The sequence below is a fragment of the Tenacibaculum sp. TB-56 genome (genome assembly GCF_059716275.2).
In genome coordinates, this window is record NZ_CM201367.1 from 1,410,759 (window position 1) to 1,468,429 (window position 57,671).

At 33.9% G+C, this 57,671-nt stretch carries 53 protein-coding genes and 1 pseudogene (2 of these 54 cut by a window edge); 33 read left to right on the forward strand and 21 right to left on the reverse strand.

The genetic code is table 11. The features are described from left to right. Both AC3VI6_RS06855 and AC3VI6_RS06860 read left to right on the forward strand, forming a co-directional pair. Positions 1–994: the 3' portion of a hypothetical protein gene (locus AC3VI6_RS06855; RefSeq protein WP_497705636.1), read on the forward strand. 785 nt of this gene lie to the left of the window's left edge; only the last 994 of its 1,779 coding nucleotides appear in the window; the start codon falls outside the window, past its left edge; it ends in the stop codon at positions 992–994. A 5-nt stretch (positions 995–999) separates the two neighbouring features. Beyond that, entirely contained in the window at positions 1,000–2,325 is a 1,326-nt protein-coding gene (locus AC3VI6_RS06860) for a hypothetical protein (protein WP_497705637.1), read from the forward strand. A gap of 206 nt (positions 2,326–2,531) precedes the next feature. Here AC3VI6_RS06860 and AC3VI6_RS06865 read toward each other — a convergent pair whose 3' ends face one another. The 3 genes from AC3VI6_RS06865 to AC3VI6_RS06875 all read right to left on the reverse strand — a co-directional run bounded on the left by AC3VI6_RS06865 (position 2,532) and on the right by AC3VI6_RS06875 (position 5,094). Beyond that, complete coding sequence (locus AC3VI6_RS06865) at positions 2,532–3,281, reverse strand: DUF3667 domain-containing protein (protein ID WP_497705638.1); 750 nt, start codon at positions 3,279–3,281, stop codon at positions 2,532–2,534. Between the two features lie 143 nt (positions 3,282–3,424). After that, positions 3,425–3,811 carry a Co2+/Mg2+ efflux facilitator ApaG/CorD gene (gene apaG / locus AC3VI6_RS06870; protein WP_497706578.1) on the reverse strand — a complete coding sequence of 129 codons (387 nt, stop codon included), beginning with the start codon at positions 3,809–3,811 and terminating at the stop codon, positions 3,425–3,427. A 50-nt stretch (positions 3,812–3,861) separates the two neighbouring features. Beyond that, positions 3,862–5,094: a type IX secretion system plug protein gene (locus AC3VI6_RS06875; RefSeq protein ID WP_497705639.1), complete on the reverse strand. Its 1,233-nt coding sequence runs from the start codon at positions 5,092–5,094 to the stop codon at positions 3,862–3,864. Between the two features lie 160 nt (positions 5,095–5,254). On the opposite strand from AC3VI6_RS06875, the gene AC3VI6_RS06880 reads away from it, so the two are divergent. The 6 genes and pseudogenes from AC3VI6_RS06880 (at position 5,255) to nqrF (ending at position 11,308) form a co-directional block, all read left to right on the forward strand. After that, positions 5,255–6,607 (forward strand): Na(+)-translocating NADH-quinone reductase subunit A, encoded by a 1,353-nt coding sequence (locus AC3VI6_RS06880; RefSeq protein WP_497705640.1) that lies wholly within the window; start codon positions 5,255–5,257, stop codon positions 6,605–6,607. Between the two features lie 3 nt (positions 6,608–6,610). Beyond that, the gene (locus AC3VI6_RS06885) at positions 6,611–7,816 is read left to right on the forward strand and encodes an NADH:ubiquinone reductase (Na(+)-transporting) subunit B (RefSeq protein ID WP_497705641.1); all 1,206 of its coding nucleotides are present in this window, start codon (positions 6,611–6,613) and stop codon (positions 7,814–7,816) included. Between the two features lie 2 nt (positions 7,817–7,818). Next, complete coding sequence (locus AC3VI6_RS06890) at positions 7,819–8,559, forward strand: Na(+)-translocating NADH-quinone reductase subunit C (RefSeq protein ID WP_497705642.1); 741 nt, start codon at positions 7,819–7,821, stop codon at positions 8,557–8,559. 2 nt (positions 8,560–8,561) lie between these two features. Further along, positions 8,562–9,207: pseudogene (locus AC3VI6_RS06895) on the forward strand (NADH:ubiquinone reductase (Na(+)-transporting) subunit D). Between the two features lie 35 nt (positions 9,208–9,242). Continuing rightward, positions 9,243–9,992 carry an NADH:ubiquinone reductase (Na(+)-transporting) subunit E gene (gene nqrE / locus AC3VI6_RS06900; protein WP_497705643.1) on the forward strand — a complete coding sequence of 250 codons (750 nt, stop codon included), beginning with the start codon at positions 9,243–9,245 and terminating at the stop codon, positions 9,990–9,992. After that, the gene (nqrF, locus tag AC3VI6_RS06905; RefSeq protein ID WP_497705644.1) at positions 9,992–11,308 is read left to right on the forward strand and encodes an NADH:ubiquinone reductase (Na(+)-transporting) subunit F; all 1,317 of its coding nucleotides are present in this window, start codon (positions 9,992–9,994) and stop codon (positions 11,306–11,308) included. The genes nqrE and nqrF overlap by 1 nt, the downstream gene beginning before the upstream one ends. 302 nt (positions 11,309–11,610) lie before the next feature. Here the strand turns inward: nqrF and AC3VI6_RS06910 are convergent, their stop codons facing one another. Continuing rightward, a complete protein-coding gene (locus tag AC3VI6_RS06910; protein ID WP_497705645.1) occupies positions 11,611–12,072 on the reverse strand; it encodes a Na(+)-translocating NADH-quinone reductase subunit F in 462 nt (153 codons plus the stop codon). 68 nt (positions 12,073–12,140) lie between these two features. Between AC3VI6_RS06910 and AC3VI6_RS06915 the strand changes: the two genes are divergently transcribed. From AC3VI6_RS06915 to AC3VI6_RS06945, 7 genes are all read left to right on the forward strand, one after another. Beyond that, positions 12,141–13,496 (forward strand): DEAD/DEAH box helicase, encoded by a 1,356-nt coding sequence (locus tag AC3VI6_RS06915; RefSeq protein WP_497705646.1) that lies wholly within the window; start codon positions 12,141–12,143, stop codon positions 13,494–13,496. Continuing rightward, positions 13,496–13,855 (forward strand): DUF8840 domain-containing protein, encoded by a 360-nt coding sequence (locus AC3VI6_RS06920; RefSeq protein WP_435254116.1) that lies wholly within the window; start codon positions 13,496–13,498, stop codon positions 13,853–13,855. Before AC3VI6_RS06915 ends, AC3VI6_RS06920 begins: the two co-directional genes overlap by 1 nt. Positions 13,856–13,971: 116 nt before the next feature. Further along, positions 13,972–14,535: a uracil-DNA glycosylase family protein gene (locus tag AC3VI6_RS06925; RefSeq protein WP_497705647.1), complete on the forward strand. Its 564-nt coding sequence runs from the start codon at positions 13,972–13,974 to the stop codon at positions 14,533–14,535. A 73-nt stretch (positions 14,536–14,608) separates the two neighbouring features. After that, a complete protein-coding gene (hflX, locus tag AC3VI6_RS06930) occupies positions 14,609–15,808 on the forward strand; it encodes a GTPase HflX (protein ID WP_497705648.1) in 1,200 nt (399 codons plus the stop codon). A 373-nt stretch (positions 15,809–16,181) separates the two neighbouring features. Further along, the gene (locus AC3VI6_RS06935) at positions 16,182–16,886 is read left to right on the forward strand and encodes an energy transducer TonB (protein ID WP_497705649.1); all 705 of its coding nucleotides are present in this window, start codon (positions 16,182–16,184) and stop codon (positions 16,884–16,886) included. Between the two features lie 78 nt (positions 16,887–16,964). Continuing rightward, positions 16,965–17,642 (forward strand): energy transducer TonB, encoded by a 678-nt coding sequence (locus AC3VI6_RS06940; protein WP_497705650.1) that lies wholly within the window; start codon positions 16,965–16,967, stop codon positions 17,640–17,642. Between the two features lie 43 nt (positions 17,643–17,685). Next, positions 17,686–20,394, forward strand: a complete 2,709-nt coding sequence (locus AC3VI6_RS06945; RefSeq protein WP_497705651.1) for a TonB-dependent receptor — start codon at positions 17,686–17,688, stop codon at positions 20,392–20,394. 75 nt (positions 20,395–20,469) lie between these two features. On the opposite strand, the gene AC3VI6_RS06950 is transcribed toward AC3VI6_RS06945, so the two are convergent. The 6 genes from AC3VI6_RS06950 to AC3VI6_RS06975 form a co-directional block, all read right to left on the reverse strand. Then, on the reverse strand, positions 20,470–21,546 hold the full coding sequence (locus AC3VI6_RS06950) for a CNNM domain-containing protein (RefSeq protein ID WP_497705652.1): 1,077 nt from the start codon (positions 21,544–21,546) through the stop codon (positions 20,470–20,472). An 86-nt stretch (positions 21,547–21,632) separates the two neighbouring features. Beyond that, the gene (locus AC3VI6_RS06955; RefSeq protein WP_497705653.1) at positions 21,633–22,472 is read right to left on the reverse strand and encodes a DUF3078 domain-containing protein; all 840 of its coding nucleotides are present in this window, start codon (positions 22,470–22,472) and stop codon (positions 21,633–21,635) included. A gap of 80 nt (positions 22,473–22,552) precedes the next feature. Next, entirely contained in the window at positions 22,553–23,503 is a 951-nt protein-coding gene (locus AC3VI6_RS06960; RefSeq protein WP_497705654.1) for a DUF3078 domain-containing protein, read from the reverse strand. 32 nt (positions 23,504–23,535) lie between these two features. Continuing rightward, complete coding sequence (locus tag AC3VI6_RS06965; protein WP_274634432.1) at positions 23,536–24,045, reverse strand: DUF2480 family protein; 510 nt, start codon at positions 24,043–24,045, stop codon at positions 23,536–23,538. An 83-nt stretch (positions 24,046–24,128) separates the two neighbouring features. Beyond that, on the reverse strand, positions 24,129–24,449 hold the full coding sequence (locus tag AC3VI6_RS06970; RefSeq protein WP_497705655.1) for an iron-sulfur cluster assembly protein: 321 nt from the start codon (positions 24,447–24,449) through the stop codon (positions 24,129–24,131). Positions 24,450–24,470: 21 nt separating this feature from the next. After that, positions 24,471–24,890 carry a SufE family protein gene (locus AC3VI6_RS06975; protein ID WP_497705656.1) on the reverse strand — a complete coding sequence of 140 codons (420 nt, stop codon included), beginning with the start codon at positions 24,888–24,890 and terminating at the stop codon, positions 24,471–24,473. Between the two features lie 187 nt (positions 24,891–25,077). On the opposite strand from AC3VI6_RS06975, the gene AC3VI6_RS06980 reads away from it, so the two are divergent. Continuing rightward, positions 25,078–26,004 carry a PfkB family carbohydrate kinase gene (locus tag AC3VI6_RS06980; protein WP_497705657.1) on the forward strand — a complete coding sequence of 309 codons (927 nt, stop codon included), beginning with the start codon at positions 25,078–25,080 and terminating at the stop codon, positions 26,002–26,004. A gap of 78 nt (positions 26,005–26,082) precedes the next feature. After that, entirely contained in the window at positions 26,083–27,981 is a 1,899-nt protein-coding gene (locus tag AC3VI6_RS06985; protein ID WP_497705658.1) for an amidophosphoribosyltransferase, read from the forward strand. Between the two features lie 75 nt (positions 27,982–28,056). Here the strand turns inward: AC3VI6_RS06985 and AC3VI6_RS06990 are convergent, their stop codons facing one another. Continuing rightward, positions 28,057–28,419 carry an SPOR domain-containing protein gene (locus AC3VI6_RS06990; RefSeq protein WP_298996829.1) on the reverse strand — a complete coding sequence of 121 codons (363 nt, stop codon included), beginning with the start codon at positions 28,417–28,419 and terminating at the stop codon, positions 28,057–28,059. A gap of 214 nt (positions 28,420–28,633) precedes the next feature. Between AC3VI6_RS06990 and AC3VI6_RS06995 the strand changes: the two genes are divergently transcribed. The 12 genes from AC3VI6_RS06995 (at position 28,634) to AC3VI6_RS07050 (ending at position 44,767) form a co-directional block, all read left to right on the forward strand. Further along, a complete protein-coding gene (locus AC3VI6_RS06995) occupies positions 28,634–29,926 on the forward strand; it encodes a c-type cytochrome (protein ID WP_497705659.1) in 1,293 nt (430 codons plus the stop codon). 32 nt (positions 29,927–29,958) lie between these two features. Further along, positions 29,959–33,117: a TAT-variant-translocated molybdopterin oxidoreductase gene (locus AC3VI6_RS07000; RefSeq protein WP_497705660.1), complete on the forward strand. Its 3,159-nt coding sequence runs from the start codon at positions 29,959–29,961 to the stop codon at positions 33,115–33,117. Positions 33,118–33,144: 27 nt separating this feature from the next. Further along, entirely contained in the window at positions 33,145–34,545 is a 1,401-nt protein-coding gene (gene nrfD, locus AC3VI6_RS07005; protein WP_028891351.1) for an NrfD/PsrC family molybdoenzyme membrane anchor subunit, read from the forward strand. Continuing rightward, entirely contained in the window at positions 34,535–35,062 is a 528-nt protein-coding gene (locus AC3VI6_RS07010; protein ID WP_497705661.1) for a DUF3341 domain-containing protein, read from the forward strand. The genes nrfD and AC3VI6_RS07010 overlap by 11 nt, the downstream gene beginning before the upstream one ends. A 9-nt stretch (positions 35,063–35,071) precedes the next feature. Beyond that, a complete protein-coding gene (locus tag AC3VI6_RS07015) occupies positions 35,072–35,620 on the forward strand; it encodes a c-type cytochrome (RefSeq protein WP_497705662.1) in 549 nt (182 codons plus the stop codon). 22 nt (positions 35,621–35,642) lie between these two features. Further along, positions 35,643–37,211, forward strand: coding sequence for a quinol:cytochrome C oxidoreductase (locus AC3VI6_RS07020; protein WP_497705663.1), 1,569 nt, complete (start codon positions 35,643–35,645; stop codon positions 37,209–37,211). 35 nt (positions 37,212–37,246) lie between these two features. Further along, entirely contained in the window at positions 37,247–38,254 is a 1,008-nt protein-coding gene (locus AC3VI6_RS07025; protein ID WP_497705664.1) for a cytochrome c oxidase subunit II, read from the forward strand. 27 nt (positions 38,255–38,281) lie between these two features. Continuing rightward, positions 38,282–40,051: a cytochrome c oxidase subunit I gene (locus tag AC3VI6_RS07030; protein ID WP_028891346.1), complete on the forward strand. Its 1,770-nt coding sequence runs from the start codon at positions 38,282–38,284 to the stop codon at positions 40,049–40,051. A 152-nt stretch (positions 40,052–40,203) separates the two neighbouring features. Further along, the gene (gene ruvB / locus AC3VI6_RS07035; protein ID WP_120185687.1) at positions 40,204–41,226 is read left to right on the forward strand and encodes a Holliday junction branch migration DNA helicase RuvB; all 1,023 of its coding nucleotides are present in this window, start codon (positions 40,204–40,206) and stop codon (positions 41,224–41,226) included. 2 nt (positions 41,227–41,228) lie between these two features. Next, the gene (locus tag AC3VI6_RS07040; protein WP_497705665.1) at positions 41,229–42,959 is read left to right on the forward strand and encodes a SulP family inorganic anion transporter; all 1,731 of its coding nucleotides are present in this window, start codon (positions 41,229–41,231) and stop codon (positions 42,957–42,959) included. Between the two features lie 12 nt (positions 42,960–42,971). Beyond that, positions 42,972–44,381, forward strand: coding sequence for an MBL fold metallo-hydrolase (locus AC3VI6_RS07045; RefSeq protein WP_497705666.1), 1,410 nt, complete (start codon positions 42,972–42,974; stop codon positions 44,379–44,381). 5 nt (positions 44,382–44,386) lie between these two features. Beyond that, on the forward strand, positions 44,387–44,767 hold the full coding sequence (locus tag AC3VI6_RS07050) for a rhodanese-like domain-containing protein (protein ID WP_497705667.1): 381 nt from the start codon (positions 44,387–44,389) through the stop codon (positions 44,765–44,767). A 44-nt stretch (positions 44,768–44,811) separates the two neighbouring features. Here AC3VI6_RS07050 and AC3VI6_RS07055 read toward each other — a convergent pair whose 3' ends face one another. Then, positions 44,812–45,318: a hypothetical protein gene (locus AC3VI6_RS07055; RefSeq protein WP_298996774.1), complete on the reverse strand. Its 507-nt coding sequence runs from the start codon at positions 45,316–45,318 to the stop codon at positions 44,812–44,814. Positions 45,319–45,424: 106 nt separating this feature from the next. Then, positions 45,425–47,794 carry a TonB-dependent receptor gene (locus AC3VI6_RS07060; RefSeq protein WP_497705668.1) on the reverse strand — a complete coding sequence of 790 codons (2,370 nt, stop codon included), beginning with the start codon at positions 47,792–47,794 and terminating at the stop codon, positions 45,425–45,427. A 471-nt stretch (positions 47,795–48,265) separates the two neighbouring features. Here AC3VI6_RS07060 and AC3VI6_RS07065 point away from each other — a divergent pair, with 471 nt between their 5' ends. From AC3VI6_RS07065 to AC3VI6_RS07075, 3 genes are all read left to right on the forward strand, one after another. Next, on the forward strand, positions 48,266–48,751 hold the full coding sequence (locus AC3VI6_RS07065) for an acyl-CoA carboxylase biotin carboxyl carrier protein subunit (RefSeq protein ID WP_159610899.1): 486 nt from the start codon (positions 48,266–48,268) through the stop codon (positions 48,749–48,751). A gap of 1 nt (position 48,752) precedes the next feature. After that, positions 48,753–50,189: an acetyl-CoA carboxylase biotin carboxylase subunit gene (gene accC, locus AC3VI6_RS07070; protein ID WP_497705669.1), complete on the forward strand. Its 1,437-nt coding sequence runs from the start codon at positions 48,753–48,755 to the stop codon at positions 50,187–50,189. Between the two features lie 180 nt (positions 50,190–50,369). Continuing rightward, a complete protein-coding gene (locus tag AC3VI6_RS07075; protein WP_497705670.1) occupies positions 50,370–51,911 on the forward strand; it encodes an acyl-CoA carboxylase subunit beta in 1,542 nt (513 codons plus the stop codon). A gap of 54 nt (positions 51,912–51,965) precedes the next feature. Here the strand turns inward: AC3VI6_RS07075 and arfB are convergent, their stop codons facing one another. From arfB to AC3VI6_RS07100, 5 genes are all read right to left on the reverse strand, one after another. Next, positions 51,966–52,367, reverse strand: coding sequence for an alternative ribosome rescue aminoacyl-tRNA hydrolase ArfB (arfB, locus tag AC3VI6_RS07080; protein WP_274633433.1), 402 nt, complete (start codon positions 52,365–52,367; stop codon positions 51,966–51,968). Positions 52,368–52,548: 181 nt separating this feature from the next. Beyond that, complete coding sequence (locus AC3VI6_RS07085) at positions 52,549–53,205, reverse strand: ATP/GTP-binding protein (protein ID WP_497705671.1); 657 nt, start codon at positions 53,203–53,205, stop codon at positions 52,549–52,551. After that, positions 53,166–53,798, reverse strand: coding sequence for a nicotinamide riboside transporter PnuC (gene pnuC, locus AC3VI6_RS07090; RefSeq protein WP_298996757.1), 633 nt, complete (start codon positions 53,796–53,798; stop codon positions 53,166–53,168). The genes AC3VI6_RS07085 and pnuC overlap by 40 nt, the downstream gene beginning before the upstream one ends. After that, entirely contained in the window at positions 53,782–54,042 is a 261-nt protein-coding gene (locus AC3VI6_RS07095) for a hypothetical protein (protein ID WP_497705672.1), read from the reverse strand. Before AC3VI6_RS07095 ends, pnuC begins: the two co-directional genes overlap by 17 nt. A gap of 74 nt (positions 54,043–54,116) precedes the next feature. Continuing rightward, the gene (locus AC3VI6_RS07100) at positions 54,117–54,743 is read right to left on the reverse strand and encodes a 4'-phosphopantetheinyl transferase family protein (protein ID WP_497705673.1); all 627 of its coding nucleotides are present in this window, start codon (positions 54,741–54,743) and stop codon (positions 54,117–54,119) included. A 62-nt stretch (positions 54,744–54,805) separates the two neighbouring features. Between AC3VI6_RS07100 and ahcY the strand changes: the two genes are divergently transcribed. Then, positions 54,806–56,122 carry an adenosylhomocysteinase gene (gene ahcY / locus AC3VI6_RS07105; RefSeq protein ID WP_497705674.1) on the forward strand — a complete coding sequence of 439 codons (1,317 nt, stop codon included), beginning with the start codon at positions 54,806–54,808 and terminating at the stop codon, positions 56,120–56,122. 96 nt (positions 56,123–56,218) lie between these two features. Here the strand turns inward: ahcY and AC3VI6_RS07110 are convergent, their stop codons facing one another. From AC3VI6_RS07110 to AC3VI6_RS07120, 3 genes are all read right to left on the reverse strand, one after another. Continuing rightward, positions 56,219–56,725 (reverse strand): ferritin, encoded by a 507-nt coding sequence (locus AC3VI6_RS07110; protein ID WP_497705675.1) that lies wholly within the window; start codon positions 56,723–56,725, stop codon positions 56,219–56,221. Between the two features lie 82 nt (positions 56,726–56,807). Continuing rightward, on the reverse strand, positions 56,808–57,101 hold the full coding sequence (locus tag AC3VI6_RS07115) for a hypothetical protein (protein ID WP_497705676.1): 294 nt from the start codon (positions 57,099–57,101) through the stop codon (positions 56,808–56,810). Between the two features lie 102 nt (positions 57,102–57,203). Beyond that, positions 57,204–57,671, reverse strand: partial view of a TlpA family protein disulfide reductase gene (locus AC3VI6_RS07120; RefSeq protein ID WP_497705677.1) — the 3' end only. It continues 540 nt past the right edge of the window; 468 of the gene's 1,008 nt are visible here — the last part of the coding sequence; its start codon lies off the right edge, out of view; its stop codon occupies positions 57,204–57,206.

A 57,671-nucleotide genomic window follows, 5' to 3' on the forward strand; every position in this document is an offset into this window, starting at 1 on the left:
AAACAGCTTTTATCCTTTGTATGCTGAAGGAAATCAAAATGTTTATGGAGTTGAAGAAGTAACTGCAAACTTGTTTTTTGAAAAAGATGATGCAAGAATTTTGTTAGATATGGCGGTTAGTTCTGATATGAGTAAGTCTTTTAAAAAGATTTATAATAAGAGAATGAACCGTAACTTGGTTAACAGTTTCGATCATGATAAGGCTTTAGCTTTCTGGAGTATTTCTTTAAACACTGAAGAAACATTAAAGCAGTATCCAGAATTAATCAATAAAATGTACGGAGGTATTTTACCTAAGTTTCAAGAAGAAATTGAAATTGTAGGAGATTTATTTTCTTTAGTAATAGATGAAAAAGCTATTGGCGAATTAATTACAGGTGATGCATTGTTAGTGTTGAATGATTTTGCTAAAAAAGAAGTTGAGTACACTACTTATGAGTATGATAAAGATTACAATCGTAAAGAGGTAACAAAAACAAAAGAAGATTTTGTGCCAGATTTTATGTTAATGATTGGTTCTGAAAAAGAAGAGTTATTAAATAAGTTTTACCAGATAGGGGCAAAGCACAATGCAGTAAAAATTCAGGATAATGTGGTTGAGTTTGTAACTAAAAAAGCAGATTTACCATTTGGGTTATACTCAGTGGTTAAAAACGATGTGTTGTATTTAACGACTTCTAAAATTGGGGCATTAAATATTGCTAACGGTACTACAAATTTCAATACTAAAAAACACGATAAGTTAGTTAGAAACAACTCAACAGTATTGTATGTTGATGCAAATGCAATTTTAAACAAAGTACCAAACGAGTGGATGAGTAAGTCAGAAAAAGAAGCCTTACATTTTTCTACTGAAAACATGAATGATGCTGTGTTTAGAGTTTCTAGAATGAAAGGAAACACCATTTCTTCTGAGTTAAAACTATCAACTCAAGGTACAGAAGAAAACACCTTAAAATTATTATTAAAATTTATCAACTCGGTAGCTAAATAAACTGAATGATAAAAAAAATAGCATATACCTTTTTAATAGTATGCTGTATTATAGTTACGGTTGGGTTTTTTAGATACAATCCAACCGTAATTTATACAGGAAAGGTTCCTGTTTCTGCAGAGACGGTTGTCCATATTAATCTTCGAGAAATAGAATACAACATACTTACTAGTTTTTTAGAGCATCCACTTTCTCAAGTAGATTTTAAAAAATTATCTACAGTAAAAGAAAAACAACGCTCGTTGTTAGATCAAATTGAAGTTCCTAGTAGTGTGTTTTTGTATACGAATCAACAAGAATTTAAAGGGTTTTTAATCAGTGATAAAGTTTCGATTAAAAACGATTTTGTTGAGGTTTTAAAAGAAACAGGATTTAAAGAAGAAAAGATAGGTAAAACTACCATTTACAGGAAACAACAAATTACTTGTGTAGTTAACAATAACAAAGTTCAAGTACTATTTAAGGTTGATAAAAGTGCTAGCGTTTCTAAAGAGTTAATAAAGGTTCTTCATAAGCAGGATTACTTTTTAGATGATGCTGAAATTTTCTCGAATATTAAAAAGCATAAAAGCCCGATAGCATTTAGTACGAATAAAGGAGGTTTTTTCAAAGTTTTGGTTGATGAAGGTCAGTTAAGTATTGAAGGGAAATTAAATGAAAACAACGATATTTTCTTACCTTTTAATGCTAGTTTTGAAGCTGATGCTATTGCTACTGTTTCAGGGAAATTAAACACCAAAAAGCTAGCTAAAATTTTACCTGAAAATACTTCAGAAAATTTTAGAAAACTAACCACATTATCATTAGATTCCATTGCTGCTAAATGGAATGGAGCGATGAATTTTAATTTTTCTTCCTTTGTTGAGAAATCAGATACTATTGTAACTTATGAGTACGATGATGACTTTAACAAAGTGGAGAAAAAAGAAATCCAAAATATAATAACTCCCAACGTAACTTTTAATCTGGAAGGAGAGGGATTGTGTGAGTATTTGCATGAAAAAGAGGTAATCAAACAAGTGGAAGATAATGAAGTGTTAACCCTAATGCCTCTATTTACTACCTATAGTTTTTGTGATAAGGATAAGCTACAATTTACTTCACATAAACAGCCAGTTTTAAATGAAATGAAAAAACTAGAGGATAAGTTTTATTTTTCATTCAATGTAGCTCAATATCAAGCAAAAGACAGAGGGATATATTCTTTTAAAAACAACTATCTAGATAAAGTTCAGGTATTGGAATTGTCTGTAGCTAATAATAATCAGTTAAAAGCAACGATAAAGCTTAAAAACACTTCAAAAAACTTCTTTTTACAACTGTTGAATTAAAAGTTAATACAGCGCAAAAGTTATAGCCCAAACGATTACTATACCAAAAAACATCAGAGTTACAAAAACGGTGTTTATGATAAAGTATTTAATGAGTGTTTTAAAGAACGATTGACCGTAAAATTTTTTCATTGCTATAAATAGATACAGTAAAAAGAGTACAGAAAAAATTGTAGGTAAATTATTACTGCCTTTGTTGATAAAACCTATGATGTAAAAATACTAGCAAGTAGAAAAAACACGGTTTGTACATGAAAAACAAACACTAAATGCTCAACATAGGTAAATTTTCTTCTAATATATATAAACGAAAAGAAGAGTGTAAACAGTGGAAGTAGCACAAATAGTGAAATTGAAATATGTGAATATAGTTGTTTGTTAAATTTTGAATGTTCTTCATCACTTCTAAGGTAAGAGTTTACAAGTTTTACCTCAGAATACAAGAATCTGTTGCTGAAGTTTTTATCAATACCTAAACTATCTAAAGCTTTTTCAGAAGAAAGAGTTGGATTTTTTTCTTCAAACTTCGATAGTTTATAAAAGGTAGAATTGTTGTAGTTGTTAACTATTGAGTCCAGTTGAGGTACCGAATCTTTTTTGTTTTGATTTAAAGAGTCTAATTTCTTTTGATTAATCTTTATTTCACCAAAAACTAAATCGTGTAATTGACCAATAGTGAGTATTTTTTCTTGATTATTTTCGTTATTAACACTTATAGGAGATGATTTTTCAAGAGTTCCTTTTCTAAGTCTTTCAAAATGGTCGTAACTATTAATTGCTCCCAAAATCAAAAAGAAAATAATTGTTGTAGCTAAATAAAATCGAAACGGATTGGTGTATCGAACACGTTTTCCTTCAATATAATCTTTTGAAACCTTTCCGGGACTAATCAATAAAGGAATTAATGTTCTCCAAAACTTTGTATCTAAAGAAAAAGAATCCAGCAAAAAGTTCACGAAGAAAGGTTGCTAAGGTAATTTTTTTACCTCTGTTTTTTTGTCCGCATTCAGGGCAGAATTTCTCATTATTGGTAAAAGGACATCCGCAGTTAAGGCAGTTAGCATCTCTTACGACAGGAACTTTATTTATTTTTAATCATTTAGTTTAAAGTAGGCGTGGTAGTTAGTTGAAATGTAGGTATGGTTACTAAAAACTCTTCAAGGGTTTTGGTATTAATCATTTTGTAGTTGCCACCCATGGCTCCAGTTGTAGAGAGTAAAAAGCAGTTAGATCTGTAATTGTAAACATCGTTTGGTTGTAAAATAGGGGTTTCGCCAACAACACCTTCACCTTCTACATATTCAATATCGTTAAGAGCATCAAAAATTACCCAAAAACGTTCAAGGAGCTTTACCGTTTCTTTCGAATTGTTTTCAATAGTGATATAGTAGCTAAAGGCATAATACTGCTGATAGCCCTTGTACACGGTATTCTTAAAAGAAGTTTTTACCGAAATTTTTATCCCCTTAGTTACTTGTTGAAACATAGGATAAAGATAGTTCTTTTTCACTTTTTAGTCAATGTTTATTGTAAGGCTTACCTATTTTGATTAAAATAACCGTTGCCAACACCTATAACTCTGTCATAAATTTCACCAAACGATTTGTAGTAAACAATTACGGTATATTCGTTTTCGGTTTGATAAAAAGAACCGTCAATTTCATGTAGGTTTATAGAATTGTTAGAGTTTAAAGTAGCGTAACTGTAGTTGTAAAATCCTTGTTTAAAAGGTAAAACAGCTTTGTATATACTTTGACTAGAATCATACGACATTTTGTTTTCTTCTGATAATTCATAATTATTGAAAGCGCCATACACATACACGTCTTTGTTTTCATAAGGTTCAAAAGCATCTAATGAAAAATGTACTAAAGAGTAATCAGCTTCGGTATCATCTTGTTCGTTGTTTGCATCACGTTCGGTAGTTCTTATTACGAATTGTCCGTTAATATCAGGATTGTAGGTGTAAGGTTTGTCCGCTCTGGGTTCATCGGTGTATAAATAACTGTGATATAAATTGTCACGCGTAACTCTAGCAACATTTAAACTACTATTCCTTATATATTTGGTGTCAAAATTTAAAAACTCATTACCTGCCCAAAAATTAGTTTCCACAGTGTGGTTATACAGCAATTGCTGAGGTTTAATGAATATAGGTTGTAAATTGTTAATAGCGGTGTTCCAATTGTGATTTTGAAATAGCGTTACATTGATTTCTTGTGAAGGATTGTTGATTTGTAAGTTCGGATGATTTATTGAAAATTGAACAGTTTGTTGTTCGTTGGCTGTAGCGGTATTTCTACTTCTAAAAACAGCCACACCTACGGTGGTTATATCTTCATAAAATACACATTTTCTTGTGAAAACAACCTCGTAATTTTCATCAATAACAGAAATTAAATAATTGCCACTTTTAGTAATAATGGTGTTCTGATTCGGTATTTCAACCCAATAATGCGTGTAGGGTTGAAGTGTGTTGAACGAATTTGAAAAATTGATGATTTCGTTTTGCTCAAAACCTTGAATGTATTGGTTGCTAGTCATAGAGCTAGGTTTCCAATCATGTGTCATGTGTTCAATTTTGTATTGATATTGTTTGCTATCAGCCTCTAAATCATCAAAAGATAGTTTTAAAACATCTCCTAAACGTACAATTGGTGTGTATTGTTCAGAATTGTGCTTAGGACGTAGTTGAACTGTTTTTATGTTTTGAGCATAGTTTGAAATAGCACAGAAAAAAACAGGTATAAGTAGGTTTCTTAATTTCATAATTAACAAAAATATCAAAATATACGCCAAAGACAAGGTTTTTATTTAGAATAAATATAAATAAGAAGATAAGGTAAAGATATGGATTGTTTTGTTCTGTAAAGGGGGGTAAAATTTTTAAATTTGCGTGTTTTTAAGAAAATCAAATTAATCAGTTCCTATGTCAAAAGACATCCGTATTAAGAAAGGCTTGGATATCAAGCTAGTTGGCGAGGCAGAACAGGTAACTACCGAACTTCCATTAGGTGGTGTGTTTGCAGTGAAGCCAGATGATTTTCACGGCGTTATTCCTAAAATTTTAGCAAAAGAGGGTACAGAAGTAAAAGCAGGTGAAGCACTTTTTCATGCAAAAAGTGACGAGCGTATTTTATTCTCTAGTCCGGTTAGTGGTAAAGTTACGGAAATCGTTCGTGGAGCACGAAGAAAAGTTTTAGCAATTAAAATCACTGCTGATGCACAGCAGGAATACAAAGATTTTGGTAAAAAAGATGTTGATGCAATGTCTGGAGAAGAGGTGAAAAACCACTTATTTGCTTCAGGTTGTTGGCCGTTTGTAAAACAACGTCCGTACGATGTGGTTGCAAATCCAAATCAAGCACCAAAAGCTATTTTTGTATCTGCTTATGCAAGTGCGCCTTTAGCAGCTGATTATGATTATGCCTTGAAGGGTAAAGAAGCTGAGTTACAAGCTGCTTTAACAGCGTTAACAAAGTTAACTACTGGTAAAGTTCATGTTTCTGTAGCGGCGAATTCAACATTATCTCCATTTAAAGGAGTAAAAGGTGTTGAGTTACACAAGGTTTCTGGTTCACATCCTGTAGGTAACGTAAGTACTCAAATTGCACAAATTGATCCTATTAATAAAGGAGAAGTTGTGTGGGTAGTAACACCACAAGACTTAGTTGTTATTGGTGAGTTATTATTAACAGGTAAGTTTAACGTTACACGTACAATAGCTTTAGCAGGTTCTAATTTTAACAAGCCACAATACGTAACTGCTAAGGCAGGAGCGCAAATTGCTGATATTGTTAAAGGAAATTTAGATGCAGATAACGCACGTGTTATTAGTGGAAATGTGTTAAGTGGTTTACAAGTTGGTCAAGAAGGTTTTTTAGGATATTATGACAACATAATTACTGCAATTCCAGAAGGAGATGATTATGAATTCTTCGGATGGAATAAGCCAATCTTTGATAAGATATCTACTTCTAGAGCATTAACATTCTCTTGGTTAAACCCGAAGAAAAAATATGACTTAAATACGAATACTAACGGTGAACACAGAGCATTTGTGGTAACTGGTTCGTATGAAGAAATTTTTCCGTTAGACATCTATCCGATGCAATTATTAAAAGCTTGTATGTATAAAGATCTTGACGAAATGGAAGGATTAGGAGCTTATGAAATTGCACCAGAAGATTTTGCATTAACAGAATTTATTTGTGTATCGAAACAACCTCACCAAAAAATAATTCGTGAAGGATTAGATTTAATGAGAGAAGAATTAGGATAAGATATGGGCTTAAAACAAAATTTACATAATTTAAAAGAGAAATATAAAGGTACTAAGATGGCACCTGCGTTTAACGCAATCCACACCTTTTTATATTTGCCAAATGAGACTACTCATGGAGGAACTCATATCAAGGCAGCCGATGATTTAAAGCGTACCATGAATACAGTAATTATGGCATTAGTACCATGTTTACTTTTCGGTATGTTTAATGCAGGGTATCAACACAACGCTGCAATTAATGGCTTTACTGAAGGAATGTCTTTCTTTAGTGGAGACTTTTGGAATATGGACAACTTCCTAGTTGGTTTAACTAAAATTTTACCATTAGTAATTGTATCGTATTTAGTAGGTTTAGTAATCGAATTTATCTTTGCTGTAATTAAAGGACACGAAGTAGAAGAAGGTTACTTAGTAACAGGAATGTTAGTTCCGTTAATCGTACCAGTAGACTTACCATTATGGATGTTAGCCGTAGCTGTAGCTTTCGGTGTTGTAATTGGTAAAGAAGTATTTGGTGGTACAGGAATGAACATCTTAAACCCAGCGTTAACAATTCGTGCATTTTTATTCTTCGCATATCCAACTTGGATGTCGGGAGATAAAGTATGGGTTCACGGTGCAGTAGAAGCTGCAGGAACTGCTGATGCAATTTCTGGTGAAACAGTTTTAGGAAGTTTAGCACAATCACAACCAATTAGTTATTCAGTTTCTGATATGTTCTTCGGATTTATTCCAGGTTCAGTAGGAGAAACTTCAACATTATTAATCTTATTAGGAGCTTTATTCTTAATCTTTACAAAGATTGGAAGCTGGAGAATCATGTTATCTTCAGTAATCGGAGCTTTAGTAATGGGATTCATCTTCAACCAAGTAGTTGATATGGGATGGGTTGGTGAAACGAGTAAGTTTTACGGATTAATGAGCTTAGATTTCTGGAAACATTTATTAATTGGAGGATTTGCATTTGGTGCGGTATACATGGCAACTGACCCAGTAACAGCATCACAAACTAACAAAGGAAAATGGATTTACGGTTTCTTAATTGGATTTATCTCGATTATGATTCGTGTATTCAACCCAGCATATCCAGAAGGAGTAATGTTAGCGATCTTATTAATGAACGTATTTGCTCCAACTATCGATCACTATGTGGTTCAAGGAAATGTAAAGAGAAGATTAAAACGTTTAAAAGCTAAAACTGCCTAATTATGAGTAAGAAGACAGATAGTAATGTATATACGGTAGTATTCGCAATAGGAATGGTACTAGTAGTGGGTGCGTTGTTAGCTTTTACAGCGTCATCACTTCGCCCAACAATCGATGCTAACAAACGTATCGAAAAGCAACAAAACATTTTGTATGCAATGGGTGTAAACGAAAACGATGAAACAAGTATCGTATTTGTTTCAAAAGATAAAGTAGCAGATGAGTTTGCTAAATACATCAAAAAGCAATTAGTAATTGAAGGAGAAAATGTTTCTGAAGATGCTAAAGCATATTTAATTGATGTTAAAAAACAACAAACAGAAGCTAAAGAAGGTAAAACAAGAAAATTACCATTATTTGTTGGTGAAAAAGATGGAACTACATTTTACATCGCACCAATTAGAGGTAAAGGTCTTTGGGATGCTATTTGGGGATATGTTGCAATGGATAAAAACATGGTAGTACAAGGGGTTTTCTTCGATCATAAAGGAGAAACACCAGGTTTAGGAGCCAACATTAAGCAACGTTACTTTATGGATGATTTTATTGGAGAAGATTTAATGAGCAATGGTACTTTTAAAGGAATTGCAGTTTCTAAATCAAACAATGATCCAAAGAATGAAGATAAAAATGATAACGAGGTAGATGCAATTGCAGGAGCAACTATTACAGGAGACGGTGTAGCTGCAATGATTAAAACCGAATTAGGTTTATACGTACCTTACTTTAAAACATTAAAATAAATATGGGACTTTTATCAAAAAAAGACGCAGCGTTAATTACTGATCCATTAGCAGATAATAACCCAATTACTATTCAAGTATTAGGTATTTGTTCTGCATTAGCAATTACGGCAGAGTTAAAAGCTTCTATTGTAATGTCTTTATCGGTATTATTTGTATTAGGAGTAGGAAATGTGGTAATCTCGTTAATGAGAAATATTATTCCATCAAAAATTAGAATTATTGTACAGTTAATCGTTGTAGCTACTTTAGTAATCATTGTAGACCAAGTGTTAAAAGCATTTGCGTACGATTTAAGTAAAACCCTATCGGTATTTATTGGGTTAATTATTACCAACTGTATTATCATGGGACGTTTTGAGGCATTTGCTTTAGGTAACGGAACCTTGGAGATCTTTCTTAGATGGTATTGGTAATGCTTTAGGATACGCAGTAATCTTAATTATTGTAGGATTCTTTAGAGAGCTATTAGGTTCTGGTACTTTATTAGGATTTAAAGTATTAGGAGATCCTATCGAGAAAACAGGATTGTATGCTTTAGGATATGAAAACAACGGGTTTATGTTATTATCACCAATGGCATTAATCGTTGTAGGTATCATTATTTGGGTACAACGTACAAGAAATAAAGCATTAGTAGAAGACTAACCCCAGGTTAGTATTCATTAAAAAAATATAGAGAAATGGAACATATAGAATTATTTTTCAAGTCGATATTTATAGATAACATGGTATTCGCAACCTTCTTAGGAATGTGTTCATACCTTGCAGTATCTAAAAAAGTATCAACAGCCGTAGGTTTAGGAGCAGCCGTTATTTTCGTATTAGCGGTAACTGTACCAGTAAACTGGTTGTTAGATCAGTATTTATTACAACCTGGAGCTTTAAAGTGGTTAGGAGCTGAGTATGCAGACTATGATTTAAGTTTCTTATCATTCATCATGTTTATTGCAACCATTGCAACCATGGTACAATTGGTAGAAATTATTGTAGAAAAATTTGCACCAGCATTATATAACTCTTTAGGAATTTTCTTACCGTTAATTGCTGTAAACTGTGCAATTTTAGGAGGATCGTTATTCATGCAATCTCGTGAAATCCCAACATTAGGTTTATCATTAACTTACGGTATAGGTTCTGGTATCGGATGGTTCTTAGCAATTTTAGCAATTGCAGCTATTCGTGAAAAAATCAGATATTCATCTGTGCCACCAGCATTAAGAGGATTAGGTATTACATTTATTATTACAGGTTTAATGGCTATCGGATTTATGAGTTTCGGTGGAATGTTAACAGGTGGTGATGATGAAGGTAAAAAAGAAGAAACTACAGCAGTTCAGGTTGAAAAGAAAGAAGTAGAAGAGAAGAAAGTTGAAACAACTGAAGAGAAAGCTGAAGAATTAGCTAATAACACTAAAGAAATTACAGAATAATGGTATTTTTAGAAGTAAGCACAGGAGGAACAGTTGCTATTACAGTATTAGCGTTTTTAGCGGTAATCTTAGTTTTAGTAGCGTTATTATTATTTGTAAAACAAAAGTTAGCACCATCTGAACCTGTAAAAATTACAATCAATGGTGAAAAGACAATAGAAGTACCATCAGGAGGAACTTTATTATCTACCTTAGGTAATGAAAAAATCTTCTTACCATCAGCATGTGGTGGAGGTGGTTCTTGTGTACAATGTGAGTGTCACGTTAACTCTGGTGGAGGTGAAGCTTTACCAACAGAAACGCCTCACTTTACACGTAAAGAATTACAACATGGTATTCGTTTAGCATGTCAGGTAAAAGTAAAACAAGACATGGATATTTCTATTCCAGAAGAAATTTTCGGAATTAAGAAATGGGAAGCAACTGTTGTAAGAAACTATAACGTAGCAACCTTTATTAAGGAGTTTGTAGTTGAGATTCCAGAAGAAATGGATTATAAAGCAGGTGGGTATATTCAAATTGAAATACCACCATGTGAAGTAAAATATGCTGATATGGATATTTCTGCTCATCCACAAGATCATCCAGGTGAGCCTGATAAATTTGAGGCTGATTGGGATAAATTTAACCTAAGGCCATTGGTAATGAAGAATGAAGAAACTGTAGAGAGAGCATACTCTATGGCTTCTTACCCTGCAGAAGGAAGAGAAATCATGTTAAATGTTCGTGTAGCTACACCTCCTTTCGACCGTGCTAAAGGTGGATGGATGGATGTAAATCCAGGGGTGGCATCTTCGTATATTTTTAATCAAAAGCCAGGAGATAAAGTAACTATTTCTGAACCTTATGGTGAATTCTTTATTAATGATTCTGAAGCTGAAATGTTATATGTAGGTGGTGGAGCTGGTATGGCACCAATGCGTTCACATATTTATCATTTATTTAGAACTTTAAAGACTGGTAGAAAAGTAACATACTGGTACGGAGGTCGTTCTAAAGCTGAATTATTCTACATTCACTACTTTAGAGCGTTAGAAAAAGACTTTCCAAACTTTAAATTTTACTTGGCATTATCTGAGCCATTAGAAGAAGATAACTGGAAGGTTAAAAAAGATATTAATGATGAAAGCGGAGATGGTTTTGTTGGGTTTATTCACCAAGTTGTAATAGACCAATATTTATCTAAGCATGACAGTCCTGAGGATTTAGAATTATATTTCTGTGGACCACCATTAATGAATAAAGCAGTACAAAAAATGGGTGAAGATTTTGGTCTTGATGACGAAAACATTCGTTTTGATGACTTTGGAGGATAATCACTCAGTGATTTTAAAATATAAAACCGATACAGTATTGTATCGGTTTTTTTATGCATAAAAAGTACTTTTCATAATTAATTTTCAACAAAATATAATTTTTTTAACTTTAGATTAAAATAAATGATTTTATTTTGTGATTATCAGCTAAATAAATAATAAAACTAAATCTATGAATTGTCCAAAATGCCAATCAACATTTGTTAGAAGAAAAAGAAGAAGCCTCTTTCAAAAAATCGTCTTTTTTAATAAGAAAAGATTTAAGTGTTTCGACTGTAAAGCAATGTTTTTAGCAAAGTAATTTACTCGTAAATCACATCAAACTTATACACAGGATTGTCTTGTTCATATTCAAAAATCTTAGAATACTCCATGACATTTGGTAAGTCTTCTAGTTTGCACAAGTGAGCAACGACAGCACATAAACCATTAAATAAAGTTTCTTTATGTGTTGGGTTTTGAGGTTTTGGATTGTAATGACATAACGGAACTGTAAATCCACAAGTTTCTAAAAACACTTTTTCAATTTGTAAGAGTTCTAAAGGAGAGTAACCATTAAATTTTCTACCTAAATTTTGATGTACCCTACCTACATAGCTTAAATCTAACGAACCATGACCATTTGTTAGGTGTTTCCAGCTATCTCGGTTGTCTAAAATATTACCAACTGCACAAGCTGAACAACATTCAGGGTTCAATTCGTCATTATGAAAAGCATTATAAAGCTTTATAAGTGCTTGCTCTAATCTTTTAGGTATTTCCATAATCAAAATGAATTAAGTCCTTTAAATATACAAAATAATGGTTGTACCTTTGCATCAAATTATTGTTAATGACTACTTTTCAAGATTTAGACTTATCAAATCCACTAAGAAATTCAATTGAAGAATTAGGCTTCGTTAGTCCGACACCTATTCAAGAACAAGCATTTCCTGTAATTCGTTCAGGAAAAGATGTAGTGGGTATTGCTCAAACAGGTACAGGTAAAACCTTCGGGTATTTATTACCTATACTTCGCGATTTAAAGTTCTCAAAACAACAACACCCGAGAGTGATGATTTTGGTGCCTACACGTGAATTAGTTGTGCAACTGGTTGATGAAATTGAAAAGTTAGCCAAATATATTACGTTAAAAACTGTAGGAGTTTATGGAGGTGTTAATTTAAACCGTCATAAAGAAGCAGTTATGCAAGGAGCAGATATTATTGTAGCTACTCCCGGGCGTTTATACGACTTAGCATTAAGCAATGTGTTGAAGCTAAAATCTATTCAAAAATTGGTGATTGATGAAGTAGATGTGATGCTTGATTTAGGTTTCCGTTTTCAGTTGTTAAATATCTTTGATTTACTACCACAACGACGTCAAAATATCATGTTTTCGGCAACGATGACGGAAGATGTAGAAGCATTGATTGATGACTTTTTTATAGCGCCGCATAAAATAGCCATTGCAGTTAGTGGAACTCCGTTAGATAATATTCAACAAACAAGTTATGACGTTCCGAATTTTTATACAAAAGTCAACTTATTGAACTATTTATTATTCGATAAATCGGAGTTTAGTAAAGTATTGGTATTTGCACCGAATAAGAGAAACGCAGATAGATTGTTTGATTGTGTTGCTGAAGAATTTCCGTCACAAGCCTGTGTAATTCACTCGAACAAAACACAGAATTATCGTTTGCGTTCTATTGAACAATTCAATAAAGGAGAAAAACGAATCTTAATTGCAACTGATGTAATTGCTCGTGGATTGGATTTAGAAGAGGTTACTCATGTAGTCAATTTTGATGTGCCGCATTTCCCAGAAAACTATATGCACAGAATTGGTCGTACAGGTCGTGCAGAACATGAAGGAAAATCAATTTTATTTGCTACGGAAAAAGAGCAGGAAGCTAAACAACGAATTGAGGAATTGATGGATTATACAATTCCGAAGTTAGAAATTCCTGAACAAGTTGAGATAACCAAGCAATTAACGGAAGAAGAGCGTCCGAAGGAAGAAAGAGAAGTAAATAAAAATAGAACTTCTCAAGAGTATGAAGCAGGTCCAGCTTTCCATGAAAAAAAGGAAAAGAATAAAAAAACAAATCAAGGAGGTTCGTATAGAAGAGAGCTTGCTAAGAAATACAAAAAGCCAAAAACTAGAGGCGATAAAAACTATAATAAACGCAATAAGAAGAAATAATGCAAGAACTTACCAAGCAAGAACTCCACAATTTAGGAATGAATATTGTGGGTAAGAAACTGCAAGAAATGGGGTATGAATTTGTTGCAATTAATAGCGAGTTGAAAAAGCATCCGCAGTTTGTGTTGTATAAAAAAGGAGAGCCTACCATTTTTGTGTTGGTAAAAACTACAAATAACATTCAGTCACCACAAGAATATGATGTGTTATGGATGGAAACCTTTAAAGAACACGCAAAAAATCAAAATGCAAAAGTTTGGTTTGCAGGAATTGGTATTGCGAATGCTGAGAGTATAGAGCTCCCTGTTTTTAAAGATCAACCGTACTACGTAGCTTTTGATGATTTTATTAAGTTTTAATACTTGTCATATCGAGTGATTTTGTTCTTGAGGAAAGCGAATAAGCACAAAATTGTATCGAGATATCTCTTATTAATAAAGCATTTTAAATCGATAGGGTTTTAGTATTTTTAACTATGGAAGAATTACTAGCCGATATTCGTAAATGCACTATTTGTAAAGGCTTTATTGAGCCTAATCCTGTTGTTTTAGCAAGTAAACAATCAAAGATTATTATTGTTGGTCAAGCACCAGGGATTAAAGTACATCAATCAGGTATTCCGTGGGATGATGCTAGTGGAAAGCAATTACGAAAATGGTTAGGAGTTACCGATGCCCAATTTTACGACACCAATAACTTTGCAATTGTTCCTATGGGATTCTGCTATCCAGGAAAAGGAAAATCAGGAGATTTACCACCAAGAAAAGAATGTGCTCCGAAATGGCATCAACCTTTGCTAGATGAAATGCCTAATGTGAAGTTAATTATTTTAATTGGGATGTATGCTCAGAATTACCATTTAAAAGACAAAGCAAAACGAACGCTTACAGAAACGGTAGATGCTTTTCACGAATATTTACCAGACTATTTTGTGTTACCACATCCATCACCAAGAAATCGATTTTGGTTAACTAAAAATCCATGGTTTGAAAAAGAGGTGCTTCCACAATTAAAAAAGATGATTAAAGAGTTACTGTAAGATTAAAAATAACCTAGTTCTTAAACAAATAAGTTAATTACTTTGCATTGATAAATTCGTACTTTTGTAACGTATGATAGAAACACGAGAAGCCATATCAGAAAAAGCGGTTTTAATAGGAATTATAACCCAACATCAAGACGAAAAACAGTCAGAAGAGTATTTAGATGAACTAGAGTTTTTAACTCTAACAGCTGGAGGGGTTGCTGTAAAACGTTTTGTGCAAAAACTTGATAAGCCCAATCCGAAAACTTTTTTAGGAACAGGAAAGTTAGAAGATGTAAAAGCGTATATAGATTCAAACGATATTGGAACGGCAATTTTTGATGACGAATTATCGCCTGCGCAGTTGAGGAACATAGAACGTTTTTTAGACTGTAAGATTTTAGATAGAACCAACTTAATCCTAGATATTTTTGCTAGTAGAGCACAAACAAGTTCGGCAAAAGCTCAGGTTGAATTAGCGCAATATCAATATTTATTACCTCGATTAACCCGAATGTGGACTCACCTTGATAAGCAAAAAGGGGGAATTGGTATGCGTGAACCAGGGGAAACAGAAATTGAAACTGACCGTCGTATTATTCGTGATAAAATCTCATTGCTTAAAAAGAAATTAGAAACTATTGATAAGCAAATGTCAATACAGCGTAAAAACCGTGGGAAAATGGTGCGAGTTGCTTTGGTAGGATATACGAATGTGGGTAAGTCTACCTTAATGAATGTGATTAGTAAGAGTGAGGTTTTTGCAGAAAATAAATTATTTGCAACCTTAGATACTACAGTAAGAAAAGTAGTGATTAAAAACATTCCGTTTTTAATGACCGATACTGTTGGGTTCATCAGAAAGTTACCAACTCAATTAGTAGAGTCGTTTAAATCTACCTTAGATGAAGTTAGAGAAGCCGATTTACTACTGCATGTAGTTGATATTTCGCATCCAAATTTTGAAGATCATATTGCTTCTGTAAACAAAATTTTAGATGAAATTGATAGTAAAGATAAGCCTACGGTTATGGTGTTTAACAAGATAGATGCTTATACTCATGAAACTATTGATGAAGACGATATAGTAACAGAAAAAACAAAGGAACATTATACTTTAGAAGATTGGAAAAAAACCTGGATGAATGATTTAGAAACGGAGTGTATTTTCATATCAGCTTTGAATAAAGACAATTTAGAAGATTTTAAAGAAAAGGTGTATGAAGAGGTAAAAAAGATACATATACAGCGTTTTCCGTATAATGATTTCTTATATAATGAGTACTAGTTTTTTACGATAACAAAACACAACGATAACACAAAAAGAACTTAAATAATTGCTATTTAAGTTCTTTTTCATTACATTTATAATTGTTAATACAGTATTTTCTGTGTTATTTTAAACATTGTAAACCAGTTTTTTAAACATTTTATCCCCCTAAAAAATGAAAAATAACAAAACTTCACATAAAAAATCAGCACGATTTTTAGTAGAACATCAAGTTGAAAAGAGTTCATTCATTAACACTCTAAACTTAGTTTAATACAGTCCTAAAACTTAATAGGTATTCGCAAAGCTTTTAATTTTTAAAATAAAGGCCTAAAGAATTGTCTGCTCAATTTTGTATTGAGTTACCATGTTTTAACAAAATAAGATCGTGATGAAAAAAATAATGATATTCTTGTTTGCTATTTTATATAGCACGCATTTAGTAAATGCACAAGAAAAATGTACATCTCAAGATCATAAAACACAAGATATTAATACTGTAGATAAATGTTTGATTGAAAAGCATGATGACAGTAATGATGAAGCTTCTACAATGGTTACCACAGTTACTAGTAGAAGATATTTAAAAAAACGTGTTTATTTTGAAAAAGTTACTCGCTTAGCAGAAGACTTAAAAGCGAAAGAAATGCATACTTTCAATGCAATTAATAATTTAAAACTAGCTCGTTTAAGCAATCCTACCCCAATTATTAGAACTGTAGAAAGTAAGGGGATTTCTTTTGATGTAGTTGAAGAAATACCAATGTTTTTATCGTGTGCAGATGATTCAATAGATAAAACAGATTGTTTTAACTACGAAATGCAACAGCATATACTTAATAATTTAGTTTATCCTAATGAAGCATTAGATAAAGGTATAGAAGGGAATGTGTTGGTGAGCTTTGTAATTGACGAAACAGGTAAGGTAACAAGTATAAAAACAGAAGGTGAAGGAGTGCATGAAATCTTGAAACAAGAAGCAGAAAGAATTGTGTTGTTGCTCCCGAATTTTAAACCAGGAAAACAAGCTGGTTCGCCTTCAAAAGTATCCTATAGTTTTCCAATGAGCTTTACATTAAACACCGGTGTAGATTAACTGCTAAAAAATTTAATTTTTCACAAAAAAAGAGTAATTTTATTTATATTTTTAGTTTGTTTGTATACTACAAATGTCATGTCTCAACGTGAGGTTTGTGAAACTCCAGAAGAAACTTTAGACCTAAATAGTATTACTAAATGTACCATTGAGCCTAAAAGTAAAGACAATAAAGGTACGCGTCAAATCTCTGTTAAAGTATCAGCTAATAGAAGGTATTTAAAAAAGAGAGAAAATTTCAAAAAACAAGCCGTTTCATCTGGTGTGGAGTTATCTAGTGCAGGAACAGCTGAAGTTGAAAGCACAAATCAACTTGCAGAAATCTCTCAGCCATTAACAATAAAAAATAATATCGAAGATATTACCAGTAAATTATCAGCAGAAGAAATAAAAAATGCTGAAAAATTTAGTACTGTAGATAAAATCCCTCTTTTTACAGCTTGTAAAAAAGCTAAAAAAGGAGAACGATTAGATTGTTTTAATGTTGAAATGGTAAAACATATTCAAAAACACTTCAGGTACCCTAGTCAGGCGGTAAAAGAATCTGTTCAAGGTGAGGTTTGGGTTCGTTTTATTATTGATAAAAACGGACAGGTTAAAAACATCAAAACCTTAGGGCCTAAGGGCGGAGAGTTATTAAATAACGAAGCGGTTCGAGTTGTATCGCAGCTACCTCAATTCATTCCTGGAAAAAAAGAAGGAGGTAATACTTCAGTTAAATACGGATTCCCAATCATGTTTGCTCTAGACGAGTAAATAAATTAATAATAATTTACAAAAATCAATTAAAATAAACGTTATGTTTAAAAAACTACTATCTATATTTTTAGTAGTTTGTGCTGTATCTGTATACGGACAAACGACTATAAAGGGAAAAGTTTATGATGAATATTTAGAGCCTTTTTCTAATGTTGTAATTATTTCAGGAAATGATAGAACAACTTCAGATTTCGAGGGAAGTTTTACTTTAAAATCAGCATCAAACTATCCTGTAACAATCCAAGTTTCAGCTTTTGGATACAAAACAGAAATCGTTGAAGTTGTGTCTCAAGATCAAGAAATTAACGTGATTTTGAAAGAAAACATCGCATTAGACGAAGTTGTAATTTCTGCATCGAGATCTCCAGAACGAGTTATAGAATCTCCTGTAACTATCGAAAGAATGGGGATTGTTGATGTTAAAAGAAATACTTCTATCTCGTTTTATGACGGATTAACAAACTTAAAAGGAATCGAGTCGCGTGAAGCAAACTACGGATTCAAATCTGTTAACTCACGTGGTTTTTCTACTTTCGATAACACTCGATTTGTACAGTTAGTAGACGGGGTAGAAACATCAATCCCTGCATTAAACTTCTCAGCAGGAAATATTATGGGGCTTTCAGATTTAGATGTAAAAAATGTTGAAATTCTTCCAGGAGCATCTTCTGCTTTATATGGGGCAAACGCCTTTAACGGTATTTTGTTAATGAAAAGTAGAAACCCTTTTGATGATGCAGGTATTAGCACGTATATTAAAACAGGAAACATGTCGCAAGAAGCAGCAGGGAATAATGCTTTTTACGATGTGGGTGCACGTATGGCATATAAATTTAATAACTATTTAGCTGCAAAAGTAAACCTAACTTACTTTTCTGCAGAAGAGTGGCATGCTGATGATACTAGAAATACTACAGGAATTGGTGGTGTAGCAATTGATGGAGATAGAGATACCAATACAGATTACGATGGAGTAAATGTGTATGGAGATGATTTTTCAGTGGCTATTCCAGGTATTGGAAATGTAAGTAGAACAGGGTATGACGAAAAAGATTTAACAAATTATGATGGTTATAACTTAAAATTTGACGGATCTATTCATATCAGACCATGGGCTAATGATGCGTTCGAAATTATTTTAAATTCTCGTTTTTCTCGTGGAGACAATACTTACCAAGGATCCAACAGATTCTCTCAAAAAGGATATTTTATCGAGCAGTATAAATTAGAATTAAAAGGGAAGAATTTCTATGCAAGAGGATATTATACTGGAAACGATTCAGGAAAAAGTCACGATTTACGATTTGCTGCAATTGCCTTAAATGAAAAGTACAATCCAACGCAAAACTGGTATAAAGAATACATAGACATGTATTCAGGAGTAATTAACGATCAAGATTACACTGCTTTTAACGATGCAGATGCAAGAAGATATGCTAACAGAAATAGATTTGTACCTGGATCAGCTGAATTTAAAACAGCATTAGAAGAAGTAATTAATACTCCAATAAATAAAGGAGGAGCTGGTATAAAAGATGAAACTTCTTTTTACCATTTTGATGCCAACTATAACTTTAAAGATATTATTCGTTGGGGAGAAATTCAAGTAGGAGGTTCTTATCGTAAGTATGATATTAATTCAAACGGAACATTATTTACCGATGAAAACGATAATATTGAGTTTGATATGTTTGGAGTTTACTCTCAAATTCAAAAGAAATTTTTAGAGGATAGATTAAAGTTTACAGGATCTGTTCGTTATGATAAATCTAAAAACTTCGAAGGAAACTTCTCGCCAAGGGTAGCATTAAACTATTCTTTAGGAGACTCAAAAAACCATATTTTAAGAGCTTCTTATCAAACAGGATTTAGAAATCCAAGTACTTTAGAGCAATACTTCGGATTGCGTTCAGGACCAAGTAATTATATTTTAGGAACTTCAGAAGAAAATTTAGACCGTTTTTCTACAATAGCAATGAATCAAGATGGTACTACCAATACAATTACTGGTAGAAACGTTTTTGACAACGCATTGGCAGGAGAAGATAATAGAGTTAAGCTTCATGTAAACCCAATTAAACCAGAAAAAGTAACTTCTTATGAAGTAGGGTATAGAAGTATTATTGATTTAAATAGTAGAAACATTTTAGAATTAGATATTAATGGTTATTACAACCAGTATAACGATTTTGTAGCTTTTAAAGATGTTATTGTAGCTAATTATGGAGGTTTAGAAGCAGATGGAACACCAAACGCTTTAGCTAATGCAGCAATTGATAATGGAGACTATACATCGTTTGTACTTAACACAAATACACAAGCTAATGTAGATTCGTACGGTGTAGGAATAGGGTTAAATACTAAAGTGTTTAAGACATTTAATTTAGGAGCAAATTATACCTACTCAAAACTAGTTTTTGATCAAAGTGAAGATTTAAGCTTTAAACCAGGATTTAATACACCAGAACATCAAGTAAAAGTTATGTTTGGTAATCCGAATTTATTTAACAATTTCGGATTTAATGTGAATGTAAGATGGCAAGATGAGTTTTTATGGCAGTCGAGTTTCTTAGATGACATGGTATCTGCAAGAACAGTGTTAGATGCACAAATAAATTATAGAGTGCCTTCACTTAAATCTAGATTTAAAATTGGAGGAACTAATTTAACAGGTAACGAATATATGGTAGCTCCTGGTTCAGGATTCATCGGTTCTATGTACTATGTTTCTTGGACGATTAATGACTAATTAATTTAGTTGTATAAAATAAAAGAGGCGTGAATTTGTAATTCACGCCTCTTTTTGTATAATGATTAAAATAGTTTATTCATTTTCACTATCATCACTAATAATTCCTAATCGCTTAGCGCGCTGTTCCCAGCTCTTTCTAGCTAAACTTTGAAGATTGGCTACGTTATCACTTTCATCCATAATTTCATGTCCTAAAAGCGTTTCTATAACGTCTTCTTGAGTAACTAAACCACTAACAGAGCCATATTCATCTACAACTAAGGCTAAATGTTCTCTTTGTTCAATTAACCGATCAAATAAGTTTGGAATAGATAACTCTCGACTAGCTATTATAATATTTCTTTTAATAGTTTTTAAAGGTTCATCTCCTTTATTATCTACCAATGAAAGCAACAATTGATCTTTTAACACATAACCCGTTATGTTATCTGGATTTTCAGCATAAACAGGTATTCTTGAAAAACGTAAAGGTCTATTCTCGTCAAAGAAAGATTTTATACTTTGGTTTTCATCAGCAGTGGTAAGAACTGTACGGGGAGTCATGATATGCTTTGCTTGTACTTGTTTAAAGTTTAGCATATTTCTAATCACCTTTCCTTCACTTTCATGAAAAACTCCTTCTTGTTCAGCAATATCGGTCATTGCGGTAAAATCTTCTCTACTAAGTACACTTTCACCATGGGCTCCTTTTCCAAAAATTTTGGTAAAAAGTTGAAGCGTCCAGATAATTCCTGTGTATTTGCAGATAAAGATTAAAATATTTAGCGCTTTTGTTGAAAAACCAGCTAAAGATTTCCAGTAAGTAGCTCCTATAGTCTTAGGAATGATTTCAGAAGCCACTAAAATTAAAATCGTCATTATTGCTGAAACAATAAAAACACCATTACCATCATCACTAAATATCTTTTTTGCTTGCGCACCTACTAAAATAGCGCCTACTGTATGTGCAATAGTGTTAACAGTAAGAATAGCAATAAGAGGTTTGTCTACATCTTTTTTTAAGGTTTCTAAACCGTCGGCGTAGGCTTTCCCTTCCTTCTTTTTAACATTAACAAAAGTTGGTGTTACACTTAGTAAAACAGCTTCAAGTATGGAGCATAAAAAGGAAAAAAATATAGATAAAGTTGCGTAAACAATTAAAAGTGTCATTCGTTATAATTTTTAAGCTAAAATACATAAAAAAGAAAACCTCAAGAAGTACTTCTTGAGGTTTTAAATAGATGTTTTGTTATGTTTTAAAAACCGTAGTTAATTCCTAAACCAAATACCTCTCTTGTTTGAAATCCTTCAAAAGCATTATCATCATAAATTGCTTGCATAGAAAGGTTCGCAGATAAATACTTGTTAACTTTCATCACTACATTAACAGTATAATCAATATCTACATTTTGAAAATCTTCTAGGTAGTTGCTATAAAGGTTTAAAATATTTTCTACCGAAACGTTTTTCATTACGTCTAATTTGTAATAAGCGTTTAAAGCAGCCCCTAACTCATAACGAGTAGTTTCTCCTTGTGCAACACCAAAAGCGTCTCCCATTTCGGTTAAATGCCCGTGCATTAGTATTAATTTAGAAGTTGCAGGGGCAATATTAACTTTTAAGTTATCGTGTTTTTTCCATAACATACCAGGTCCAAATTGAAAGTATGCAGGAGAAAAGAAGTGCGAAGTTTGTACACCATTCACATCAGTTGATGACATTTGTGTTTTAAAGTTGAAAAAAGCAGAGTAGTACCAGTTTCCACCAGCTTTTTTACCTACTAAAGAGTTCAACTCTAAACGGTCATCTGTTTTTTTCATTTCTTCTCCTTTTAGTTTTGTTAAACCGTAAGAAGCAATTAATTTATTGTCCCAAGTCCAATCTCCTTTTGTGTAGTTAAAATCGTAGTTTAAACCAAGAGTACCAGAAATGTTATTTGTACCTCCGGCTAACCAGTTATTAAAAGCAGATTGATTGAATAGGAAAGAGATGTTCCCGTTTCGTTTCCACCCCTCTTTAGGTTCTTCTTTTTTTTCTTCTTGGGCATTGGCTGTTAAAGCACTAAATAAAACAGCGATTGCTAATAATTTTTTCATTTGGATAAATTTTAATTTATTTTTTTGAAGGCGCGAATGTACACCTTACAAAAAGCTTAGACAAAGTTATTGATTAAAAGTCACGTTTTATGAAAAATATAATTTAATCCAAGTCCAAAAACCTCTTTAAATTGTATTTTCTTAGAAGCGTCATCATCAATAATAGCATGCAAACCGAGGTTTGTAGAAAGATTTTTGTTAATCTTAACCAAGATGTTTAATTGGTAATCTATGTCGATGTTTTGAGGTTTGTTTAAGTAATCTGAATAGACAGCAAGAATATTTTCCATTGTTACATCTTTCATAATTTCTTTCTTGTAGTAAGCAGAAAGGTTAAAACCTAGCCCTAATTTTGAGGTTTTACCTTCTTCAACACCATATTTTCCTGAAAATTGATTAGAAACAAATGTATATCGTGCTGTAGCTGGTGCGATGTTTATCCTAGCATCGTCATTTCGTTTCCATAGCATACCGGGACCAAAACTCCAATAAGCAGGAGAGAAAAAGTCAGAAACAGCTAATTTTGGTTCTTGCTTGTAGTCATACCCTCTAGAAAACTGAGTTTTAAAATTGCTAAAAAATGAGAAGAACCAAAGCTTAGAGGCTTTTAAACCTAATAAAGAGTTGTATTCAAATTGGTCTTCTGTTTTTCTCATTCCTTGACCGTCAACATAACTTAAGCCGTAAGCAGATATGATTTTATTATCCCAGTTCCATTTCTTTTTTTTGTAGTTGAAATCATAACCAAGCGTCATGTTTCCTGCAACCGTGTTGTTTCCTCCTGCAGACCAATTGGCAAAAGATGATTGGTTGAATAAAAAAGTATATTTTCCGGTAACCATCCATTTTTTTGGTGGGTTCTTTTTTACCAATACTTCAGGAGTAAGGAATCGTCTTATAATGGTAGAACTATAATCAACTTCAGCAGGAGCACTAACTAATTTTAATGCTGAAATGCTGTCTTTTTTTGTCCTTTGTGAAAAGGTAGAAAAAGAATAACATATAAAAAGAAATAAAAAGAGTTTTTTCATTTATAGTTAAGTTAAGGAGTTTATAAATCGAATTACTTTTTTTTCTTGTAAAGTGGTACCGTTGAGCAAGCTTCTCCAAACATAATAGTCTTGGCTACAGTTTTTACTTTTTCAATCAGTAAGGTATATGCCGAAGGAGGTATAGGCTTATTTGCACAACCTTTTATAATTATGGGTTTGTCTTTGTATTCAGATATATCAATTTGGTTTATGATATCTTGATAAATAACTGTTTCAAGTAACGGTAAATCACCAACTACTACTTTTTTTGCAAAAGGAGTAAGTTCTACAGTTAGTAACAAGTATGCCCATGAAGGAATAATAGCATCAGAAGAACAAGTAAGAGCGACATAACTATCTTGATATTGAGACCAGTCGTGATTTTTTACAGATTCTCTAAAATCTTTTTCACGCAATATGAGTTCTTCATACAACCAGTCTTTAATATCAAATACAATACGATTTCCTTTCGGATAAAAATCTTCAAGGTCTATTGTAGTAAGATTACTATTTGCTACTCTATTAATTATTTCTTCTGCCATATTTTTATTCAATAGTTGTTGAGTTAAAAAACTTTAACTGCTATTTAAGTATTGTAATAATTTCCTTAAAAAATGAAATTATTTTATAACATTCCTAGCTCTAATTTAGCTTCCTCACTCATCATGTCTTGTGTCCATGTAGGATCAAAAGTGATTTCAACTTCACAGTTGTTAATTTCTTTTAGTGTTTTTACCTTTTCTTCAACTTCAACAGGTAAAGTTTCTGCTACAGGGCAGTTAGGAGAAGTTAACGTCATTAATATTTTGGCGTCATTTTCTTCTGAAATAAATACGTCGTAAATTAATCCTAATTCGTAGATGTCTACAGGGATTTCAGGATCGTATATCGTTTTTAATACACGTACAATTATATCTCCTAATTCTTCTAATTGATCTTCAGTCATTAGTTCTAACTCTTTATAATCTTATAATTTCGATTGCTGTGCAATCGCATACATTTTAATCTGTTTTACCATTGATACTAATCCGTTTGCTCTGGTTGGACTCAAATGCTCTTTCAAGCCAATTTCGTCAATAAAATTGGTATCAGCCTCTAAAATAGCTTTTGGTGTTTGGTTTGAAAACACCCTCAATAATAAAGCCACAATTCCTTTGGTTAAAATTGCATCACTATCGGCAGTAAATTCAATAGTATCGCCTTTTAATTCAGAATGTAGCCATACTTTTGACTGACAGCCTTTTATCAAATTTTCATCTAATTTATAAGCATCGTCTATTAATGGTAATGATTTTCCTAATTCGATGATGTATTCGTAACGTTCCATCCAGTCTTCAAACATTGAAAACTCATCAATAATTTCTTCTTGTATTTCTTTGATAGTCATTTTTTAAAACTATTTTTGCAAAGTCAAAAAGACCGTTTTTAATTAAAGGGGCAAAATTACGACAAAAAAGGCAGTTAACATTACAGTTTGCGTCTTAATACATATTATTAGTAAAACTTTAAGTCTTACGTTGTTAAGGCAAAAAGAAAAGAAATATTTCTTCTAGTACAGGAGATTAGGTAGAGTTATGAGTAAATTATTAGCAGTAGGTACGGTAGCGTTTGATGCTATTGAAACACCTTTCGGAAAGACAGATAAGATTTTAGGAGGATCAGTTACATTTGTAGGATTGGCAGCTTCACAGTTTGGAGTAAAAACAGGAGTTGTTTCTGTTGTTGGAGGAGATTTTCCTCAGTCATATTTAGATATGATGAACAACAAAGGAATCAATACTGATGGAGTTGAAATCGTAAAAGACGGAAAAACCTTCTTTTGGAGTGGAAAATATCATAACGATATGAATTCTCGTGATACTTTGGTTACTGAATTAAATGTGTTAGAACATTTTCAGCCAGTAGTGCCAGAATCTTTTAAAGATGCGCCAATTGTAATGTTAGGGAATTTACATCCATTAACACAAGCATCGGTGTTAGATCAAATGAATGAGCGTCCAAAGTTAGTGGTGCTAGATACTATGAACTTTTGGATGGATATCGCTTTAAACGATTTACACGAAGTGTTAAAACGTGTAGATGTTATTACAATTAACGATGAAGAAGCTCGCCAGTTAAGTGGAGAGTATTCGTTGGTTAATGCAGCTCAAAAAATCCATGAAATGGGACCTAAATACGTGGTGATTAAAAAAGGAGAGCACGGAGCTTTATTATTTAACGAAGGTAATATGTTCTTTGCACCAGCATTACCACTAGCAGAAGTGTTCGATCCTACAGGAGCTGGAGATACGTTTGCAGGAGGTTTCTGCGGATATTTAGCTAAAACTGAAGATATCTCTTTTGAAAATATGAAGAGTGCTATTATCTACGGATCAAATTTAGCATCGTTCTGTGTTGAAAAATTCGGAACAGAACGTATGGAGGAGCTGTCAAACCAAGAAGTACAAGCACGTTTACAGGCTTTTAAAGAATTAACACAATTTGATATTGAATTATCATAACTATAAATCCGCGCTTTTTGGTGCGGATTTTTTTATACAACACACAAAACCACAACACAACTAAATACTTGAAATTAAATGAGTGACGCTATTAAACATGAATGCGGAATTGCAATGGTTCGATTAAAAAAACCATTACAATATTATAAAGATAAATACGGTACCGCGTTTTATGGTGTAAACAAAATGTATTTGTTAATGGAAAAACAGCACAACAGAGGTCAAGATGGTGCTGGATTAGCAAGTATTAAATTTAATGTAGAGCCGGGAACAAGGTATATAAGTAGAGTTCGATCGAACGAGTCGCAACCTATACAAGATATCTTTGGAAAAATTAATAAAAGAATCAACGGGGTTTTTGAAGAAAATCCAGATAAAGTTGATGATGTTGAATGGCAAGAAGAAAATGTACCTTATTTAGGTAATTTATTCTTAGGGCATGTTCGTTATGGTACCTTTGGAGGAAACTCTATCGAAAATGTGCACCCGTTTTTACGTCAAAGTAACTGGAAGCACCAAAGCTTAATTGTTGCGGGTAACTTTAACATGACAAACTCTAAACAATTATTAAATGATTTAATAGAGTTAGGGCAGCATCCAAAAGAATCTACAGATACGGTTACTATTTTAGAAAAAATAGGGCACTTCTTACAATCAGAAGTTTCTGATTTATACTTAAAAGCAAAAGAAGAAGGATTTAATAAAAAAGATGCCTCTCCTTATATAGAAGAACATTTAGATATTCAACGTATTTTAAAGCGTTCAGCTAAGAACTGGGACGGGGGTTATGCCATGGCAGGTATGCTGGGGCATGGAGATGCGTTTGTGTTGAGAGATCCATCAGCTATTCGTCCAGCATTTTTTTATGAAGATGATGAAGTAGTGGTGGTAGCTTCTGAGCGTCCAGTTATTCAAACAGCTTTTAATGTAGATATCGATTCAATAAAAGAAATTGAAAGAGGTCATGCGTTAATTATTAAGAAAAATGGTCAAACAAGCATGTTGCCAATTTTAGAGCAACGTCCTAAAAAAGCATGTTCGTTTGAGCGTATTTATTTCTCAAGAGGTAGTGATGCTTCAATTTATAAAGAGCGTAAAAATTTAGGAAAATATGTATTTCCTGAAGTATTAAAGTCAATTGATAACGATATTGAAAACTCAGTGTTTTCTTACATTCCAAACACGGCTGAAACTTCTTTCTTCGGAATGATGGAAGCTGCGGAAGATGTGTTAAATCAACAGAAAACAGATGCTATTTTAGCAGGTGGAGGAAAATTATCAAAAGAAAAGGTAACGGAGATTCTTTCTAAACGACCACGTTTTGAAAAGATAGCTATTAAAGATGCGAAATTACGTACTTTTATTACAGATGATAGTAGTCGTGATGATTTAGTAGCGCACGTATACGATATTACTTACGGAGTTGTAAAACCAACCGATAACTTAGTGATTATTGATGATAGTATCGTAAGAGGAACTACTTTGAAGAAAAGTATCATTAAGATATTAGATCGATTGAATCCAAAGAAGATTGTTGTGGTTTCATCGGCACCTCAAATTCGTTATCCAGATTGTTATGGTATTGATATGGCTAAGATTAATGATTTTATCGCATTTAAAGCTGCTTTAGAGTTGTTAAAAGAAACAAATCAATACAATATTATTGATGAAGTATATCAAAAATGTAAGCAACAAGAAAATAGTGAGGATAAAGATGTAGTGAATTACGTAAAAGAAATTTATGCTCCGTTTACTGATGAAGAAATCTCTGTTAAGATTGCTCAGATGTTAAAAACTGAAGAGATTAAAGCTGAAGTAGAAGTAATCTTTCAACCTGTTAGTGAATTGCATAAAGCTTGTCCAGATAATTTAGGAGACTGGTACTTTACTGGAGATTATCCTACCGATGGAGGTCATAGAGTAGTAAACCAAGCGTTTATCAATTTTTATGAAGGAAGCGATGCTAGAGCTTATTAATAATAAGTATTAGTGATATAAATAAAAAAAGAGTGATCAAACGATCACTCTTTTTTTATGGTGTAAATATTGTTTTTACATTGGAACAACGATAGCCCCAGAGAATTTCTCGCGAATTTCATTTAAAGCTCTGTCTGCGTGTAAACGTGTTTTGTAATTTCCAACTTGAATTTTCCATTCAGGGGCAGAATAGGTTAATTTGGTGTATACACCAGGGTACTCAACTTGAAATCTATTTCGTAAGCTTCTAGCGCGTCCTTCTTGACCATTGTATAGTTGTATTCTATAACCAGTTCCGTTGTGTTTGTTGTAAGCTCTCTTTTTCTCTATTAAAGAGTTAATGTTTTTGCTATCAGCGTACTTAGATTGTGCGTTTGCGCTAAAAACACCAGCTGTTAATAGAAGTATAAGTGTTATGATTAAACTGCTTTTCTTCATTTTTTGAATCTTTTTACAAAAGTAACGACTTGTCCGTTAATAGATTGTTAATCTCTTTTATTTAGAATTATTATAAATTGCGAATAAGCAATCTCTTTACATTTCACAATTTAGACAGAAGTAGTACTTTTGTGCAACTTTCTGTGTGCTAAATTAAAATTAGTAATACAGAAAAAATTGTACCAAAATAGATACAAAACTTATATTTTATAGTATGAAAAGTGTGAATCATCACAGTCGGTTAACCAAAACTCTAGTAAGGAGTTTAGCTTTCTTTTTAGTTTTCTTAGTAAGTTTTTCGGCGTTCTCGCAAGATGTAGACGAAGCGCGTCAAAAAGAAGGGAAGAAATTATTTAAGTCTTTATGTGCTTCGTGTCACAAGTTAGATAAAAAACTTGTGGGGCCTGCTTTAGCTGGTATTGAAGATAAAAGAACCAATGAATGGTTAAAGGCATGGATTAAAGATAATGCTGCTTTAAGAGCTTCTGGAGATAAAGATGCTATTGCGATTTTTGAAGAGTATAATGGATCTAGCATGAATGCTTTCCCTCAGTTAACTGATCAAAATATTGATGATATTTTGTATTACACAACTGTAGGTGAGTTGAAGACGGCTCCTGTTGCAGGTGCGGAGGTTGCTGGTCAGTCTCAAGGAGATCAAGCGCCTCAGTGGTTGGTTTACATATTAGCGGCGGCAATTATTGTTGCGTTTTTAATTATTGGTAGTTTATTAAAAACTATTAGTGAATTAAAAGGTGCTCCAAAAACTCCAGGTTTAATGGGGCAAACTGCTGAATTGTGGGAAGGTGTTAAGCAAAATACATTCTTAAAAGTGTTAACGGTAATTTTTGGTGCTCTAGTAGTGGCGTACTTCTTGTTTGGTACGTTGTTTAAAGTAGGTGTTGATACAGGGTATCAACCAATTCAGCCAATTGCATTCTCGCATAAAATTCACGCAGGAGATAATAAGATAGATTGTCAATACTGTCACTCTGCAGCAAAACATAGTAAGCATTCGGGTATACCATCTGTAAATGTTTGTATGAATTGTCATAAAAACATTTCAGAAGTAGCAGAAGATACTAAAGTAGTAATGGATGACAATACGTTAGTGAAATCAGATTTAGATAAAGAAATCGCTAAGATTTACGAAGCTGCTGGTTGGGATCCAGAAAAATTAGAATACACAGGTAATACTAAGCCAATCAAATGGGTTAGAGTTCATAATTTACCAGATTTTGCATATTTTAACCACTCACAACACGTAACAGTAGGTGGGGTTGCTTGTCAAAAATGTCACGGACCAGTAGAGGAAATGGAAGAAGTGTATCAACATTCTCCATTAACAATGGGTTGGTGTATCGACTGTCATAAGGATACTAAGGTAGACTTAAAGGGTAATGAGTACTATGCTAAGATTCACGAAGAATTAGCTAAAAAGTACGGTGTTGAGCAAGTAACAATTGCACAATTAGGAGGAAAAGAGTGTGGTAAGTGCCACTATTAATCAAATTAGAAAGTAGAAAAACACATATATAAATGGCTTCAGACAAAAAATACTGGCAAAGTGTTGAGGAACTTAAAGGAAGTTCTATTGTTGAAACGCTACGTAATAATGAGTTTGTACAAGATATCCCTACAGATGAGTTTTTAGGCGATAAAGAAACCTTAGAAACTTCATCAACATCACGTAGAGATTTCTTGAAATATGTTGGATTTACCACTGCAGCAGCTTCTTTAGCAGCTTGTGAAGGTCCAGTAAGAAAATCAATTCCTTATGTAGTGCAACCTAATGATATCGTAGTAGGTGTTGCCGATTGGTACGCAACTACAATCGCAGATGGTTTTGATTTCGCAAACGTATTAGTAAAAACACGTGAAGGGCGTCCAATTCAAATCATGCCTAACAAAGAGGCAGGAGGAGTAACAAACGCACGTACGCAAGCATCGGTTTTATCATTGTATGATGGTAAATTAAGATTAAGAGAACCAAGAAAAGGTGAAACTGAAATCTCTTGGGCTGATGCTGACAAAGAAATCGTTGCTAAGTTAAACGAGTTAAAGAACGCTAATGAACCAGTAGTGTTATTAACAGGAACTTTAGCGAGTCCTTCTACTGATAAAGTTATTGCTGATTTTATCGCAGCTTATCCAAATGTTAAGCATGTAGTATACGATGCAATTTCTGAAAGTGCTACAGCTGATGCTTTTGAAGCTATGTATGGTAAAAGAGCTTTACCAGACTACGATTTTAGCAAAGCAGGAGTTATCGCGTCTATCGGAGCAGATTTCTTAGGAGATTGGCAAGGTGGATATGAGAAATCATATGCAGATGGTCGTAGAGTAGCAACAGGTAAAATGTCTTACCACGTTCAAATAGAAAGTAACATGTCTTTAACAGGTGCTAGTGCCGATAAAAGAATAGTTGCTAAGCCATCTGAACAAATTTTCGCTTTAATCAATTTATACAATGCAGTAACAGGAAGTTCTCTTCCTTCTAAAGCAACCGCTTTTGATGCAGAAGTTAAGCAATTAGCTAACGATCTTAAAAAAGCAGGTTCAAAAGGAGTTGTAGTTACTGGATTAAATGATAAAAATGCACAATTAATTGCTTTAGCAATTAACAACGTATTAAACAGTGAAGTAATCGATACAAAAGCGGTAAACTTAACTCGCCAAGGTAACGATACTGAAGTTGCACAATTAGTAGCAGATATTAAAGGAGGAAAAGTAAAAGGTTTAGTTACTTATAATGTAAACCCAGTTTACTCTTTACCAAATGCAGCTGATTTTGCAGAAGGAATTAAAAACTTAAAATTATCTGTTGCTTTATCTACTCAGAATGATGCAACAGCTAATGCTACACAATATACATTGCCAGCACCTCACAACTTAGAAAGTTGGGGAGATGTTATGGCTAAAGAAGGTGTTTATAGTTTAATGCAGCCTACTATTCAACCATTATTTAATACACGTCAGTTACAAGATGTATTATTAAAGTGGTCAGGTAGTACAGTAAATTACTATGATACTTTAAAAGAATTTTGGAGTACTAATGTCTTAGGAGGAGCTTCTTGGAATCAAGCATTACATGATGGATTCTTTAAAGCTACGACTACTACTGAAGATGTTGCTTTTGAATCTACTGCAGATGTAAATGCAGCAGCAGTAGGATTAGTAAGGTTAGCTAACAGTGCTTCAGGATTTGAATTAAACTTATATTCATCAACTGCATTAGGAGATGGTAAACAAGCCAACAACCCTTGGTTACAAGAATTACCAGACCCTCTTACCCGTGCTTCTTGGGATAACTATTTAACTGTTTCTATGGCAGATGCTAAAGAATTAGGTTTTGAAAACCCAGTAAAAGATAACGGAGCAATTAACGGTAATTATGCTAATGTAACGGTTAATGGAGTTACAATTAACAAAATTCCAGTAATCATTCAACCAGGTCAAGCTAAAGGATCAGTTGGTTTAGCATTAGGTTATGGTAGAACTCAAGGATTAAAGCCAGAGATGCAAGTAGGTATCAACGCATATCCTTTCTATCAAAATGGAAACAACGTACAATTCAACGTTTCTATTGAAAAAGCTTCTGGATGGCACAAGTTTGCTTGTATGCAAGTACAAAGCACATTAGCAGGTCGTCATGATATCTTAAAAGAAGCTTCATTAAAAGAAGTAAACGATACTAGTTTAGACCCTAAACATACATGGAATAAACCTTTCATGGTCTCTTACGATCACCAAGAAGTTGAAGGAAGTAAAATCGACTTATGGGATGAGCATGATAGAAGTTTAGGACACCACTTCAACTTATCTATCGACTTAACATCTTGTACAGGATGTGGGGCTTGTGTTATTGCATGTCACGCAGAAAACAACGTACCTGTTGTTGGTAAAGATGAAATGAGAGTTGGTAGAGATATGGCTTGGTTACGTATTGACCGTTATTATTCTTCAACTGTTGTTGATAAGCAATATGAGAAAAATGAAAATGGAGAGCCAAGAATTACTTTAGAAGAGTTCAAAGCTAAGAACCCTAATTTAGCTAACCAAGAAGTTGAAAGAAGATATACTGAAAAAGTATTAGAGTTAAGCAAAGGAGATTTATTTGATGCTTTAGAAAACCCAGCTGAAAATCCACAGGTTGCTTTCCAACCAATGATGTGTCAGCACTGTAACCACGCACCATGTGAAACAGTATGTCCAGTAGCAGCAACATCTCACGGTCGTCAAGGTCAAAACCAAATGGCATATAACCGTTGTGTAGGTACTCGTTACTGTGCAAACAACTGTCCATATAGAGTTCGTCGTTTCAACTGGTTTAACTACGCTGAAAACAACGAGTTTGACTTTAACATGAACAATGAGTACGGAAAAATGGTATTAAACCCAGATGTAGTTGTTCGTTCTCGTGGAGTTATGGAAAAATGTTCTATGTGTATTCAAATGACACAAGCTACCATCTTAAAAGCTAAGAAAGAAGGTAGAGCTGTAAACAAAGATGAGTTTGAAACAGCTTGTTCTGCAGCTTGTTCTACTGGAGCTATGGTATTTGGAGATATTAACAACTCTGAAGATACAGTTACAGCATTAAAAGAAGATAAAAGAGCATTCCATGTGTTAGATTATATTGGTACAAAACCAAACGTAGTGTACCAAGTGAAAGTAAGAAATACAAACGAAGCTTAATAGTAAAATTAATAAGTATATAGATTTATGTCGTCTCATTACGAATCATCTTATAGAGAACCTTTAATACTTGGTGACAAGAGTTACCATGATATTACGGAAGATATCGCAAGACCTATCGAAGGTAAAGCAAACAAAAATTGGTATATAGCATTCTATATCTCCTTAGCAGCAATGTTATGGGGATTTGGATGTATCTTTTACACCGTAGGAACAGGAATCGGTGTTTGGGGATTAAGTAAAAACATCGGTTGGGCATGGGATATTACCAACTTCGTATGGTGGGTAGGTATTGGTCACGCAGGAACACTTATCTCTGCAGTACTTTTATTATTCCGTCAAAAATGGAGAATGGCAATTAACCGTTCTGCAGAAGCGATGACAATCTTTGCGGTATTCCAAGCAGGATTGTTCCCAATCATCCACATGGGACGTCCATGGAACGGATACTGGGTATTACCAATTCCTAACCAATTCGGATCATTATGGGTTAACTTTAACTCGCCATTATTATGGGATGTATTCGCAATTTCTACGTATTTATCGGTATCATTAGTTTTCTGGTGGACTGGTTTATTACCTGATTTTGCAACGATTCGTGATAGAGCTGTAAAACCTTTCCAAAAGAAAATTTATGCATTATTATCTTTCGGATGGTCTGGTAGAGCTAAAGACTGGCAACGTTTTGAAGAAGTGTCGTTAGTATTAGCAGGTTTAGCAACTCCATTAGTACTTTCTGTACACACAATTGTATCGATGGACTTCGCTACTTCTATCAACCCAGGATGGCACTCAACAATTTTCCCTCCTTACTTCGTAGCAGGGGCGATCTTCTCAGGATTCGCAATGGTACAAACCTTATTAGGTATTATGCGTAAGGTTACGAACATGGAAGCATATATTACGCGTTTACACGTAGAGTATATGAACATCGTAATTATTTTAACAGGTGGTATTGTAGCTGTAGCTTATGCAACTGAATTCTTCATCGCATGGTATACAGGTTCTCCTTATGAAAACTATACATACTTATCGTTTGGTGCTGAAGCAGGTGCTTATGGATGGGCATTCTGGTCGTTATTAATCTGTAACATTTTCACTCCACAGTTATTATGGATTAAAAAAATTAGAAGAAGTTTTATCTGGTCTTTCATTATCTCAATTGTAATTAACATCGGTATGTGGTTTGAGCGTTTTGATATCATTGCAATTGTATTAAGTAAAGGACAATTACCATCTACATGGTGGCGTTTTGAGCCAACGTTTGTAGACGTAGGTATCTTCATAGGAACTATCGGGTTCTTCTTTGTATTATTCTTATTATATGCAAGAACATTCCCAGTAATCCCTACGGCAGAGATTAAGACTATTTTGAAATCATCAGGTGAGAATTTTAAAAAATCAAGAGAAGAGAACAATGAGCACTAATAAAGTAATTCACGCATTATATAATGATGATGATATCTTAATGGATGCCGTTAAGAAAGTAAAGTCAGAAAATCATCATATTGAAGAAGTATTTTGTCCATTTCCAGTTCACGGATTAGACAAAGCAATGGGCTTAGCTCCAACACGTTTAGCAATTACTGCTTTTTTATACGGTATTACAGGTTTATCAGTAGCAGTATGGTTAACATGGTATACTATGATTGCTGATTGGCCTCAAGACATTGGTGGTAAACCAAACTTTTCTTGGGCAGCTAACATGCCAGCCTTCGTACCAATTTTATTCGAATTAACAGTATTCTTCGCAGCACACTTAATGGTAATCACTTTTTATATGAGAAGTAGAATTTGGCCATTTAAAGAAGCTGAAAACCCAGATCCAAGAACTACAGATGATCATTTCTTAATGGAAGTTCCAGTTCACGGAAACGAAGAAGAGTTAGTAGCATTGTTAGAAACAACAGGAGCTGTAGAAATTAACGTAGTAGAAACGCACTAATAAAGAGATATGAAGAGTTTAAAAATAATTATCGCTTTAGCTGTAGTAGCAACAAGCTTAAGTTCTTGTAACGATAAACGTAAACCACAAGTACAATTTATGCCAGACATGTATGTGTCTGTACCTTACGACGCTAATGGAGCAGAAGGTGTAAATAACAAGATGGTAAACATACAACCTGTTGCAGGTACTGTAAGTAGAAACGGTGTAGTAGCTTATGATATTCCTGATACAAATGAAGGATATGAAAAAGCGAAAGCAGAATTAAAAAACCCATTACCAACAACTGAGGAAAACTTAGAAAAAGGTAAAGTGTTATACGATATTTACTGTGCTTCTTGCCACGGTACAAAAGGAGACGGAAACGGAGTATTATCTCAAAGAGATAAATTCAACGGTATTCCAAGTTATACCGATAGAGAGTTAACACCAGGAAACATTTACCACGTAATTATGTACGGTAAAAACTTAATGGGATCTCACGCGTCACAGTTAAGATACAATGAGCGTTGGCAAGTTGTACAATACGTAGAAAAATTAAGAAGCGAATTAAAATAAGTCTATAATAGATAGTTAAGATATGTACCAGTTTTCAGGAAAATTAAAAATGCTAGCTATTGTTTTAATGGCTGTAGGACTTTTAGGAACAGGTTATAGTTTCTTTACAGCACCTAAAACATTAGAAGATGCAAAAGAAATTTTAGCAAAACAAGATGCTCACCACGGTGGTCATGAAGCAACAGCGACTCACACTGATGAGGAGCATGCTGAAGAAGCTAAAGTAGAAGAGCATGTAGAAGAAGTAGCTACTGAAGAAACTCAAGCAGATAGCACAGCAACTCAAGTAGAAGAGACTGTAGCAAACGTTGCAGAACAAGCACAAGACTCAACAGTTGTTAATGCAAATGAAGCTGAAGTTAAGGAAGAAGTAGCACAAACTGAAGTAAAAGAAGAAACTCATGCAGTAGCTGAGGCACATGGTGAAGATCATGATGCTCACGCAGAGCACGCTTTACACCAAATGCAAAACAGACCATGGTCTGCAATGTATGTAGCTTTATTATTCTCTTTAGGAATCACTTTATTAGTATTAGCTTTTTACGGATCTCAAATCGTTGCACAAGCAGGATGGTCAGTAGTATTACATAGAGTAATGGAAGCTATCTCTTCAAACATACATTACGTAAGTCTTTTCATGTTAGCGTTCTTAATATTAACAGCGATGCAAATGAACCATTTATTTACTTGGATGGGAGAAGGAGTTACTGATCCTACAAGTGAAAACTACGATGCTATTGTAGATGGTAAAAAATGGTGGTTAAACACTCCAGGATGGTTAATTAGAAGTATTATTTACTTAGCAGGTTGGAATGTTTACTATTTCCTTATCAGAAAGTGGTCTTTAGCACAAGATAATGGTGATTTAAAACAACACAAGAAAAACTACAACGCTACAGTTATTTTCTTAGTATTCTTTATGATTACTGAAAGTATGGCGTCATGGGATTGGATTATGAGTATCGACCCACACTGGTTCTCTACATTATTTGGATGGTATGTATTAGCTACTTTCTTAGTATCTGCTTTAACAGTAATTGCTATGGTAACTATTTATTTACGTTCAAAAGGAGCATTACCATTAGTAAACGATAGTCATATTCACGACTTAGCGAAATTTATGTTTGGTTTCTCAGTATTCTGGACATACTTATGGTTCTCACAGTTCATGTTAATTTGGTATGCAGACATGCCAGAAGAAACAACGTATTTCTTATTACGTTTTAACGAATACAAAGTACCATTCTTAGCAATGGTTGTAATGAACTTTGTTTTCCCAGTATTATTATTAATCAACAGTGATTTTAAGAGCAGACCTTGGTTTGTAATCTTAGGAGGTGTTGTAATCTTAGCAGGTCATTATATTGACTTATTTGTAATGATTATGCCAGGAACCGTTGGTGGTCAATGGGGATTCGGAATTGGTGAAATAAGCGGATTATTATTCTTTACAGGATTATTCATCTTTGCTACGTTTAGTGCATTTGCTAAAGCTAATCCAGTACCAAAAGGAAACCCTTACTTACACGAAAGTGAAACCTATCATTACTACAACATCGAACACACAGGAGAAGATAGTAATCATCATTAATTAAAAAGAATTAATAAACAAATAGTTTAGATAATATGCTCGCTTTATTTTATATTTTCATAGCAGTTGCAATCGGAGTAAGTTTTTGGCAAATTACTCGTATAATGAATTTCCGTTCTGTAATTGCTACAGATGAAGACAACGAAAAACAAGGTAAATACGCTTTAGGTTTCTTAGTATTCCTTTATGCAATGATGATTTACTGTTTAATTGCCATGAACGTAATTATGTTACCAGAAGCTGCTTCTGTTGAAGGAGAGCATGACGATAACTTATTCAATATTACATTTTGGTTAATTGGAATCGTTCAGTTCGGTATGCAGTTTTTAATTTTCTTCTTTACTTATAAGTACAGAGGAAATAAGAACAACAAAGCATTATTTTATGCTGATAGCCACAAATTAGAGTTAATTTGGACAACAATTCCTGCAGTAACAATTGTATTGTTAATCGGATACGGTTTATGGGCTTGGAACAACATTATGTATGTTGGAGACGATGAAAACCCAATTGTTATTGAGGTTTATTCTCAACAATTCCGTTGGGATGCTCGTTATGCAGGTGAAGACAACCAATTAGGTCTTGGTAATGTAAACTTTATCAAAGGAATTAACACTATGGGTGTAGATATGTCTGACCCAAGTGCACAAGACGATAAGCAAGTAACAGAATTATATTTACCAAAAGGTAAAAAGGTATTATTCAAGTTCCGTTCACAAGACGTATTACACTCTGCTTATATGCCTCACTTTAGAGCGCAAATGAACTGTGTTCCAGGTATGGTTACTCAATTTGCTTTCACACCAAAGTATACAACTGCTGAAATGCGTCAGAATTCAGAAGTAGTTGCTAAAACCGAAGGAATTAACAAAATTAGAAGAGCTAAAGGAGAAGATCCGTATGAGTTTGATTATGTATTATTATGTAACAAAATTTGTGGAGCCTCTCACTACAACATGCAAATGAAAATTACTGTTGTAGAAGAAGACGAATACAACAAGTGGTTGTCAGAACAACAAACATTAGCTCAAGTAATTAAATAAGATATTTTTTAAAAGTATATAAAGATTATGTCAGATCATCATCACAAAGAAACATTTGTAACTAAATATATCTTTAGTCAAGATCACAAAATGATCTCTAAGCAGTACCTAGTTACAGGTATATTTATGGGTATCATAGGAGGTTTTATGTCTATGTTGTTTCGTTTACAAATTGCATGGCCAGATACGTCGTTTTCAATTGTTGAAGCGTTCTTAGGTAACCATCAAACAGATGGAATTATGAACCCAGATATGTACTTAGCGTTAGTTACAATACACGGTACAATCATGGTATTCTTTGTATTAACGGCAGGTTTAAGTGGTACCTTCTCTAACCTTTTAATTCCGTTACAAATTGGAGCACGTGATATGGCTTCAGGATTCTTAAACATGGTATCATACTGGTTATTCTTTTTATCATCAGTAATCATGATTATTTCACTGTTTGTGGAAGCAGGACCAGCATCTGCAGGATGGACAATTTATCCGCCATTATCTGCCTTACCACAAGCAATTCCAGGTTCAGGTACAGGTATGACATTATGGTTAGTATCTATGGCAATTTTCATTGCTTCATCTTTACTAGGATCATTAAACTATATCGTAACAGTTTTAAACTTACGTACCAAAGGAATGAAAATGACAAGATTGCCATTAACAATGTGGGCTTTCTTCATTACAGCAATTATTGGTGTAATTTCATTCCCAGTATTATTATCAGCAGCATTATTATTAATCTTTGATAGAAGCTTTGGTACTTCTTTCTACTTATCAGATATTTTTATTTCTGGAGAAGTATTACACTACCAAGGAGGTTCACCAGTATTATTTGAACACTTATTCTGGTTCTTAGGTCACCCTGAGGTATATATTATCTTATTACCAGCATTAGGTATTAGTTCTGAAGTAATTTCTACTAACGCACGTAAACCTATCTTCGGATACCGTGCAATGGTTGGATCTATTATGGCAATTGCATTCTTATCTACAATCGTATGGGGTCACCACATGTTCGTATCAGGAATGAATCCATTCTTAGGTTCTGTATTCACATTTACAACAGTATTAATTGCAATTCCATCAGCAGTAAAAGCGTTTAACTATGTAACTACACTATGGAAAGGTAACTTACAGTTAAACCCAGCAATGATGTTCTCTATCGGATTAGTTTCTACATTCGTAACAGGAGGTTTAACAGGATTAGTATTAGGAGATTCAGCATTAGATATTAACGTTCACGATACCTATTTCGTAGTGGCTCACTTCCACTTAGTAATGGGGGTATCTGCCTTATTAGGAATGTTTGCTGGTGTTTACCACTGGTTCCCTAAAATGTATGGTAGAATGATGAACAAAACATTAGGTTACTGGCACTTCTGGTTAACAATTATTACAGCTTACGGAGTATTCTTCCCAATGCACTTTATTGGTTTAGCTGGTTTACCACGTCGTTACTATACAAACACAAGCTTCCCAATGTTTGATGATTTAGCAGATATTAACGTATTCATGACTATCATGGCTATTATCGGTGGAGCTGCTCAGTTAATCTTTATTGCTAACTTCTTTATCTCTATGTACAGAGGTCAAAAAGCTACGCAAAACCCTTGGAATGCAAATACATTAGAATGGACTACCCCTGTAGAGCATATCCATGGAAACTGGCCAGGAGAAATTCCTGAAGTTCACAGATGGGCGTATGATTACAGTAAAACAGATGAAAATGGTGAGTATGTTCACGGAAAAGATTTCGTGCCACAAACAGTACCATTATTAGATGGAGAAGAGCCATCTTAATAAAAAGTAAAAATAAAAAGCCTTCCAATTTTGGGAGGCTTTTTATTTTTATAAACATAAGAATTCTTTATAATACGTATCTTAGCATAGTAAAGAGCTAAGTAACATATATTACAAAACAACCGTTTTATTTCAAGTATATTTGCAACTATATGAACGAAAACCTAAACCCTGAAAACAAACATTATTCTAATGAAGAGTTAGACGTTGAAAAAAAGCTGCGTCCACTGTCATTTGATGATTTTACAGGTCAAGATCAAGCGATAGAAAATCTTAAGATTTTTGTTGAAGCAGCAAATCAGCGTGATGAAGCGTTAGATCATGCTTTATTTCATGGACCTCCGGGGTTAGGAAAAACGACGTTAGCACACATTTTAGCAAATGAGTTGGGGGTAGGAATTAAAGTTACCTCAGGTCCTGTTTTAGATAAACCAGGAGACTTAGCAGGTTTACTAACCAACTTAGATGAAAGAGATGTACTTTTTATAGATGAAATCCATCGATTAAGTCCTGTAGTAGAAGAATATTTGTATTCGGCTATGGAAGATTATAAAATCGATATTATGATTGAATCTGGACCTAATGCACGTACAGTACAAATCAATCTAGAACCGTTTACTTTAGTAGGAGCAACTACACGATCAGGATTACTTACAGCTCCTATGAGAGCTCGTTTTGGAATCAGTAGTCGATTGCATTATTACTCAACTGAGCTACTAACAAACATTATTCAACGAAGTGCTTTTATATTAAAAGTGCCAATTTCTATGGAAGCTGCTATTGAGATTGCAGGAAGAAGTAGAGGAACACCACGTATAGCGAATGCATTATTACGTAGAGTGCGTGATTTTGCACAAATAAAGGGAGATGGTACCATTACTATTGAAATAGCTAGATATGCGCTAAAAGCATTAAATGTTGATGCACATGGACTAGATGAAATGGATAATAAAATATTATCTACGATTATTGATAAGTTCAAAGGTGGTCCAGTTGGAATTACCACGTTAGCTACTGCCGTGGCAGAAAATTCAGAAACAATAGAAGAAGTGTATGAACCTTTTTTAATTCAACAAGGGTTTATCATGCGTACGCCAAGAGGAAGAGAAGTAACCGATTTGGCTTATAAACATTTAGGTAGAATTAAAGGAAGTAGCCAAGGAGAGCTCTTTTAAAAATGAAACTGTTAAAAAAACTCATACCGATACTAGAATGGTTGCCTAACTATAAAAGATCACAATTAAGAGGTGATGTAGTTGCAGGTATAACTGTTGCTATTGTGTTAATTCCACAAGGTATAGCGTATGCACTTATTGCTGGATTACCACCAATTTATGGGTTATATGCCGCATTAATGCCTCAATTAATGTATGCTGTTTTTGGTACATCACGCCAAGTAGCAATTGGTCCTGTAGCAATGGATTCATTAATCGTAGCAACAGGAGTTTCTACTTTAGCATTAACAGGATCTGAAAGTTATATAGGTATAGCAATATTACTTGCGTTAGTGGTAGGGTCTATTCAATTTTTAATGGGGATTTTCCGCTTAGGTTTTGTAGTTAACTTCTTGTCGAGACCTGTAATAACTGGGTTTACATCTGCCGTAGCTTTAATTATTGGATTGAATCAGTTTAGAAATTTATTTGGAGTAGATTTTGTACAAAGCGATCAAATACATGTGTTGTTAGAAGATATTTTGTTCCGACTTCAATATTTTAAAACAAATACTACGATTATAGGTTTACTAGCCTGTGTGGTTATTATAATTTTTAGAAAAGTAAATAGAAAGATTCCAAATGCATTAATCGTTGTGATATTAGGAATTGTAACAATACGTCTTTTTGGAGATCAACTTACAGATGTAGCTATCGTAAAAGATATTCCTTCAGGACTTCCTAAGTTTTCAATACCAGTAATTGATGTAGCATTAATACGAGAATTAATACCAATTGCTGCAACATTGGTTATGGTAGGGTATTTAGAAACCATTTCTATAGGGAAAACGTTGGAAGCCAAACAAGATGAATATAGAGTTCGACCAAACCAAGAACTAGTAGCGTTAGGATTGAGTAATATGGTTGGATCATTGTTTCAATCATATCCTTCAGCATCAAGTTTTTCTCGTTCGGCAATCAATGCAGAATCTGGTGGAACAACAGGAGTTTCAGCAATCGTTTCGGCATTATTGGTAGTAATAACTTTACTTTTCTTAACACCGGTATTTTACCATTTACCTAAAACTATTTTATCAGCAATTATTATTGTTGCGGTTTTTAACTTGATAAATGTAAAAGAAGCAAGAAGGTTATGGAAAGCGAATAACTTAGATTTCTGGTTATTATTAGCTACTTTTTTAGCAACGATTTTCTTCGGAATTGAATACGGAATTTTAATAGGAGTAGTTTTATCGTTAATCGTTTTAATTTTTAGAACCTCAAGACCGTACGTAGCTGAGTTAGGAAAAGTGCCAAATTCGGATTTTTATCGTAATAAAAACAGATTCAAGGAAGTCATTATAGAAGAAGAAATTTTAGTGTTCCGTTTTGATGCACAATTATTTTATGCCAATTCAAACTATTTTCGTGATAAATTAGACGAAATGGCAGCAGAAAAAGGAAAGGCATTAAAGTTGATCGTTTTAGATGCAGAGAGTATTAATAGAGTAGATAGTACGGGTATAGACGTGTTAAAAGAACGTATTGTTTATTTTAACAAGCATAATATCCAATTCTATTTTGCAGGAGTAAAAGGGCCAGTAAGAGATGCCTTTTTTAGAGGTGGTTTATTAGATGTTGTAAGTTTAGATCACTTTTTTATGCGTGCTAACGGAGCCGTAAATTTTTATAAAACAGGAGATAATCAAAACCAAAAAAAATACGCACAATACATACATCAAGCGTATAAATAACTATATAATATTATGAAAATAGAGCAAATTTATACAGGTTGTTTAGCACAAGGAGCCTATTATATTGAAAGTAACGGAGAAGTAGCAATTATAGATCCATTACGTGAAGTAGATCCTTATATAAACAGAGCTGAAAAAGATGGCGCTAAAATCAAATATATTTTTGAAACGCATTTTCATGCAGATTTTGTAAGCGGTCACGTAACCCTTGCAGAAAAAACAGGAGCAACGATTGTATATGGACCAACAGCGAAAACGAACTACGAGGCTCATATCGCAACAGATGGTGAAGTGTTTACGTTAGGTGATATTACCATTACCGTATTACATACACCAGGGCATACGATGGAAAGTGCTTCTTATTTGTTAAAAGATAAAGACGGAAAAAACCATGCAATTTTTAGTGGAGATACCTTATTCTTAGGAGATGTAGGTCGTCCTGATTTAGCGCAAAAAGCAGCAAACTTAACACAAGAAGAATTAGCAGGATTGTTGTACGACAGTTTACGTACAAAAATCATGACGTTGGAAGATGAAGTAATTGTATATCCAGCACACGGAGCAGGTTCAGCTTGTGGTAAGAATTTAAGTAAAGAAACAGTTGGAACGATTGGAGACCAAAAGAAAACCAATTACGCATTGCGTGCAGACATGACCAAAGAGGAGTTTGTAAAAGAAGTAACAGACGGTTTATTACCTCCACCTGAATATTTCCCTTTAAATGTAAAAATGAATAAGGAAGGATACCAATCTATCGATGAAGTTATTAAAAGCGGAGCAAAAGCTTTATCTGTAGAAGATTTTGAAAAAATAGCAAATGAAACAGATGCGTTGGTATTAGATGTTCGTAATCAAGCAGAATTTATTCAAGGATTCATTCCGCAATCAATTTTTATTGGTTTAGGAGGAACATTTGCACCATGGGTAGGAGCATTGATAAAAGATGTTACACAACCAATTTTATTAGTTACCCCTGAAGGACAAGAAGAAATGACGATTACACGTTTGTCTCGTGTTGGTTTTGATAATGTATTAGGATATTTAGATGGAAGCTTTGCAGCTTGGAAAGCAGCAGGAAAAGAAGTAGACACCTTGCGTTCGGTTCCTGCAACTGTTTTAGCAGAAGAACTTACGAAGGGAGCTCCAGTTTTTGATGTGCGTAAACCAGGAGAATATACAAGTGAGCATATTATAGATGCACCAAGTACTCCGTTAGATTTCTTAAACGACCATATTGAAGAGTTTCCAACAAAAGGAGATTTTTATGTGCATTGTGCAGGTGGATATCGTTCTGTAATTGCAGCATCTATTTTAAAAGCTAGAGGATTCCATAACATAATTGATGTTGCAGGTGGATACAAAGCAATTAAAGAAACTGATATTCCAAGATCAGCAGCTGTTTGTCCATCAACCTTAAAATAAAAATAATGAAGAGAGGTATATTTTTAGTAGGTTTATTTTTAACAGTAGTATTGTCGTGTAAACCTCAAACCAATGAGGCAAAAGATATCACGGTTGAAAACTTGCAGGTAGTTTTAGAAAACGAAGATAACGTACAGTTGTTAGATGTTAGAACTCCACAAGAATGGGCAGAAGGAGTAATTAAAGATCCGATAAAAATAGATATTACAGGAGATGACTTTGAAGGAAAGGTTTTAGAAAAGTTAGATAAATCGCAACCTGTATATATTTACTGTCGCTCAGGAGGTAGAAGTAAAAAAGCTACGGAACTCCTAGCAAAAAAAGGTTACAAAGCCTATAATGTTTTAGGAGGTTATCTAGAATGGACAGAGAAAAATAAAGATTAATAAAAAATCCCGAGTATACTACTCGGGATTTTTTATTCACCTTATTATTCCTCAAACATTGTTTTGATTAATAATTCAGTTTCGTTGTTATTATTAATTATTATGACTTTTTCAAATTTACCATCAAAATTACTATCAATAAACTTTAATTCTTTTTTTGAATCATAAATTAAAACGAATTCTTCTGGCACTCCATCCTCATCATTATCGAGAGAATAACCAACTTTATCTCCAGCTGAATTATAACAATCAGTTTTTTCATAAATGCCATTTTCATTTCTGTCAAAACAAGTTTGATATACTTTTCCATAAGTAGTATAAACTCTAGCAATTTCATAATTGGAATCAAAGTTTACATCAAAAAACTGATTAGCTATTTTATTGTTTTCTTTCCAATAGCTAGTCAAGATTTCGTGATTATTTATCCATTTGAAAGTGAAGTTTTTAGCATCCATTAATAGAGAAATTTCTTTATTTAATTTAAAAGAATAAACCCCAAGTCCGATGCTTGTTAAAGAAAGTAATATTATTAAGGTTTCTTTCAGTTTCATAGTTAAGTAATTTTTTGGCGAATTTAGTCTTTTAAGTCAAACTTTAAAAAAATAAAAAAACCGAGACATTTGTCTCGGTTTTACTTTTTCTTAGCTCTTTTCCCACTTAAAATTTTAACGTTGCACCTACTAAAAAGTTTCTAGTAGCTTGCGGATAGTACCCTTGTACTTCAAAAGAAGTTCCAGGAGTATCCCAAGTATTTAAATAGGTGTATCCTCTATCAACATATTCTTTGTCAAAAAGGTTGTTAACCAATCCTGTAAATACAATTGATTTAAAAATTGTATTCATTTCAAGTTCATAACTAACATTAAAATCACTAACGTAATAGCTATCTAGTTTAGAGGCTTTTGTATTAGTATTACTTAAGTATTGTTCACCAACAAATTTAGACAGTAAAGCTAATTGTAGCCCTTTTATAGGCTTATAAACCAAAGCATTTCCAGCGATAATATCAGGGGAAAAAGCAATGTTTGTAGTTCCAATATTGCGTTGAACACCATCACGATCTAACATAAAATTGTTGATTTTATTACTACTTACGGTAAGATTTTGATTAATGCTAAATTTGTCTGTAACGTTAATATTAGCATCAATTTCTACTCCTAAACGATAGCTGTCTTTCACATTTTCACGTAAATATTCCCCAACATCATTTAATCCACCTGTTTGAATTAATTGATTGTCGTAAGACATATAGTAGATATTAGTATTCAATTGAACTGTTTTATTGTGTAAACGCCATCCAAGTTCAAAATCATCTAAGGTTTCATGTTGTACGTTGATACCGTTTTGAAAATCATCACGGTTCGGTTCTCTATTCGCACGAGCATACGATGCATAAATACTATTTTCTTTATTGATGGTGTAAGTAACCCCTAATTTAGGATTAAAGAAGCTAAACGAAGTATCAACATTTAAAGGGTTTCTATCTGAAGTTAATCCGTTAGTTTGATAATCAATAAACCTAACTTGTACATCAATAAAAGCTTTTAGGTTATCAAAAACATTAAAAGTAGCCTTAGAAAAAACACTAAAGTCGTTCTTTTTAGCATCGCTAAAATAATAACGATCTCTAATACCAGCTCCATCAGCAAATTCTTTAGCCCAAATAACTTCTCCAAAGTGGTCTCCTGTATAATTACTATAAGAAGCACCAGAGATTAACTCGAACTTTTCAGTTTTATAAGTTACGTTAGCATTAACCACATAAAAGTCATTGTCTAACCAACGACGAACAATTAAATCTGTAGCAGGAGAACCATACCAGTCGGTTCCTGTTGCTTCTACAATACCATCATATTTTGATACAGCACTGCCTTCTTTAAATTGCTCAAAATACCCTTCTCCTTTGGTGTAATTTAAACCAATATTGGTAGACCAATTTTCAGATAACTGCTCATTCCAGTGTAATTGGTAGTGATCTTGCCAATAATTATCGGTTTCATTATCGTAGGTATACGGATTTTGACGACGGTTTTCTTGTAATTCCTCAGCGCTTAATCCATACCAAGCTTGGTACGTTCTTTCTTTTCCTCCAAAAGCTAAGGCTTTAATCAACGTATTGTCATCGGTATAGCTACCTTGTAAAAAATACGATTTTAAATCGGTAAAAGCACGGTCAACATATCCGTCAGAATAAATGTTAGACAAACGTCCTGCAAACTCAAAATGATCGTTTAGTTTTCCAGTAGTAAATTTTACGGTGTGCTTTCTTGTTCCGAACGAACCAAAAGCATTTGAAATTTCTCCACCAGCTTCTTCTGAAACAGCATCAGTTAAAATGTTTAAACTAGCACCAAAAGCTCCAGAACCGTTCGTAGAAGTTCCTACACCACGTTGTAATTGTAAGCTTTGGGTTGACGAAGCAAAATCTCCCATATTTACCCAAAAAGTTCCTTGACTTTCGGCATCGTTATACGGAATTCCGTTAATGGTAACGTTAACACGAGAAGCATCTGAACCACGTACACGAATATAAGTGTAACCAACACCTGCACCTGCATCAGATGAGGATGTTACCGAAGGTAAATAGTTTAACAATACAGGAATATCCTGTCCTAAATTACGTTTTTCTATTTCTTGTTTGCTAAGGTTAGAGTGTGTTACAGGCGCATCTGCTTTTACACGAACAGCAGAAACTAGCACTTCATCTAACACTGTTTCGTTAGAAATTAATTGAAAGGTAATTTGTTGGTTGTTGGTAAGTTCAACTTCTTGCGAAGTACTTTTAAATCCTACATAAGAAACCTCAATAACATGTGTTCCTTTGGTTAGGTTTAATTTAAAACTACCTTCAAAATCGGTTGAAGTTCCTTTGGTTTGATTTCTAACAGCAACGGTTGCGCCAACTAAAGGTTCTTGATTTCCATCAACTACTTTACCAGATAAAATAAACGTTTGTGCGCTTGTTGTTAATGTTGTGAATACTACGAGTAAAAAAGTTACTATCTTCACTTTTTTACGAAAAGACATCGGTCTCATTTATAAAAAACAAAATCGAATAAAAAGAGGTAATTATTCTTTAGTTAAACATTGAATAATTAAATTATGAGCGTAAAGCGTAGCTTTACTTTTGCACTCGCTAAAAAGGTCTGCCAGACCTTTTATTTACGCTCGCTTCCCTAAACAGCATTACCTGTTCCAGGTTCGTTGGGTATGATCTCAGCCTATTTTTAATTATGAGTTATAAATGTTGAATTTTAAGTTAACTAACAACTATTCACTAAACACTAATAACTCAAAAGGCACCCCTTTATGAGAACAGTGCAAAGGTAAATATGAAATATGAATTAAGAGCGATAAATAGCGGGTTTTTCTAGGGTTATTTATAAATGAAAGGTAGGTTATTAAGGAAATAAAAAAACATTCTAAATCAATTTATAGATTTAACACACGCATTCCGTTGTAATTTTAATATTTTAGTGGTGAAAATATCAGATATTTATGAGTAAATCTTTTAAAACGAGCGTTAATAAAACGCATGATTTTGACTTTACTGAAGCGCAAATAGAGGCGTTAGATATAGTAGAAAAATCAAAAAATAACTACCACGTACTTGAAGGCAACCAATCGTATCAAGCTACCATACTCCAAACAAATTTCAACAAAAAAACATACACCATTCAAATCAACGGAAACACCTATGAGGTGAATATTTCTAACGAATTAGATATGTTGATTGATGAATTAGGTTTAGAAGTAGCTGCAGAGAAAAAAGAAAACGATATCAAGGCACCAATGCCGGGGTTAATTGTTTCTGTTGATGTTGAAATTGGTCAAGAAGTAAAAGAAGGTGATGGAATTTTGGTGTTAGAAGCCATGAAAATGGAAAATACCTTACAAGCACCAAGAGACGGAGTCGTAAAATCGGTAGCTATTCAGGCAGGTGATAAAGTAGAAAAGAATACGGTTTTAATAGAAATGGAATAAGATGAAAAAGATATTAGTAGCAAATAGAGGAGAGATTGCCTTACGTGTAATGCGTACGGCAAAAAAGATGGGAATTAAAACGGTAGCGGTTTATTCGGAAGCAGACAGAAATTCACCACACGTAACTTTTGCAGACGAAGCAGTATGTATTGGCCCTGCACCATCGAATCAATCCTATTTATTAGGCGATAAAATTATTGAAGTAGCGAAAGAGTTAGATGTAGATGGAATTCACCCAGGATACGGATTTTTAAGTGAAAATGCAGCCTTTGGAGAAGCCGTAGCAAAATCAGGAATTGTATTTATAGGTCCAAAAACTCATGCTATTGAAGTAATGGGAAGTAAATTGGCAGCAAAAGATGCAGTAAAAGCCTATGATATTCCGATGGTTCCAGGTATTGATGAAGCGGTAACCGATGTAGAATATGCTTCGAAAGTAGCGAATGAAATAGGATATCCGATTTTAATCAAAGCCTCAGCAGGAGGCGGAGGAAAAGGAATGCGTGTTGTTGAAAAAGAAGTCGATATTAAAGATCAAATGCAGCGTGCAATTTCAGAGGCAGAATCAGCTTTTGGAGATGGTTCTGTATTTATAGAAAAATATGTAGGGTCACCACGTCATATAGAAATCCAAGTGTTGGCAGACGCTCATGGAAACGTAGTACATTTATTTGAACGCGAATGTTCGGTACAACGTCGCCACCAAAAAGTAGTAGAAGAAGCACCATCGAGTGTGTTGACTCCAGAAATTAGAGAAGCCATGGGGGCTGCAGCTGTAAGAGTTGCGAAAGCCTGTGATTATTTAGGAGCTGGAACAGTGGAGTTCTTACTAGACGAAAACAAAAACTTCTACTTCCTAGAAATGAATACACGTTTACAAGTAGAGCATCCAGTTACGGAACTCATTACGGGAGTAGACTTAGTAGAGCAACAAATAAAAATAGCAAGAGGAGAGGAGCTATCATTCACCCAAGACGATTTACAAATTAACGGACATGCACTAGAGTTACGTGTATATGCAGAAGATCCGTTAGACAATTTTGCACCGAGTATTGGAGTGTTGGAAACCTACCAACATCCGAAAGGAGAAAATATTCGTGTAGATGATGGTTTTGAAGAAGGTATGGAAATTCCTATTTATTACGATCCGATGATTTCTAAATTGATTACCTACGGAAATACGCGTGAAGAAGCTATTGAGTTAATGAAACAAGCGATTAGTAATTATAAGGTAAAAGGAATAGAAACTACGTTGCCGTTCGGAAAGTTCGTATGTGAACACGAAGCTTTCACCTCAGGGAATTTCGATACTCATTTTGTAAAGAAGTATTACACACCAGAGTTGTTAGAAGCAGTATACGAAAAAGAAGCAAAGATTGCTGCACAAGTTGCCTTACAGCAGTATTTAAAAGAGCAACGTATTTTAAAAACTTGTTAATATATAATGTGCGTTAGGGATTAACTCAATAATTTGTATTTTACGTGTTTCGTTGAATGCAAAGCATTTGCAGCGGCATCCTTTTGTTGTCAGTTCGAGTTTGCGAAGCAAATATCGAGAACCAACAAAAGATATAGCGGAAAGCCCGACCCTTGTGGAACGCCAAAAAAAAGAATATAGATGAAATCTAAAATAGAAGCATTACAACATAAAATTACCGAAGCAAAGTTAGGAGGCGGACAACAACGCATCGACCGTCATCATCAAAAAGGAAAATTAACCGCTCGTGAGCGTATCGATTATTTCTTAGATGAAGGTTCTTTTGAAGAAGTAGGCATTTTAGTAACTCATAGAACGACCGATTTTGGAATGGAAAATCAGAAGTTTTATGGAGACGGAGTGGTAACAGGATACGGAACTGTAAACGGACGCTTGGTATATGTGTTTGCACAAGACTTTACGGTGTTTGGAGGGTCCTTATCGGAAACACATGCGGAAAAAATCTGTAAGATTATGGATTTAGCAGTAAAAGTAGGAGCACCATTAATCGGATTGAACGATTCTGGTGGAGCGCGTATTCAAGAAGGAGTGCGTTCGTTAGGGGGTTATGCCGATATTTTTTACAGAAATGTACAAGCATCGGGAGTAATTCCGCAAATCTCAGCAATTATGGGGCCTTGTGCGGGTGGAGCAGTATACTCACCAGCGATGACCGATTTTACCGTTATGGTAGAAAATTCAAGTTATATGTTTGTTACGGGACCTAACGTAGTAAAAACAGTAACCAATGAAGAAGTAACTTCGGAAGAGTTAGGAGGAGCGAGTACGCATGCAACTAAATCGGGAGTTACGCATTTAACGGCAGCGAACGATGTACAATGTTTGGAAGATATTAAAACATTGTTGAGCTATATGCCACAGAACAATCAAGAAACTACAGCAAAGTTACCATTTGAATTAGGCGATGAAATTAGAGAAGAATTAGCCAATATAGTTCCAGATAATGCCAACAAGCCGTACGATATGCGTGCAGTAATTGATGGTATTGCTGATGCTGATTCGTTTTTTGAAATCCATAAAGATTATGCTGATAATATCGTGGTTGGATTTGCGCGTTTAGGAGGAAGAAGTGTTGGGATTGTTGCCAACCAACCGATGAGTTTAGCCGGATGTTTGGATGTAAACAGTTCTAAAAAAGCAGCACGATTCACTCGTTTTTGCGATTGCTTTAATATTCCGTTATTAGTGTTGGTAGATGTACCAGGATTTTTACCTGGAACTGACCAAGAATGGAATGCTATTATTACCAACGGAGCAAAATTATTGTATGCGTTGAGTGAAGCTACCGTGCCAAGAGTAAGTGTAATTACCCGTAAAGCTTATGGTGGAGCGTATGACGTAATGAATTCAAAACACATTGGAGCCGATATGAATTTTGCATGGCCTAGTGCAGAAATTGCGGTAATGGGAGCAAAAGGAGCGAGTGAAATTATCTTTAAAAAGGAAATTGCCGAAGCTGACGATCACGAAGCGAAACTAGCGGAGAAAGAAGCGGAGTATGCTGATAAATTTGCGAATCCGTACCGTGCAGCAGAACGCGGATTTGTAGATGAGGTTATTTTGCCACAAGATACCCGTAGAAAACTAATCAAAGCTTTTGCCATGTTAGAAGGTAAAAAGGTAGAACGACCTAATAGAAAACACGGGAATATTCCGTTGTAAGAAAAGATTTAAGTAAAAAAGTTAAAGGTAATAGTGTTTTTAACTTTTTATGTTCTAAAACCGAAACTTTTTTCGGTTTTCTTTTTTTTCTGAGTGTTGTTTTTTTTCGTCTAAACGTTTGGTGATCGCTGCTTTTTTAGGTTTAGTAGCTTTACGTACTTTAGGTACTACTAAAGCTTGTTCTAAGAGGTTAAAAAAGCGTTCAGTTACCAATTCTTTATTGCGGTGTTGTGAGCGGCTTTCTTGAGAGCTTAGGGTTAAAACATTGTCTTTAGACAATCTGTTGTCTAGGTTTTTAAGCAACAATTCTTTTTCCTCTTCGGTGAGTCCTTCAGAACTTTCGATAGTAAACGTCAATTCTACTTTTGAGGAAACCTTGTTTACATGCTGTCCGCCCGCACCAGAGCTTCGTACGGCTTTAAAGTTGAGTTCTTTTAATAGTTGTTCTTTGTTCATGGTGTTTGTGAATGCATTAATTTCTAATGTCAGTTCGAGTGGTTTTTATCAAGTGATAATGAGAAGAAAATTTTATCGAGAACTATTCCAGCGTCTAAGTCCTAAATTCTCGATACAAATTATGCTCTTTTCAATCGCAAAATTCACTCGAATTGACTGTTTTCTTTAATGTATTTATTCATTAGTCAATTGGGTAATCGGGTGTTCCTAAATCTTGATGCATAAAATGCATGTCTACATCGGTAAGGGTATCCGAAAAAGAATACAAGTTTTCTTTTTTAGCGAGTAACGCATCAATAATTGCTACTGCTTTTTTTAAGCGGGTTTCTTTATCACCTTTTAATAACACATAAGGGCGATTGTATTTTTTTAACGCATTTTCAAAGGCTTTAAACATTTCCAAACGTTGCTCGGGTCTGTCGCGTAAATCATCGGCCTCCCAAGGAGTATCGATATAGGTTAAAAAATAAATATCGTAAGTGTTTGCAATGGCAGCCTCATCTAATTTCGGATCTACGAATCCGCCATAATACTCTTCAGAATATACTTTAGTTTCTAGCAAATCGGTGTCACAAACCAAGACTTTATCTGCTTTTCTAGCCAATTCGTTTTCCAAACCCATTTGTCCTTCAGCAATCGGAATTAAATCGCTTTGTTCACAGGTTTTACGTTCGTTATTCCATTTGTCTTGTAAATATTCCCGAGCAAATTCGGGAGCCCAAACCGTATTGTAATGGCGTGCTAACTGACCAGAAAGTGTGGTTTTTCCCGTACTTTCAGGTCCAAATAAAACTACTTTTACAAGGTTGATAGGTTGTTGTTTAAGTGCTTTTTCCATGCTAAATATCCTGCAATTGCTATAAAAGTAAAAATTAAATATTGAATACTGGTAAAGGTAAATCCTTTATAAAAGTACAAAGGAACGGAAATGATATCTCCGATAATCCAATAAATCCAGTTCTCTATTTTTCGTTTTGCCATGAGCCACATTCCCACAAAGAAAATAGCTGTGGTAACGGTATCAACATAGGCAGTCCAGTTAGTCCATTTGTCGAAACTTGTGTACACAACATACACAAAAAGTAGGGTTGCTAAAAAAATAGCGATGCTTATTTTTTTCTCTTTTGGTGTGGTTCTAGAAATTGGTGTAACGTGAGAGGCATCTACTTTACGCGTCCAGATATACCAACCGTATACACTCATGCTAAAATAGTAGCCGTTAATCATCATATCGCCTAATAGTTCCCATTTTAACAAGAGGTACACAAAAATAGCAGTGCTTATCATTCCCGTAGGGAACACCCAAATTTTATTCTGTTTAGAATACCAAACCGATAAAAAACCAAAAATTACGGCAATAATTTCTAGCCAAACATCTATGGGATTATAGTCGGCATATTGACCAAAAAGGAAATCAAAAAGTTGGTTCATAATCGCTACGATCCGTTTTTACGATTTTCATAAATAGCAATCCATTATCTATCAATTCAAACGTGTTTTTTAACTCAGAAGTAATCAAATTCATTACGATGTCATAGTCACCATATACTTGGGTACTTAATGGATTTTCCAATATAGTTAAACCAGAAGCACGTAACTTTTTAATGAAGTTGATAATAGGTTCTTCAAATTCGTTTTGAAGTGGACTTAGGGTAAGTTCTACAGAGATTTTCATTGTTCTTTTTTATTGAAAAGAAACAAAGTTACAAAGTTTCAAAATTGTTTAAGGTGTTTTAATAGAATAGTTCCTTAGTATGCATATACACAAGTAAACCCTTCCATTTCTAAGAAGCGAATATCGTAGTCAGAAGTTTCACCTTCGTACAAAATTTTACCTGTAGTTTCATTGGTGTCAAAAGAGAAATCTTCAATATAAATGTTTTCTAAGAAGCGGAGTTTTTTCTTTCCGTAGATTTTATACAAACTTTCTTTGGCGCCCCAAACAATGGTGAGTTTGCTTACCAAAGCATCGTGGTTGGCAATCGATTTGTATTCTTCAATAGGAGTAAACTTATGGGCAATTTTTACAATCTTGTCTCGCTGCATTTCAATATCAATACCAACAGGTTGTTCTGTAGAAATAATAATGGCCGAAAAGATGAATGAATGCGTAATCGAAATAAAATTTCCATCTTTTAAATGTGGTTTTCCATACTCATCATACACCAAATCATTATCAGTATAACCAATTTCTTTTAGTAAATGGCGCACACTTAAAAAACCTCTTTGATGCAAATCGGATTTCATACCATTTACTCGTTGCTGATTTTCATCTGTAAGAAATACCCCTTTTGAAAGTTCTTCAAAAGGTTCATCTATCTTCCAAATCAACGCTTTAGCGTGGTTGTTTACCGTTAATGTTTTGTAAAGAGGCATATTTTAGAAAGTTATTTCGTAATTTTGCGACTCAAATTTAAGATATATAAATATACAAAAATATGAGCACAAAAACCGTTACATATGTTCCTTACAAAGTTAAAGATATTTCTTTAGCCGATTGGGGAAGAAAAGAGATTGAATTGGCAGAGGCAGAAATGCCTGGGTTAATGAGTTTACGTGAAGAATACAAAGAGGAGCAACCTTTAAAAGGTGCAAGAATTGCAGGATGTTTACACATGACGATTCAAACTGCGGTTTTAATTGAAACATTACAAGCTTTAGGAGCTGAGGTTACTTGGAGTTCTTGTAATATTTTCTCTACGCAAGATCAAGCTGCTGCTGCTATTGCTGCTGCTGGAACACCAGTTTATGCTTGGAAAGGAATGAATGAAGAAGAGTTTGATTGGTGTATTGAACAAACATTATTCTTTGGTGAAGATCGTAAACCATTAAACATGATTTTAGATGATGGTGGAGATTTAACAAACATGGTATTAGATAAATATCCTGAGTTAGCTCCTGGAATTAAAGGTTTATCAGAAGAAACGACTACTGGTGTTCACCGTTTATACGAACGTGTTAAAAACGGAACATTACCAATGCCAGCAATTAACGTAAATGATTCGGTTACAAAATCGAAATTTGACAATAAGTACGGATGTAAAGAATCTGCAGTAGATGCAATTCGTCGTGCAACTGATGTAATGTTAGCTGGTAAAAGAGTAGTGGTTTGTGGTTATGGTGATGTAGGTAAAGGTACTGCAGCATCTTTCCGCGGAGCGGGTTCTATTGTAACTGTTACAGAAATTGATCCTATTTGTGCATTACAAGCTGCTATGGACGGTTTTGAAGTAAAGAAGCTAGAAACTGTTGTAGGTAATGCTGATATCGTAATTACTACTACTGGTAACAAAGATATCGTTCGTTCAGAGCATTTTGAAGCAATGAAAGATAAGACTATCGTTTGTAACATCGGTCACTTTGACAATGAAATTCAAATGACTTGGTTAAATGAAACTTACGGAGATACTAAGGTTGAAATTAAACCACAAGTTGATAAATATACTATCAAAGGAAACGATATTATTGTATTAGCGGAAGGACGTTTAGTTAACTTAGGATGTGCTACTGGTCACCCAAGTTTTGTAATGTCTAACTCATTTACCAACCAAACACTAGCGCAAATCGAATTATGGAATCATGCTGATAAGTATGAAAATGATGTGTATATGTTACCAAAACACTTAGATGAAAAAGTAGCAAAATTACACTTAGCGAAGATTGGTGTGGAGTTAACTGAGTTACGTGAAGACCAAGCGAAATATATTGGTGTAACTGTAGAAGGTCCATACAAGCCAGAACACTATAGATACTAGATTATAGATTTGAGATTTTAGAATCAAGAATCAAGACACAAAAAATCCCGCAACATTGTTGCGGGATTTTTTTATGCTTTTTATAAACGTTTTGTTTTATTCAGTAGGAATACGCTCATCAATCATTTTTAATGGCATATCTTCCATTAAATCGATTAAGTCTAAAATATCTCTTACTTTTTCTTCTTCTTCAGCTTGTTCTGTAACAAACCATTGTAAAAAGATTTCAGAAGTAAAATCACCTACTTTTCTTGCGGTTTTAAATACGTTATGAATAGCTTTAGTTACTTCTATTTCTGCATCTAAAGAAGCCTCAAAAATAGCTCGTAAGCTTTCAAATTCATGAGCTACTTCTGTTACAGTAGGAGAGATGGCACTACCACCATTATCGTTTACAAATTTAAAAATCTTCATCATGTGAGCTCTTTCTTCTTCAGCTTGCTTATAAAAATAAGTAGCACTATTTCTAAGCTCTCTTTGGTCGCACCAAGATGCCATAGCTAAGTACTTAGAAGAAGCATATTGCTCCATCATGATTTGGTGGTTTAGCAAATCAACTACTTCCACATCTAAAATCATGTCTCTTCTTATTGCTGTTTCCATAATATTTTGTTTAGTTTTAATACTATAAAGATACAGATTATAAGATGTTAAAAAGAATGAAGGCTCTAATTTAAAGCTAGTCTTAGTAAAGGGTTTTCTGGTTGAAAACAGCTAATAGCAGCTCTCTTAGCTCGATAAGTTGAGGTACTTCTAAGAATAAAACATGTTTGTTGTCTGCAGCGAAAAGGAGTATGAAATTATCGCCGTTAATAATGTTTTCTAATGATTCGTAAGAAGCGTATTCTAGTACTTTTTTTCTGAAAGCTAATAGCTGACAAAAAGTAAAGTCTATTACTTTATAGCCTAAATCTAGTTGGTAACAATTTCTGCCACCACAAGATATTTTAAACGGTACATCTTCTACGAAAAAATTCATTCGGCAAATATAATTATTTTTAATGAATCTAAAGAAGAATAATAAAACAATAAAAAAGCCTGCAAATTTGCAGGCTTTTTAAGTTATAAACGTCTTTTAAGACTAGATGCTTAATGATTCGAATAACTCAACTAACTTAGGGTTAGAAGGTCTTGGAGCGTTAGCATCTACAATGTTTCCTTGAGGATCTAATAAGATAAATCTTGGAATTCCAGAAACTCTATAAGCATCCATGAAAGACTTATCTTCTTTAGCGTATAATTGAACACCTGTTAATTCTTTGTCAACAATCATTTGTTTCCAAGTTTCATAATCTTTTTGTCTATCAACAGAAATACTTACAAATGCGATATTTTTATCGTGATATTTTTCTTCAACTTGCTTTAAGAAAGGAATTTCGTTTTTACAAGGCTGACACCAAGTAGCCCATAAATCGATATAAACGTATTTTCCTTTTAAATCATCTAAAGAAGTAGTACCTCCAGCATTGTTTTCGTAATCTACAAATTTAGGAGATTCCATTCCTTTAGCTAAGTTTTTAGCTAAGTATTGTTTATCGTTATATACTTT

What these genes read in the sequence shown, in the direction of transcription:
- AC3VI6_RS06860 (WP_497705637.1), top strand. Translation starts at nt 1,000, where the DNA reads ATGATAAAAAAAATAGCATATACCTTTTTAATAGTATGCTGTATTATA.
- apaG (WP_497706578.1), bottom strand. Translation starts at nt 3,811, where the DNA reads ATGTTTCAACAAGTAACTAAGGGGATAAAAATTTCGGTAAAAACTTCT.
- AC3VI6_RS06875 (WP_497705639.1), bottom strand. Translation starts at nt 5,094, where the DNA reads ATGAAATTAAGAAACCTACTTATACCTGTTTTTTTCTGTGCTATTTCA.
- AC3VI6_RS06880 (WP_497705640.1), top strand. Translation starts at nt 5,255, where the DNA reads ATGTCAAAAGACATCCGTATTAAGAAAGGCTTGGATATCAAGCTAGTT.
- AC3VI6_RS06885 (WP_497705641.1), top strand. Translation starts at nt 6,611, where the DNA reads ATGGGCTTAAAACAAAATTTACATAATTTAAAAGAGAAATATAAAGGT.
- AC3VI6_RS06890 (WP_497705642.1), top strand. Translation starts at nt 7,819, where the DNA reads ATGAGTAAGAAGACAGATAGTAATGTATATACGGTAGTATTCGCAATA.
- nqrE (WP_497705643.1), top strand. Translation starts at nt 9,243, where the DNA reads ATGGAACATATAGAATTATTTTTCAAGTCGATATTTATAGATAACATG.
- nqrF (WP_497705644.1), top strand. Translation starts at nt 9,992, where the DNA reads ATGGTATTTTTAGAAGTAAGCACAGGAGGAACAGTTGCTATTACAGTA.
- AC3VI6_RS06910 (WP_497705645.1), bottom strand. Translation starts at nt 12,072, where the DNA reads ATGGAAATACCTAAAAGATTAGAGCAAGCACTTATAAAGCTTTATAAT.
- AC3VI6_RS06915 (WP_497705646.1), top strand. Translation starts at nt 12,141, where the DNA reads ATGACTACTTTTCAAGATTTAGACTTATCAAATCCACTAAGAAATTCA.
- AC3VI6_RS06920 (WP_435254116.1), top strand. Translation starts at nt 13,496, where the DNA reads ATGCAAGAACTTACCAAGCAAGAACTCCACAATTTAGGAATGAATATT.
- AC3VI6_RS06925 (WP_497705647.1), top strand. Translation starts at nt 13,972, where the DNA reads ATGGAAGAATTACTAGCCGATATTCGTAAATGCACTATTTGTAAAGGC.
- hflX (WP_497705648.1), top strand. Translation starts at nt 14,609, where the DNA reads ATGATAGAAACACGAGAAGCCATATCAGAAAAAGCGGTTTTAATAGGA.
- AC3VI6_RS06935 (WP_497705649.1), top strand. Translation starts at nt 16,182, where the DNA reads ATGAAAAAAATAATGATATTCTTGTTTGCTATTTTATATAGCACGCAT.
- AC3VI6_RS06940 (WP_497705650.1), top strand. Translation starts at nt 16,965, where the DNA reads ATGTCTCAACGTGAGGTTTGTGAAACTCCAGAAGAAACTTTAGACCTA.
- AC3VI6_RS06945 (WP_497705651.1), top strand. Translation starts at nt 17,686, where the DNA reads ATGTTTAAAAAACTACTATCTATATTTTTAGTAGTTTGTGCTGTATCT.
- AC3VI6_RS06950 (WP_497705652.1), bottom strand. Translation starts at nt 21,546, where the DNA reads ATGACACTTTTAATTGTTTACGCAACTTTATCTATATTTTTTTCCTTT.
- AC3VI6_RS06955 (WP_497705653.1), bottom strand. Translation starts at nt 22,472, where the DNA reads ATGAAAAAATTATTAGCAATCGCTGTTTTATTTAGTGCTTTAACAGCC.
- AC3VI6_RS06960 (WP_497705654.1), bottom strand. Translation starts at nt 23,503, where the DNA reads ATGAAAAAACTCTTTTTATTTCTTTTTATATGTTATTCTTTTTCTACC.
- AC3VI6_RS06965 (WP_274634432.1), bottom strand. Translation starts at nt 24,045, where the DNA reads ATGGCAGAAGAAATAATTAATAGAGTAGCAAATAGTAATCTTACTACA.
- AC3VI6_RS06970 (WP_497705655.1), bottom strand. Translation starts at nt 24,449, where the DNA reads ATGACTGAAGATCAATTAGAAGAATTAGGAGATATAATTGTACGTGTA.
- AC3VI6_RS06975 (WP_497705656.1), bottom strand. Translation starts at nt 24,890, where the DNA reads ATGACTATCAAAGAAATACAAGAAGAAATTATTGATGAGTTTTCAATG.
- AC3VI6_RS06980 (WP_497705657.1), top strand. Translation starts at nt 25,078, where the DNA reads ATGAGTAAATTATTAGCAGTAGGTACGGTAGCGTTTGATGCTATTGAA.
- AC3VI6_RS06985 (WP_497705658.1), top strand. Translation starts at nt 26,083, where the DNA reads ATGAGTGACGCTATTAAACATGAATGCGGAATTGCAATGGTTCGATTA.
- AC3VI6_RS06990 (WP_298996829.1), bottom strand. Translation starts at nt 28,419, where the DNA reads ATGAAGAAAAGCAGTTTAATCATAACACTTATACTTCTATTAACAGCT.
- AC3VI6_RS06995 (WP_497705659.1), top strand. Translation starts at nt 28,634, where the DNA reads ATGAAAAGTGTGAATCATCACAGTCGGTTAACCAAAACTCTAGTAAGG.
- AC3VI6_RS07000 (WP_497705660.1), top strand. Translation starts at nt 29,959, where the DNA reads ATGGCTTCAGACAAAAAATACTGGCAAAGTGTTGAGGAACTTAAAGGA.
- nrfD (WP_028891351.1), top strand. Translation starts at nt 33,145, where the DNA reads ATGTCGTCTCATTACGAATCATCTTATAGAGAACCTTTAATACTTGGT.
- AC3VI6_RS07010 (WP_497705661.1), top strand. Translation starts at nt 34,535, where the DNA reads ATGAGCACTAATAAAGTAATTCACGCATTATATAATGATGATGATATC.
- AC3VI6_RS07015 (WP_497705662.1), top strand. Translation starts at nt 35,072, where the DNA reads ATGAAGAGTTTAAAAATAATTATCGCTTTAGCTGTAGTAGCAACAAGC.
- AC3VI6_RS07020 (WP_497705663.1), top strand. Translation starts at nt 35,643, where the DNA reads ATGTACCAGTTTTCAGGAAAATTAAAAATGCTAGCTATTGTTTTAATG.
- AC3VI6_RS07025 (WP_497705664.1), top strand. Translation starts at nt 37,247, where the DNA reads ATGCTCGCTTTATTTTATATTTTCATAGCAGTTGCAATCGGAGTAAGT.
- AC3VI6_RS07030 (WP_028891346.1), top strand. Translation starts at nt 38,282, where the DNA reads ATGTCAGATCATCATCACAAAGAAACATTTGTAACTAAATATATCTTT.
- ruvB (WP_120185687.1), top strand. Translation starts at nt 40,204, where the DNA reads ATGAACGAAAACCTAAACCCTGAAAACAAACATTATTCTAATGAAGAG.
- AC3VI6_RS07040 (WP_497705665.1), top strand. Translation starts at nt 41,229, where the DNA reads ATGAAACTGTTAAAAAAACTCATACCGATACTAGAATGGTTGCCTAAC.
- AC3VI6_RS07045 (WP_497705666.1), top strand. Translation starts at nt 42,972, where the DNA reads ATGAAAATAGAGCAAATTTATACAGGTTGTTTAGCACAAGGAGCCTAT.
- AC3VI6_RS07050 (WP_497705667.1), top strand. Translation starts at nt 44,387, where the DNA reads ATGAAGAGAGGTATATTTTTAGTAGGTTTATTTTTAACAGTAGTATTG.
- AC3VI6_RS07055 (WP_298996774.1), bottom strand. Translation starts at nt 45,318, where the DNA reads ATGAAACTGAAAGAAACCTTAATAATATTACTTTCTTTAACAAGCATC.
- AC3VI6_RS07060 (WP_497705668.1), bottom strand. Translation starts at nt 47,794, where the DNA reads ATGTCTTTTCGTAAAAAAGTGAAGATAGTAACTTTTTTACTCGTAGTA.
- AC3VI6_RS07065 (WP_159610899.1), top strand. Translation starts at nt 48,266, where the DNA reads ATGAGTAAATCTTTTAAAACGAGCGTTAATAAAACGCATGATTTTGAC.
- accC (WP_497705669.1), top strand. Translation starts at nt 48,753, where the DNA reads ATGAAAAAGATATTAGTAGCAAATAGAGGAGAGATTGCCTTACGTGTA.
- AC3VI6_RS07075 (WP_497705670.1), top strand. Translation starts at nt 50,370, where the DNA reads ATGAAATCTAAAATAGAAGCATTACAACATAAAATTACCGAAGCAAAG.
- arfB (WP_274633433.1), bottom strand. Translation starts at nt 52,367, where the DNA reads ATGAACAAAGAACAACTATTAAAAGAACTCAACTTTAAAGCCGTACGA.
- AC3VI6_RS07085 (WP_497705671.1), bottom strand. Translation starts at nt 53,205, where the DNA reads ATGGAAAAAGCACTTAAACAACAACCTATCAACCTTGTAAAAGTAGTT.
- pnuC (WP_298996757.1), bottom strand. Translation starts at nt 53,798, where the DNA reads ATGAACCAACTTTTTGATTTCCTTTTTGGTCAATATGCCGACTATAAT.
- AC3VI6_RS07095 (WP_497705672.1), bottom strand. Translation starts at nt 54,042, where the DNA reads ATGAAAATCTCTGTAGAACTTACCCTAAGTCCACTTCAAAACGAATTT.
- AC3VI6_RS07100 (WP_497705673.1), bottom strand. Translation starts at nt 54,743, where the DNA reads ATGCCTCTTTACAAAACATTAACGGTAAACAACCACGCTAAAGCGTTG.
- ahcY (WP_497705674.1), top strand. Translation starts at nt 54,806, where the DNA reads ATGAGCACAAAAACCGTTACATATGTTCCTTACAAAGTTAAAGATATT.
- AC3VI6_RS07110 (WP_497705675.1), bottom strand. Translation starts at nt 56,725, where the DNA reads ATGGAAACAGCAATAAGAAGAGACATGATTTTAGATGTGGAAGTAGTT.
- AC3VI6_RS07115 (WP_497705676.1), bottom strand. Translation starts at nt 57,101, where the DNA reads ATGAATTTTTTCGTAGAAGATGTACCGTTTAAAATATCTTGTGGTGGC.